Genomic DNA, 56,700 nt, shown 5'->3' with positions numbered 1-56,700 from the left:
TCGGTCGCCGTGCCCGCGGCGACCGAGATGAGCGAGATGCCCGCCGTCACCGAGATCGTTAGGATGAGCGTCAGCAGGTACCACTGCGGGGTGCGCATCGCCTCCTGCTGGGTGAAGTCCTTGCCGGCGGTGCTGGCGGGAGCAGCCCCCTTCGCCGCGGCCGTAGCGCCGCCGACGGTGTAGCCGGCCGGGGGGTTCTTGAAGACCGAGGCGCCGACGAGACCCATGACGAGGTAGGCGATGCCGAGGTAGAGGAAGACCTTGGTCGGGTACTGCTGGAAGTCATCGCTCGAGTCGATGAGCCGCTGCGCGAGCGGCGAGGTGATGACCGCACCGAAGCCGAAACCACCGACGGCGATGCCGGTGATCAGGCCCCGCTTGTCGGGGAACCACTTCTGCAGCATGGCGATCGGCACGATGTAGGCCAGGCCGAGGCCGAAGCCGCCGAGCACGCCGTAGCCGAGGACGAGCAGCCACAGGTCGGAGGCATCGCGCGCGAAGCTCGCGAGGATGATGCCGATCGAGTAGATCGTCACCCCGACGAGGGCGACGAGTCGTGGCCCCTGCTTGTCCTGGATCCGCCCACCGAGGAAGGTCCCGACGAAGATCATGCCGATGGCGACCTCGAAGGGGATGGTCGCCTGCACCTTGGTCAGCTCCAGCGCCGACGGGTCGGCCTGGATCGCCTTGCTGAAGGTGCTCCACGCGTAGACCGCGCCGATCGCGAGCTGGACGAGGACGCCGCCCGCGAGGATGAGCCAGCGGTTGCCGCCGGCGCTCGTCGGGGCCTGCTCGGTTGCCGTGCTCATGGAATCTCCCACTGATCGGGTGCCACCGGAGGGTGACGCCGTGCTACCGGACGGTGACGCTGCTGTCGTGGACGATGCCCTCCCTGCGACGACGCTCGAGGCGGTCGCGCTGCACCCGGACGGTGTAGCGCGGGTCCTTGGCCGACTCGATGCCTGCCTCGACGATGCCCATGCGGGTCAGTGCCGACGCCGTGGCGAGGGCGGCGCCGGAGGCGATGGCGACGAGCCGACTGCGTCCGGCGAGCAGGGTGCCGAGACCGCCACCGATGGCGAGGGCGCGGGCCAGGCGCAGGCGACCGCCTGCAGTGCCGGTGCGCACGGGCTCGTCGATGCCCAGGTCGGTGAGGTGCTCCTCGAGGCGGTGCATGGCGAGCAGCTCGGTGCCGACACCGAGCAGCGCCAGTCGTCGCACCGGTCCGGCGAGGGCCGTGGGCGTGAGCACCATCTGCACGCCGCCGGCGGCCAGCGCGGCCGACCCGACGAAGACGAAGGGGAGCTGCCGCCGGCTCTCGTGCCACACCGGGTGCGCGGTGTCGGCGAGCAGCACCGCCGTGTAGGCCGCGAGCGGGGCGCCGAAGGCGGCCTGGCCGATGGTCGAGGGCGTGCCGAGGGCATCGGTGACCCGGGTGAGCGCGGGTACCGGACCACGGGAGGGCAGCAGGCGCAGCACCTCGGCGCCCGTGGTCACCCCGGCGAAGCCCGCGTAGGCGGACAGGATCCACGTGCCGACGGACATCGGTGAGGTGAGCTTGACCGTGCGCATCATGTTGAGGAAGCGCTCGGGCCGGCCGAGGTCGGCGACGAGAGCGATGCCGCTGAGGCCTACGGCAGCCATCGCCGTCAGGCGCGAGTTGCGTTGCAGCACGGAGTTGCCCGTGGCCGCAGCGCCCGCCTGGACGATGCCGGAGACACCGGCGATGCCGCCGACGAAGAGATAGGCGGAGATCTTGTGGTCCCACGGCACCGGCTTGACGATCGGCTGGCCGTAGTAGCTGCTGAACTCCGCGTCCGGCACCGCCGGCGCCTCGCGTCGGCCCCCGCCCTCGCGGGTGAGCCAGCTGCGGGCGGCGCCGGCCCTCCTCGGTCCCTGAGGTGCGACGGAGGAGCCTCGAAGGGACGCGCGGTCGCGCCGGCGCCGCCGACCACCCTCCTCGGGCGGTCGGTAGCTGTCGAAGGGAGAGGTCGTCACGATCGGCTCCCGAGGAAGGAGACGGCGACGGCGCCGAGCAGGCCGACCCCGGCGAGGCCGGCGGCGCGGAACATCTCGGGCAGGCGCTTGGTCGGGGCCTCGGGGTCCGGCGGCAGCCCGTACACCTCGGGCTCGTCGAGCAGGAGGAAGACCGAGCCGGTGCCGCCGACCCCGTCGTGCTCGTTGGCCCCGTAGAGGCGCGCCTCGGTGAAGCCCTGCTCGTGCAGCTGCGCCACGCGCGCCTTCGCCGTGGCGACCATGTCGTCGTGGGTGCCGAACTTGATCGACGTCGTCGGGCAGGTCTGCGCGCACGCGGGTGTCTGGTCGTGGGAGAGACGGTCGTAGCAGAGCGTGCACTTCTGCGCGACGCCCACGTTGGGCACGTGGTCGTCGGCCCGGACCGAGACACTCGCGTCGTTGCGTCGCTCGATGACGCCGAAGGGGCAGGCGCCGACGCAGTAGCCGCAGCCGTTGCAGATGTCGGCCTGGACGACGACCGTGCCGTGCTCGCTGCGGAAGAGCGCACCCGTCGGGCACACATCGAGGCAGCCGGCGTGGGTGCAGTGCTTGCACACGTCGGAGGACATCAACCAGCGAAACTCCGGCACCGCTCCGACCATCGGCACGCCGTCCGCGGTCAGGCCGAGGTCCTCTCCCGGTCCCTGAGGAGGCGCGCCAGCGCCGTCTCGAAGGGCGGCGAGCATGTCGGTCAGTGCGGGCCCGTGCCCCTCGATCGGCGCAGGCAGGGTGCCGTAGCCGGCCGGCGCCGCACCTCCGGTCCCTGAGGTCCGAGCTTGCTCTGCACGCGAGGAGTCTCGAAGGGACGGCATGCCCAGGTCCACGAGCCGCTGCCCGGACTCGCGGGCGGCCTCGATCCGCTCGCGGGTCTGCTCGACGAAGGCGACGTGTCGCCACGTGCTCGCACCGAGGTCGCCGGTGTTGTCGTAGGAGTTGCCGGTGATGGCCAGCCCGTCGAGCGGGATGCCGTTCCACTCCTTGCACGCGACCTCGCAGGCCTTGCAGCCGATGCAGATCGAGGTGTCGGTGAAGAATCCCTTGCGCTCGGGCGCCTCCTGCCACCCGGCGTCACGGGCCGGGTCGGTGGCCCCGGCGAGCTGGCGGGCGAGGTAGCCCATCACGGTCTCCCTTCGTCGTGGGGCTCGTCGCGGTGGGTGTTGCCCGTCTCGACGGTGGTGCCCGAGCGGGACTGGTACTCGGCGACGAAGCGCAGCAGCTCCTCCCCACGCGGCCGACGGCCGGGGATGATGTCGCACAAACCCACCTTCGACTCCTGGATCTGGACGTTGGGGTCGAGCGCGATGCCGAGCAGGTCGTTGGCCCCGTCGCCCTCGACGACGGCATCGCGGCCGACGCCCCAGTGGTAGGGCAGACCGATCTGGTGGATCGTGCGGCCCTTGATCGTCAGCGGGGTCATCCGCTCGGTGACGAGCACGCGTGCCTCGATGGCGCTGCGGGCCGAGATGAGTGTCGCCCACTCTCCGTTGACGAGGCCCTGCTGCTCGGCGAGCTCGGGCGAGACCTCGCAGAACATCTCGGGCTGCAGCTCCGACAGGTAGGGCAGCCACCGGCTCATGCCGCCGGCCGTGTGGTGCTCGGTCAGGCGATAGGTCGTGAAGACGAAGGGGTAGACGTCCGACCCCGGCTCGTCCCCGGAGGGACTCCACAGGTTGTCCTTGCGCGGGTAGACCAGCCGGGCCGGGTTGCGCTGCTGCCCGTAGAGCGGGTTGGCGACCGGTGACTCCTGCGCCTCGTAGTGCGAAGGGAGCGGACCGTCGACCATGCCCTTGGGCGCGAAGAGCCAGCCCTTGCCGTCCGCCTGCATGATGAAGGGGTCGTCGCCGGCGATGGCCGCCGGCCCGCCGACGTCAGGGTCGGGCCGGAAGGACGGGTCGCGGTCGACGGGGAAGTCGGGGACGTCCTTGCCCGTCCACTTCTGCTCCGTCTCGTCCCACCAGATGTACTTCTTGCGCTCGCTCCACGGCCGCCCCTGGGGGTCGGCGGAGGCGCGGTTGTAGAGGATGCGCCGGTTCATCGGCCAGGCCCAGCCCCACTGCGCGGCGGTTTCGTCCTGCTCCGGCCCGGGCACGCGGTTGGCCGACTTGTTGACCCCGCCGGCGTAGACGCCGGTGTAGATCCAGCAGCCGCCCGAGGTCGAGCCGTCGGCCTTCATGTCGGCGAACTTGTCGAGCAGCTGCCCGGCCCGCTCGCCGGAGACGTGGTAGCCGTTGATCTCGCGCAGGACCGCCTCGGCGTCGGTCTCGCCGTGCTCGTCCTTGGGGTAGTCCCACGTGAGGTCGAGCAGCGGGCGGTCACGCTCGTCGGTCGAGTCGGCGAGGCGCTCGCGGATGCGCACGCCGAGCTCGTGGAAGAACTCGAGCTCGCTCTGCGCGTCGTTCGGCGGCTGCACGGCCTGGTGGTGCCACTGGAGCATCCGCTGGGTCTGGGTGAAGGTGCCCGACTTTTCCACGTGGTTGGCCGCGGGGAAGAAGAAGACCTCGGTGTCGATGTCCTCGGTCTTGAGCTCGCCGCTGGCGATCTCGGGGGAGTCCTTCCAGAAGGTCGCCGACTCGATGAGCTGGAAGTCGCGGACGACGACCCACTTGAGGTGCGTCATCGCCAGCCGCTGCATCTTGCCGTGGGCGGAGCCGACCGCGGGATTTTGCCCGAGCACGAAGTAGCCCTCGACCTCGTCCTCGAGCATCGACATCACCGTCTGGTAGGTGCCGTGGGCGCCGGTCAGGCGCGGCAGGTAGTCGAAGCAGAAGTCGTTGTCGGGGGTCGCCGCGTCACCGAACCACGCCTTGAGCAGGCTCGCGGTGTAGGCCGGCGCCTCGGTCCAGAAGCCCTTCTGCAGCGGCGAGGAGATGCTCGCCAGGTACTGCTCGAGGCTGTCGTGCGTGCCGACCACCGGCATCGGCAGGTAGCCGGGCAGGAGGTTGAAGAGGGTCGGGATGTCAGTCGAGCCCTGGATGCTCGCGTGCCCGCGCAGCGCCATGATGCCGCTGCCCGGTCGGCCGACATTGCCCATGAGCAGCTGGAGGATCGCGGCGGTGCGGATGAACTGCGCGCCGAGGCTGTGCTGGGTCCAGCCGAGGGCATAGGCGAAGCAGGTCGTGCGCTCGCGACCTGAGTTGCTCGTCAGCGCATCGGCGATCTCACGGAACTGCCACTGCGGGATGCCGCACACCTCCTCGACCATCTCGGGCGTGTAGCGCGCGTAGTGCCGCTTGAGCACCTGGAAGACCGAGCGGGGGTGCTGCAGAGTCTCGTCGCGCTCGACCTTCGCGTGCTCGAGCGCGGGCCCGGCCGCGCCGTGCTGGTCGCCCGCGGCGCGGGCGCTCTTGTGCGCTCCGTGCTCGTGACCACCGCTCGGGCCGCCGACCTCGTCGTCACTCGCCCCTTCGCCGTCCTCGCGTTCGGCGTAGGCCCACGAGCTCATGTCGTAGGTGCCGGTCCGCTCGTCGTAGCCGGAGAAGACGCCGTCGAGGTCCTCGGTGTCGACGAAGTCCTCGCCGACGAGCGTCGCGGCATTGGTGTAGGCCACGACGTAGTCACGGAAGAAGAGGTCGTTGTCGACGACGTGCTTGATGAGCGCGCCGAGCAGCACGACGTCGGTGCCCGCCCGGATCGCGACGTGCGTGTCAGCGATCGCGGAGGTGCGGGTGAAGCGCGGGTCGATGTGGATGATCCGCGCACCGCGGGCTTTGGCCTCGGAGACCCACTGGAAGCCCACCGGGTGGCACTCGGCCATGTTGGAGCCCTGGATGATGATGCAGTCCGCGTTGGCCATGTCCTGAAGGGACTGGGTGGCGCCGCCGCGCCCGAAGGAGGCTCCCAGACTGGGAACCGTGGCGGAGTGTCAAATACGCGCCTGGTTCTCGATCTGGATCGCGCCGGCCGCCGTGAAGAGCTTCTTGATGAGGTAGTTCTCCTCGTTGTCGAGGGTGGCTCCCCCGAGCGAGGCGATGCCCATCGTGCGCCGAAGGGGGCGGCCGTGCTCGTCGTGGTCCTGCCACTTCGCGCGGCGCGAGGCGAGGAAGCGGTCGGCGACCATGTCGATGGCCTCGTCGAGCTCGATCCGCTCGAAGTCCGTGGCCCCCGGCGCGCGGTAGAGCACGTGCGTCTGCCGGGTCGGCGAGTTGACCAGCTGCTCGCTCGCAGCGCCCTTGGGGCACAGGCGCCCCCGGCTCACCGGCGAGTCCGGGTCACCCTCGATCTGGACGACCTGCTCGTCCTTGACGAAGACGCGCTGGCCGCAGCCGACGGCGCAGTAGGGGCAGACGCTCTGCACGACGCGGTCTGCCGTCGAGGTGCGCGGCTCGGTCTCGCGCGTGCGGCGCGAGGTGACCGCGTTGCCGCGCCCGAGGAAGTCGCCCGAGGCCAGCTGCCGCAGCACGGGCCAGCCGAGGAAGGTCGAGTCCTTCGGTGCCATCGCTGCTTCTCCCTTCGTGAGACGACGTGCTCTGGATCACCGTAGCCCCTTCCGGTCCCTGAGGAGTGAGGCCGCCTGTGCCTGCCGACCTCCGGTCCCTGAGGAGGTCGCCCCGCGACCGTCTCGAAGGGACGCCAGCCCGCCTACCAGGCGTAGGGCTCGAAGTTCTTGAGGAAGACGCCGTAGAGGTCCTCGCCGCGCTCGCCACGGACGATCGGGTCGTAGACGCGGGCGGCGCCGTCGACGAGGTCGAGGGGCGCGTGCCAGCCCTGGGCGGCGATCTCGAGCTTTTCGTGGTGCGGTCGCTCGTCGGTGATCCAGCCGGTGTCGACCGCCGTCATGAGGATCTTGTCGGTGTCGTACATCTCGCCGGCGGAGGTGCGGGTCAGCATGTTGAGCGCCGCCTTGGCCATGTTGGTGTGTGGGTGGCCGGCGCCCTTGTACCGGCGGGAAAACTGCCCCTCCATCGCCGAGACGTTGACGACGTAGGCCCGGGCGGCGTCGCCGACGACCTGGCGGCGGCGCTCGACTGCCGCCCGCATGGCCGGGCGCAGCCGCGAGACGAGGAGGAAGGGGGCCACCGAGTTGCACATCTGCACCTCGAGCAGCTCGAGGGGGTGGACCTCGTCGACGGTCTGCTTCCACGAGTTGGTCGTGACGACGTCGGGGAGCAGCCCGCCGGCGTCGACGGCAGTGCCCGCGAGGTGGGCCTCGAGGGAGGCGTTGCCGGCGGACAGGGCCAGCCGGGTCAGGTCGGCGGCGCTGCGCCCGGTGAGCTCCTCGTGCGGCACGGGATGCTCGCCGAGCGTCCCGACGAGCGCGGCGGGGTGGGCATCGCTCACCCGGTCGAAGGAGATCGTCGCCGATGTCGGCCCGGCGATCTCGAGGGGCTGCGACTCGCCGTCGACGAGCTGGCTGTAGGCGCCGGGGGAGCGGCGCACCGTCTGGCAGGCGTTGTTGATGAGGATGTCGAGCGGCCCGCGGGCGGCGATCTCGTCGGTGAGCGCGACGACCTGGGTCGGGTCGCGCAGGTCGATGCCGACGATCGTCAGCCGGTCGATCCACTCCGGCGAGTCCGCGAGCTCGGCGAAGCGCCGGGCCGCGTCGCGCGGAAATCGGGTCGTGATCGTCAGGTCGGCCCCGTCACGCAGCAGCCGCAGCGCGATGTACATGCCGATCTTGGCCCGCCCACCGGTGAGCAGCGCACGGCGACCGCGCAGGTCGGTGCCCTGGTCGCGGCGGGTGTGGCTCATCGCGGCGCAGTCCGGGCAGAGCCAGTGGTAGAAGGCGTCGACGAGCGTGTAGTCGGCGTGGCAGATGTAGCAGCCGCGCGGGATCTGCAGCTCCCCGACGAAGCGGCTCTCGCTCGTCGCGGCGAGCGGGATCCCCTTCGTCTCGTCGTCGATGCGCAGCGGTGAGCCGGTCGCGGTCTTGTCGAGCACGGCCTGGTCGTGCGCCATCTTGGGGCCGCGCTCGGCCTGCCGGGCCTCCCGCCGCCGGGCCTTCTTCACCCGGTTGTACATCGTGCCGGCGGCCCGCTTGACCTTGGCGATGTCCTCGTGGCCCGGGGGCAGCTCGTGCAGCATCCCCAGGACACGAAGGGTGGTGGCCAGGTCCTCGGGGTCGACGCCGGCCACGTCGGGCGTGGTCGAGGCGTCGTCAGGGGTGGTGCTCACGGGGTTCGAGGATACGGCCCACACCCACCCCGACCCGCCACCTGCGCATTTCCCTAGGCAAATGCGATCCCCCCGCCGTTTCCCTAGGCAAATGCGCACCCCCTGCGCATTTGCCTAGGGAAATGCGCAGGCCATGTGGCGGGCGCAGCCCCTTGCCCCTCCCCGCCGGGAGCGGAGCGGCTCCCTTCGTCCGGACGGGACACCTAGGGTCGAGCCATGAGCCTCGCCGACCGCACCTTCGCCGCCGTCATCTTCGACAACGACGGCACCCTCGTCGACTCGACCGGCTCGGTCGAGCGCTCGTGGGTACGGTGGGCGGTCGAGCACGGGGTCAACCCCTACACGCTCGTCGGCCACCACGGCATGCCGGCGGCGGCGATCATCGCCTCGGTCGCGCCCCACCTCGACGCGGCCGCGGCACTGCGCCGGATCGAGCAGCTCGAGGTCGACGACGTCGAGGGAGTCATCGCGCTGCCCGGTGTGCACGACGCGCTGGAGGCGCTGGCGCACGCGCCTGTCGCCGTGGCGACCTCGGCGACCCGTGACCTTGCCACGGTCCGGCTCGCGGCCGCCCGCATCGCCATCGACGAGGTCGTCACCTTCGACGACGTCGAGCGGGGCAAGCCGCACCCCGACCCCTTCCTCCTCGCGGCGCAGCGTCTCGGGGTCGACCCGGCCGACTGCCTCGTGTGCGAGGACGCGCCGAGTGGCATCACCGCGGCCCGGGCGGCCGGCTGCGCCGTGCTCGCCGTGACGACGACGAGCGAGGCCGGCGCCCTCTCGGACGCCGACCTCGTGGTGAGCTCGCTCGTCGACGTGACCTTCGCGGTCGTGGACGGTCGGGTGCGGGTCAGCCCGCGCTGACCCCCTTCGCGCTGGCTCCCGTCGATCAGGCGCCGGCCTGCGGCGGGGCGGTGGCGTCCGCGCCGCCGGTCCCCAGGTCCCGCTCGACGTAGGTCTCGATGTCGTTGAGGTCGTCGGCGCTGCGCTGGGCCACGGTCAGCAGGTCCTGCATCGTCGAGACCTCTTCGACCTGCTCCTTGATGAACCACTGCATGAACTGCTCGGCGGCGAAGTCGTTGTCGTCCCGCGCGACCCGGGTCAGCTCGTTGATCTGCTGGGTGACCCTCTTTTCCTGGGCGACGGCGAGCTCGATGGGCGTGACCACGCCGTCGAAGTCGCTGGTCGGGGCCGGGGTTGCGGGGATGCGCACCGGCTGGTCGGTGTCGAGCAGGTACTGGACCATCATCATCGCGTGGCCGCGCTCCTCGGCGGCCTGACGGTAGAAGAAGCCCGCCAGCTGCGGCAGCGTCATGCTCTCGTAGTGGGCGGCGATCGCGAGGTACTGGTGGTGGGCAGCGAACTCCTCGCCGATCTGGGCGGTCAGCTGGGCGGCGAACTTCGACGTGGTCATGGGGCCTCACGCTAGACCCGTGTCTGGAACCGTTCCAGCAAGGACAGGCGACCCTACGCGGCCTTGCGGAGCCGCTCCTTGGCCTTGGCCGTGACGAGCTTGCGCTTGTGGACGGCATAGCCGTCAGGGAGGCGCCCCTCCTTGAGCAGGCGGATCGGGCAGGAGCTGCAGCGCTTCTTGCTGACGCAGCACTTCTCCTTGACCTTGACCTTGCCGATCTTCACCTTCTTGCCCATGGCTGCACGGTAGGCCATGGGGGTAAGGCACGCCTACCCTGCGTTTGCTCCTCGGGAACCGGTGCCGAGGAGGGGTCCTGGTTCCCGCGTGGTCCCCGCGGTCCGGTCAGGCGAAGGGGAGCGCGCTGCCCATCCCTTCGGGTCGCGCCGGCTCGGCGTAGTGCTCGACGCCGAAGGCCGCGGCGAAGATCTCGCGCGGCATCTGCAGCATCTGCTGCACGTCACTCTGCGAGGCATGGCAGGCCAGGGCCGCGCGCTTGACGTCGATGACCTCGGTGACGTCGACGGCGTGGTGGATCTCGCTCTGCGGCAGGCCCATCGGGTTGCCGTCGTCCATCGGATCGTCGGGCGAGAAGCCCGGGTCGATGCCCATCGCCTTGGCCGCCTCGATCTGCTCGCGCATCCGGTCGCGGTTCATCGTGTTTTCGAGCACGCGGGGGCGGCGGGCGGCCAGCTCGGCCGCGCGGTGGGCGACGTGGTGCACCTTGACGTGGTCGGGGTGGCCGTAGCCGCCGTGCCAGTCGTAGCCGACGAGGATGTCGGCGTCCTCCTCGTCGAGGACCGCGGCCAGCCGGGCGGCGGCCTCGTCGAGGTCGGCGCCGTGGAAGGACCCGTCCCAGGCGTTGTGCTCCCAGCCGGTCATGCCGGAGTCGACGTAGCCCAGCCAGACGACGCGGGCGGTGCCCGTGACGGCGGCCGAGGCCTCGGCCTCCTGCCGACGGTGGTCGGCGAGGCTCCTCCCTTCGCCCAGGTCGTCGGGGACGGTGCCGTGCTCGCCACCGGTGGCGTAGACGACGACCACGCGGCCGCCGGCGCGCGCGGTGAGAGCCATGGATCCGGAGGTCCCGCTGGCCTCGTCGTCGGGGTGGGCGTGGAAGAAGACGGTGGTCGTCACGAGGCCATCGTGCACCGCTGCGCCGACACCTCGCTGGCCGCGGCGGACGAAGGGGGACACGCTCACCCTGACCCGGGGCGGGGCGGGAGCGTTCCGCACAGCGGAACCCGCGTGACAGGTTCGGGGTTGCTGAGGCTATCCTTACAAACTCCGCGGCGAGGTGGCCCACCCGACGCGGCCACCCCCCTTCGCAAAGGACCTCATCGTGCTCAGCCGCACTCGTTCGCTGGCCCTCGTCAGCGGTCTCGCCCTCGCCCTGTCCGCCTGCGGATCGTCCGACTCCGACTCCGCATCCGGCCCGACCATCGCGGTCGAGGACAACAACGGCACGCAGCAGGTGCCGCAGGAGCCGACCTCGGTCGTCGCGACCGACAACCGGACCTTCGAGACCCTCGCCGACTGGGACGTCGAGCTCTCCGCCGCCGCGGTGAGCCTCATGCCCGAGACGATCTCCTACACGAAGGACAAGGACCTCGTCGACCTCGGCACCCATCGCGAACCCGACCTCGAGGCCATCGTCGCCGCGAAGCCCGACCTCGTCATCAACGGCCAGCGCTTCACCCAGCACGAGGCCAAGCTCAAGGAGCTCGCGCCGGACGCAGCCTTCCTCAACCTCGACCCGCGCGAGGGCGAGCCGCTCGACACCGAGCTCAAGCGGCAGACCGAGGTGCTCGGCGAGGTCTTCGGCAAGCAGGACGAGGCCAAGACCCTCGGCGAGGACCTCGACGCGCAGGTCGCGCGGGTCAAGGAGGCCTACGAGCCGGGCGACACCGTCATGGCGATCAACACCTCCGGCGGAGAGCTCGGCTACATCGCGCCGACCGTCGGCCAGACCTTCGGCCCGGTCTTCGACCTCTTCGACCTCGAGCCCGCCCTCGAGGTCGAGGGTGCGAGCGACGACCACCAGGGCGACGAGGTGTCCGTCGAGGCGATCGCCAAGGCCGACCCCGACTGGATCCTCGTCCTCGACCGGGACGCCGCCATCGCCGCCGACGAGGAGGGCTACACGCCTGCCAAGCAGCTCATCGAGGACTCCGAGGCGCTCCAGGACGTCACCGCGGTCAAGGAGGGACAGGTCGTCTTCGCCCCGGCCGACACCTACACCAACGAGGGCATCCAGACCTTCACCGAGTTCTTCGAGGACTTCGCCGACGCGCTGGAGGGGAAGAAGAGCTGACGACCACGACGGCGGAGCGCGTCGCCTCCAAGGGGCGCCTCCTCGACGCGAAGCTCGTCCTCGGCATCCTCGCCGTGGGCGGGCTCCTCGTCGTGTCGCTGCTCACCGGGGTGTACGACATCTTCGACGGCGACCGGGGCGGCGAGATGTTCGCCATCACCCGCATCCCGCGGACCGTCGCCCTCGTCCTCGCCGGCGCCGCGATGGCGATGTCGGGCCTGGTCATGCAGCTGCTGACCCAGAACCGCTTCGTCGAGCCGACGACGACCGGCACGACCGAGTGGGCCGGCCTGGGCCTGCTCACCGTGATGATCCTCTTCCCCGGGGCCAGCCTCCTCGAGCGGATGATCGGGGCGATCATCGCAGCCTTCATCGGCACGATGGTCTTCTTCCTCTTCCTGCGAAGGGTGACCCTCCGGTCCTCGCTCATCGTCCCGATCGTGGGGATCATGCTCGGCGCCGTCGTCGGGTCAGTCTCGACCTTCATCGCGCTGCAGACCGACATGCTGCAGAACCTCGGGATCTGGTTCGCCGGCAGCTTCACCTCGGTCCTGCGCGGCCAGTACGAGGTGCTGTGGATCGTCGCCCTCGTCGCGATCGCGATCTTCGTCGTCGCGGACCGCTTCACCGTCGCCGGCCTCGGCGAGGAGATCTCGACGAATGTCGGGCTCAACTACAACCAGGTCGTCCTCATCGGCACGGTCCTCGTCGCCGTCGCGACCGGGGTCGTCACGGTCGTCGTCGGCAACCTGCCCTTCCTCGGGCTCATCGTCCCCAACATCATCTCGATGTGGCGCGGCGACGACCTGCGCAGCAACCTGCCGTGGGTCTGCCTGCTAGGCATCGCCATCGTCACCGTCTGCGACCTCGTCGGGCGCACGATCATCGCCCCCTTCGAGGTGCCCGTATCGCTCATCCTCGGCGTCGTCGGCGCGGTCGTCTTCATCGTCCTCCTCCTGCGGCAGCGTCGTCGTGGCTGAGGCACCCGCGCAGCCGCGCACCACCCCGCCGCTCACCGCACCCGTGGCGACCGGCGGAGCACGCGAGTCCGGCCCCCTTCCCACCGCCCGCTCCCGCCGGCGCTACCGGGTCGTGCTCGTCGGCCTGCTCGTGCTGGCCGTCGGCCTGGGCTTCGCCCACCTCGCGGTGGACAACCCGATGCCGGTCGGCAGCGAGGGGTTCTGGCTCGTTGCGCAGATGCGGGGCAGCTCGCTCGTCGCGATGGCGGTGGTCGCGGTCTGCCAGGCGATGGCGACGGTGAGCTTCCAGACGGTGACCAACAACCGGATCATCACGCCGTCGATCATGGGCTTCGAGTCGCTCTTCGTCGCCGTGCAGACCGCGGCCGTGTACTTCCTCGGCGTGTCCGGGCTCGGCATGCTCACCGGGCTGCCGCAGTTCGTCCTGCAGATCGCGCTCATGGTCGGGCTCTCGCTGGCGCTCTACGGGTGGCTGCTGTCGGGGCGCTATGCCAACGTGCAGATCATGCTGCTCATCGGCATCGTCATCGGCGGTGGGCTCGCGTCGGTCTCCTCCTTCATGCGGCGGATGCTCACGCCGAGCGAGTTCGACGTGCTCACCGCACGGATGTTCGGCTCCATGACCAACGCCGACCCGATGTACTTCCCCATCGCGATCCCGCTGTGCCTGGCCGCGGCGGGACTGCTGTGGTGGCGGGCCCGCCGGCTCGACGTCGTCGCCCTCGGCCGAGACGCGGCGACCAACCTCGGGCTGGACCACCGGCGCGAGCTCATGGTGACGCTCTTCCTCGTCTCGGTGCTGATGGCCGTCTCGACCGCGCTCGTCGGGCCGATGACCTTCCTCGGGTTCCTCGTCGCGACCCTCGCCTACCAGTTCGCCGACACCCACGACCACCGGCGGATCTTCCCGGTCGCGGTGCTCACCGGCTTCGTCGTGCTCTGCGGCGCCTACGTCGTCATGAAGCACGTCTTCTACGCCCAAGGCGTCGTCTCGATCATCATCGAGCTCGTCGGCGGGTCGGTCTTCCTCCTCGTCATCCTCAAGAAGGGGCGCCTGTGATCACCCTGACCGATGTGCGCAAGACCTATGGCAGCGAGGTGACGATCGGTCCGGTCGACCTCGAGATCCCGGCGGGCGGGGTGACCGCGCTCGTCGGGCCCAACGGCGCGGGCAAGTCGACGCTGCTGACGATGGTCGGCCGGCTGCTCGACATCGACGAGGGCGTCATCGAGATCGCCGGCTACGACGTCGCGAGTACGAAGTCCAAGGACCTGGCCAAGATCGTCTCGATCCTGCGCCAGGAAAACCACTTCATCACCCGGCTCACCGTGCGCCAGCTCGTCGGCTTCGGCCGCTTCCCCCACTCGCAGGGGCGGCTGACCGTGCAGGACGAGGAGGTCATCTCCCGCTCGATCGACTTCCTCGACCTCACCGCGCTCGAGGGGCGCTACCTCGACCAGCTCTCCGGAGGGCAGCGGCAGCGGGCGTACGTCGCGATGGTGCTCGCCCAGGACACCGACTACGTGCTGCTCGACGAGCCGCTCAACAACCTCGACATGCAGCACTCGGTGCACATGATGCGGCACCTGCGCCGGGCGGCCACCGAGCTCGGCCGCACGATCATCGTCGTGCTCCACGACATCAACTTCGCCGGCCACTACGCCGACCGGATCTGCGCAGTCAAGGACGGGCGGGTCGTCGAGTTCGGCCCGCCGGAGCAGATCATGACCGACGAGGTGCTCACCCGCGTCTTCGACACCGCGGTCCAGGTGGTCGACGGGCCGCGCGGCCCGCTCGCCGTGTACTACTGAGTTGCGGTTCGGTGGGGCTCCACGAGCGCCCGCCCCGTCGACCGACCTGCCGGCTCAGCCCGCGACGGGCGTGGCGACCGGCTCGTTGGCCGGTGGCGCGAGCTGCTCGCGCCGCTCGTAGGCCCAGCCCGGGCCGCGCAAGAGGAAGCCGAAGCGGTCCGACCAGGTCGGCGCCGTCGAGATGTCCTTGGCCATGTCGCGCCACTCGTGCGTGGCGATCGTCCCGAGGTTGAAGGTGTCGATGTTGCGGGTCAGGCCGTAGCGCACCCGCTCGACCTCCGGCTCGAAGGTGCCGAAGAGCTTGTCCCACAGGATGAGGATCGAACCGTGGTTGATGTCGAGGTACTGGCGCTGGCTGCCGTGGTGGGCGCGGTGGTGGCTCGGGGTGTTGAGCACCTTCTCGAGCCAGCCGATCGAGCGGACGGCCTCGGTGTGGATCCAGAACTGGTAGATGAGGTTGATCGCCCGCGCGTCCTCGATGTAGCGCGGCGGGATCCCCATGAGGGCGAGCAGCCCGTAGGGCACGACCATCGTGAATCCCTCGGCGACCGGCTGCCGCAGCGCGGTCGAGAGGTTGTACCGCTCGCTGCTGTGGTGGACGACGTGCACGGCCCACATCCAGCGTGACTCGTGGGCGAGGCGGTGGTTCCAGTAGTAGACGAAGTCCCAGGCCGCGATCCCGAGCAGGTAGCTGGCGGCGCCGGTCCGCATGCCGAAGGGGGAGAGTCTCGTCAGCCGAGTGGCGGAGGTCTGGGCGGCCCAGATCGTCGCGGCGGCGACGGCCGAGGAGGCGACGGCGGCGACCGCGGATCCGCTGGTCATCAGGCCGAGGGCGTCGACGCGGGAGCGGACGGTGACCGGCTCTGGTGCGTCGGAGGGCAGTGTGCCGGCCTCGGGCAGCTCGCCCCCCTGGCGGCGACGGCTGCGCAGGACGTCACCGATCGTCGTCGTGACCCCGGCGGCCGCGGCGACGGCGAGGAGGGCAGTGCCCCCCTTCGACTGGCCGGGAGTGAGGCGGCGCAGGAGCGGAGCGGTGGCGAGGGGGACGACGAGGCTGCCGATGCCCATGCTCAGGCTGGCGATCGTGTCGTTGAGCTCGTAGTCGCCCGGGCGGTCCTCACCGTCGGCGGCGGGGTGCTGGCGCTGCCACCAGAACTCGAAACCCATGGCCCCGATGTACGCGGGGATGGCGAGGACGGTCAGGTCGGGGCGTGCCATGGGGGCTCCTTTGCCGTGGGCGAACGTAACTGACCATAGGGTCAGTTAGCGCGCCTGACAAGATGTGCCCGATCACAGGAGGAGGCCCCGTGAGCACGATCGGGACGAAGGGCGTCGCCCGCGCCGAGCGCAGGCGGCAGCTCGTGCACGAGGCGGTCGAGGAGCTCGGCAGCCAGGGCTACGCGCGCGCCTCGATGGCCGACGTCGCCGCACGCGCCGGGGTCTCCAAGGCGATGGTGCACAACGTCTTCGGCTCCAAGGCCGACCTCGCGCTGGCCTGCCTCGAGGAGGTCGGGCCGCGCCTCGTCGCCACGATCGCGCAGGCCCAGACGGCGACCGACCCCGGGGAGCGCGCCGTCGACACCTTCACCGCGATCTTCTCGGCGATGGCCGAGCACCGGTACGCCTGGGCCCTCGTCAAGGACGAGACCCTGCCCGCGGGGTCGGGGGCGGCCGAGCTCGCCGAGGGCTACCGCGAGCAGCTGCACCTCATGGGGGCCGCCGGCACCCGCGACGTCCTCGAGGCGGCAGGCCTGACCGACCCGCTCGACCACGACCTGCTCGACCGCATCTGGGAGTCGATCGTCGAGGCCGCGGTCGCGTGGTGGCAGGAGCACGACGACCACACCGCAGAGCAAATGGCGCAGCGGCTCACCCGCCTGCTGGCCGCGGTCACGCTGCGGGGGTGACAGGGCCCGGTCCCTGAGGAGGCGAGGGACGAGCCGTCTCGAAGGGCGTCATCGCCTCGCGGTCGTGGGGCAGCGCCCGGCTGGCCCGCCACGCACCGAGCACGGCGATCGCCAGGCCGATCGGGATCACCGTGAGCAGTGCGCGGTGCAGGCCGACGGCATCGGCGGCCAGGCCGTCGACCGGTGTGGCGAGGCCGTCCGAGAGGGCGCCGACGAGGATCGGCCCGATCGTCGCGCCGACGAGGTTGAAGGAGGCGAAGTAGACCGCGATCGCGGTGGCCCGCAGCTGGGGTGGGGTGACGTCGGCGATCGCGGGTGATGCTGCCGCGGAGAGGAACTGGGTGCCCGTCCACCCGACGGCGAAGAGCGCGACGAAGGCCGCGGCGCTCCCGGGGCCGAGCAGCAGGGCGGCGAGCGTCAGGGGGATTGCGGCGGCGAAGCCGGCTGCGGCGACGACGAGTCGACCCGCGGGGTGTCGGTCGGAGGCCCGGTCGGCCAGGCGCCCGCCGAGCAGCAGCCCGACGATGCCCGCGAGCCCGAGGATCGCGCCGGCGCCGATGGACGCCGACCCGATCGACAGGCCGAAGTAGCGCTGGAGCAGCGGCACGACGAAGGTCGCGACGCCGTACGTCGGGATCTGCAGCCCGATGCCGGCGACCATGAGCCAGGTGATCGTGCGGATACGCAGCACCGCGCGATAGGGGTGCCGCTCCTGCTCCTGCGCGCGCAGCTCGACGGTGTCGGTGGCTCCGCGGGCCGGTTCCTTGACGAAGAGGACGGCGATCGCGAGGAGCAGGCCGGGTACCGCCGCGATGACGAAGGGAGCCCGCCACGTCCCCGTGGCCTCGACGAGCACGCCGACGGTGAGGAAGGCGAGGAGCAGGCCCACGGGGATCCCGAGTGAGACGATGCTGATGGCGCGGCTTCGGCGCTTCGGCGCGTAGACGTCGCAGATCAGCGCATTGGACGCCGGGCCGTAGCTCGCCTCGCCGATGCCGACACCCAGGCGGAAGAGGAAGAGGAAGAGGAAGCCCTGCACGAGCCCGCTCGCCCCGGTGAAGAGGCTCCACACGACGAGTCCGGCCGCCATGACGTAGCGACGCGGGACCCGGTCGGCGAGCCGACCGAGGAGCACGCCGGCGATGGCGTAGACGACGGTGAAGGACCCGCCGAGCACGCCGACCATCGTGTCGGTGAGGCCGAACTCCTCCTTGAGCGGTTCGACGATGACGGCCGGGATCGTCCGGTCGTAGAAGTTGACGACGTTGGCCAGGGTCAGGCTCGCGAGGAGGTACCCGCGCTGCCCGCGCGTCAGTGGCTGCCACATGCCCCCAGTCTGTCGTCTGCCCCGGTCCCTGAGGAGCTTGCTCTGCAAGCGTCTCGAAGGGCTCTATCGTCGACCCGTGATCACGCGCCTCACCGTCTTCTGCGGCTCGACCCCCGGCACCGACCCTCGCTGGGTGGACTTCGCGCACGACGTCGGGGCCGAGCTGGCCCGCCGGGAGATCGGCCTGGTCTACGGCGCGGGCGGCGGTGGCCTCATGGGCGCCGTGGCCCAGGGTGCGCTCGACGCAGGGGGCGAGGTCATCGGCGTGATCCCCTCCTTCATGATCGAGCGGGAGTGGGGCCGCGACGACCTCACCGAGGTGCACGTCGTCGAGACGATGCACGAGCGCAAGGCCCTCATGGCTGACCTGACGAGCGCCTTCCTCGCGCTGCCGGGCGGCATGGGCACGCTCGAGGAGGTCTTCGAGGTGTGGACCTGGCGGCAGATCGGCCTGCTCGACAAGCCGGTCGGCTTCCTCGACGCCGACGGCTTCTGGACCCCGCTGCTCGAGTCCCTCCGCGGCATCTCGCAGGCCGGCTTCATGTCGCAGGCGAGCCTCGACGACGTCGTCGTCGCGCCCGACCTCGATGCCGCGCTCGCCGGCCTCGAGGCCCGCGGCTCTGGCACCCGGCTGCTGCGGGCGGTGACCTGACCCCCTTCGTCAGGCGGCGTCGGGACGGGTGCCGATGAGGCGAAGGGAGGCGCCCGCGCACTCCGGGCACGGGTGGACCAGGGGCGCGTCGACCTCCGGCCACAGGATGCGGAAGGTCTCGTGCACGCCGCACCGGTAGGCGACGATCCGCGGCCCCTCGGCGGGGCGGGCGAGCTCGGGCGCGGTGAGGCGACGGACGGGGCGGGTGTGGCGCTGCATGCGAGTGATGGTGCGCTGCAAGGGTTTCGCCACTGCTGCCCGGATGTTTCCGGGGTATTGCACGGGGCGTCGCTCGCTGCCGAGTAGCGTTGACCTCATGACTCAGATGCGCGCGGAGAAGGACAGCATGGGCACCATCGAGGTGGCCGCGGACAAGTACTGGGGGGCGCAGACGCAGCGCTCGCTCGGCAACTTCGACATCGGTCGTGACACCTTCGTCTGGGGCCGCTCGATGATCCGCGCCCTCGGCATCCTCAAGAAGTCCGCCGCCCTGGCCAACGCCGAGCTCGGCGAGCTGCCGCAGGACGTCGCCGACCTCGTGGCGCAGGCGGCCGACGAGGTCATCTCGGGCGACCTCGACGACCACTTCCCGCTCGTCGTCTTCCAGACCGGCTCGGGCACGCAGTCCAACATGAACTCCAACGAGGTCATCTCCAACCGCGGCATCGAGATCGCCGGCGGCGAGATGGGCTCGAAGACCCCGGTCCACCCCAACGACCACGTCAACCGCGGCCAGTCGAGCAACGACACCTTCCCCACGGCGATGCACATCGCGATCGTCCTCGACCTCAATGAGCGCCTCTACCCCTCCGTCACGCAGCTGCGCGAGACCCTGGCCGCCAAGGCCAAGGAGTTCGCCGACATCGTCATGGTCGGCCGGACCCACCTGCAGGACGCCACCCCGGTGACCCTTGGCCAGGTCATCGACGGCTGGGTCGCCCAGATCGACTTCGCCCTGGACGCGGTCAAGCACGCCGACGAGCGCGCCCGCGAGCTCGCCATCGGTGGCACCGCGGTCGGCACGGGCCTGAACGCCCACCCCGATTTCGGCAAGCTCTGCGCGGCCAAGATCAGCGGCGAGGCCGGCTATGACTTCGTCCAGGCCCCCAACCTCTTCGCCAGCCTGTCGGCCCACGACGCGCTCGTCGAGGTGAGCGGCTCCCTTCGCACCCTCGCCGGCGCCCTGATGAAGATCGCCAACGACGTGCGCTGGTACGCCTCTGGCCCGCGCAACGGCATCGGCGAGCTCGCGATCCCGGAAAACGAGCCGGGCTCCTCGATCATGCCGGGCAAGGTCAACCCCACCCAGGCCGAGGCGATGACGATGGTCGCCACCCGGGTCTTCGGCAACGACGCGACGGTCGGCTTCGCCGGCAGCCAGGGCAACTTCCAGCTCAACGTCTACAAGCCGGTCATGGCGCACGCGGTCATCGAGTCGATCCGCCTGATCTCCGACGCCTGTGTCTCCTTCGACACCAACTGCGCCGTCGGCATCGAGCCGGTCCGGGAGAAGATCGACGAGAACCTCTCGCGCAACCTCATGCTCGTCACCGCACTCAACCGCCACATCGGCTACGACAAGGCCGCGGCGATCGCCAAGAAGGCGCACAAGGAGGGCACGAGCCTGCGCGAGGCCGCCGTCGCCTCCGGTGACATCTCCGGCGAAGACTTCGACGCCTGGGTGGTCCCGGCCGACATGACGCACCCCAGCGCCTGAGCGGCGACGCCCCACCCGCCCGCGGATTCTCGGGTGACCCGAGAAACCCCGCCTTCGCAGGAGTATCAAACTCTTGCGAAGGCGGGGTTTCTCTTGCTCAGCTGCGGGGCGGGCCGGTCAGAGCCCCTCGTCGCTGACCTCGGCGCTCGGGCCGCCGCCGGTGCCGTACCCACCGAGCAGCTCCGCCAGGCGAAGGGGGCCGCGCGCCTCGTCCTTGTGCCCGGCCCGCTCGAGGGACCGGCCGAGGAGCAGGTGGGCGTAGGCGTCGTCGGGGCAGGCCGCGATGACCTCGCGGGCGGCGGCAGCCGCCCGCTCCAGCTGGGCGGAGTGGAAGTAGGCGCGGGCCAGGATCAGGTGCATCTCGGCGGTGCCGTGCCCCACCGGGTCGTCCGCACCTTCGGCTCGGGCCGCTGCGAGGTCGGTGAAGAAGTCCTCGAGGTCGCGGGCGGCATCGGTGTACCGGCCGTCGTCGAAGGCGTGCTTCGCGCGCTCGTAGCGCTCGAAGCCGTACAGCTCGCGCGTCGTCGTGGTCATGTCGTCCTCAACCCCGAGCGGTCGATAACCATTCCCAGTCAGTGCCTGGCGGCGAAGGGGCCCAGCCAGTCCCCGAGCAGGCGGGCGCAGCCGTCGACCGCCGCGGACCAGTCGTGCGCGGTCTCGTCGGCGTTGTCGCTCACGACCTTCACGAGGTGCACGGGCACGCCGAGCTCGGTGCACGCGAGGGCGATGGCGTAGCCCTCCATGTCGACGAGGTGGGCGCGCTGGGCGAGCGCGGACCGCACGACCGGGTCGGTGACGAAGAGATCTCCGCTCGCCAGCACCGTCGCGTGGCCGCCGGGCAGCTCGACGACCTCGCGGGGGTCGAGACCGAGCTGGCGGATCGGCTCGGCCGACAGGTCGTGGTTGATGGCCGTCCCGATCTCGTGCAGGCCGGTGACGTCGTCGCGCAGGGCGCCGGCCGTGCCGATGTTGACGACGACGAGCTCGTCGCGCCGCGGGTGCTCGCAGATCGCCCGCGTCACCTGCACCGCGGCGAGCGACTTGCCGACCCCCGTGACGAGGACCTCCAGCCCGTCGGGGACGTGGGCGGCCTCGGCCTCGATGGCGGCGACGACGAGCAGGTGCATGGCGTCACCGTATCCGTCGTATCGTGCCCAGCATGGCCCCCTTCGCCCCGCACGCGCTGATCCGTGGCGCCCGCCTGCGACCCGGCGCTGCACCGGTGGACCTGCGGCTGCGCGAAGGGGGGATCGCCGAGATCGGCGAGCACCTCACGACCGCGGGGGCAGAGGTCCACGACGCCGGCGGGGCGCTCGCGGTCCCGGGCCTGTGGGACGCGCACGTGCACTTCGGCCAGTGGGCGGCGATGAGCCGGCGGGTCGACGTCGCCGACACCGCGAGCCCCGAGGAGGTCACGGCCAGGGTCGCGCGTCACCTCGACGTGGAGCGGCCGGCGCCCGGGACCGTCGTGCAGGGTTTCGGCTGGCGGGTGGCCGGCTGGGACCGGCTGCCGAGCACCGCCGAGCTCGACGCCGTCGCCGGCGACCGGCCGGTCGTCCTCATCAGCGGCGACTGCCACGCGGGCTGGCTGAGCAGCGCCGCCTTCCGCGCGCTGGGCCTGCCGGTGCACGAGGGCCACCTCGACGAGGACGAGTGGTTCCCCATCTACCAGCGGCTGGCCGACCTGCCGGAGGACCCGGCCGTCGTGCGCGGCAGCCTCGAGTCCGCGATGCGGGCTGCTGCGGCGAAGGGGGTCGTCGGCGTTGCCGACATGGAGTTCGAGGCGGGGCGCCTCGAGTGGCCGCAGCGCACCGCCGCAGGCCTCGACCTGCTGCGCGTCCGGCCAGCGACCTACCCCGAGGGGCTCGACGACACGATCGCCGCCGGGGTGCGCACCGGCGACGTGCTGGACGAGACCGGCCTGGTGACCATGGGCCCGCTCAAGGTCATCACCGACGGCTCGCTCAACACGCGCACAGCCTGGTGCTGCGAGCCCTTCGTCACCGACGACGACCTCGGCGACCCTCACGGCAAGAGCACTGTCGGTCCCGAGGAGCTCACCGGGCTGCTGCGGCGCGCCCACGCGCACGGCCTCGACGGCGCGGTCCACGCGATCGGCGACCAGGCGCTGCTCGACGCCCTCGACGCCTACGCCGCGAGCGGCGCACGCGGCACGATCGAGCACGCACAGCTGGTGCGGATGGAGGCGCTGCAGCGCTTCGCCGACCTGGGGCTGGTCGCGAGCGTCCAACCCGCGCACCTGCTCGACGACCGGGACTCGACCGAAGCCCTGTGGCCCGACCGGCTGGAGCGGTGCTTCGCCCTGCGGTCGATGACGCAGGCGGGGATCCCCCTTCGACTGGGGTCGGATGCGCCGGTCTCCCCGCTCGACCCGTGGCTCGCGATGTCGGCGGCGGTCCACCGCAGTGCCGACGAGCGCGAGCCGTGGGCGCCGGAGCAGGCGATCACGCCCCGCGAGGCGCTGCTCGCCTCGACCGACGGGGTCACCCAGCTCGCCGTCGGGGCCCCGGCCGACGTCGTGCTCCTCGCCGAGGATCCGTGCCCCTCAGGTCTGTCCGGCACCGCCGAGCAGGCCGCGCACCTTCGAGCGACACGGGTGCTCGCGACATTCGTCGGCGGGCGCCTGACCCACTCCGCCTGACGTCGTTGATGTCACCTGGTGGCCCGGAGCAGGGGGACCAGGCGACACCAACGACGCCGGGCTGGTGCTGGCAGATACCTCAGTTGGCCGTGTCGATCCTGACGCCGTAGTAGCTCGCCGCGTCGACGACCGGCTGGTAGAAGCTGTACGACCCGGCGTTGTAGCCCTGGTTGTAGCCGCACTCGACGCCGACCGGGCCGCCGGAGGTCATGCCCTGGGCGAGGTTGCCGACGCCGATGTAGGCGCCGCCGGAATCGCCGCCCTCGGTGCACACGCTCGCCTCGGCGAGGCCGGAGACGACGGTGCCGCCGTAGTTGACGGTGCGGTTGTAGGCCTTGATGGTCCCGCAGGTCCAGCCGGTCGTGTTGCCGGCCTTGCAGATCTCGGAGCCGACTGCGTTCTTGCTCGCGCCCGCGACGGAGTAGTAACCCGAATGACCGCGGCTGTCGACATAGGGCCGACCAGTGTCCTCGGAATCGATGTCCATGAGGCCCATGTCGACGCTGCTGTACCCGGTGCGGAAGCGCGTGTGCGTCCCCTTGCCGATGTGGGTGCCGTTGGCGTCGAGGATGTCGGGGAGCCCCTCGACGCAGTGACCGGCAGTGAGCAGCACGTTGTTGCCCGACGAGGTGCGGCCGGGGTAGCCGAGGCTGCAGTTGGTCCCGGGGGACAGGTCCATGATCCGGCCCGGGTAGACGTCGGCCTGGGTGGTGAGCTCGTCGGCGGTGGTGACGCTCACCCGGTCCATGGCAGCCAGACGCTGGCGGAGGGAGGCGGGCGCGTCCTCGGCGATCCGCACCTCCACGGTGCCCTTCTGCAGGTTCGGTCCGACCGTGACGACGTGCTGGGCGGCGCCGGCGCGACGCATGACGGCCTGGGCCACCTTGTCGAGCGAGCTCTGGGTCACCGAGGTGCTCGGCCGGAGGCCGGCCGCGCGGACGGCGTCCGCGTCGGCGGTGGAGTCGACGCCGACGACGAGCTGGGTCCCGTCGAACCACGCCCCGTCGACGTCGACCCCCTTCGCCTCGAGACCACGAAGGGAGGTCTGCTTGCGGTCCTTGGCGGCGAGGTAGCTCGTGGCCTGGGCGTGGGTGCGGCCGTCCCGCTCCATGACGTACGAGGTCATCGGGTCGGCGCGGTTGATGCCGTCGTCGGGGACGGGCGCCGCGCTACCGGCCGGGGCCAGGACGATGCCGGCGCCGAGGACGGCCCCGGTGAGGGTGAGGGTGGTGCGCAGGGTCATTGCCTTCTCCTTCGTCAGGCCGGGGTGTCCGGCTCGTGAGTCGAAGGTGGCGGCAGCATGTGACCCGCGCCACGCGATCTGACCAAGTCCGGACGCGACTGACCGTCCCCGGTGACAAGCACGCGCAAGCGCTGACTCCCGCCGGACCTTTTCGCGAGGGGTGCGCGCAACGTTCACGTCGACTTCACGTCCCCCGTTTTGCACCCCGGGGAAGTCTTCGCTAATCTGGAATCGTTCCAATCCACGGAGCACTCAAGTGCACCGTGAGGCGGGACCACTGACCCCAATGAGATGCACAGGAGCTCAACGCATGTCCCTCATCAACACCCAGATCAAGCCCTTCCAGGCCACCGGCTACATCAACGGTGAGTTCAAGGACTTCTCCGAGGCGGACATCGCCGGCAAGTGGGCGATCTTCTTCTTCTACCCGGCCGACTTCACCTTCGTCTGCCCGACGGAGCTCGAGGACCTCGCGGCCGAGTACGACGCGGAGCTCAAGGGCCTGGGCGTCGAGGTCTTCTCCGTCTCGACCGACACCCACTTCACCCACAAGGCGTGGCACGAGACCTCCGACGCGGTCGGTAAGGTCACCTACCCGATGCTCGGCGACCCGACCGCCACCATCTCGCGCAACTTCGAGATCCTCCGCGAGGACGAGGGCCTGGCCAACCGCGGCACCTTCCTCGTCGACCCGGACGGCGTCATCCAGTTCCTCGAGATCACTGCCGAGGGCATCGGCCGCAACGCCAAGGAGCTCGTCCGCAAGGTCAAGGCCGCCCAGTACGTCCGCAACAACCCCGGTGAGGTCTGCCCGGCCAAGTGGGAAGAGGGCGCTGACACCCTCGCCCCGAGCCTGGACCTCGTCGGCAAGATCTGATCGAGCCCTGACGGGTCTGTCGGGTCGTTGACCCGGCACAGCATCTCGGTGAGGGGCGACGCAGCCCCGTCGCCCCTCACCCGTGCCCCCACCGGCACCCACTGACCACCCCCCTTCGTCCTGCAGGAGTCGCTCGCACCATGGCCCTCGATCCCAACCTCGCCGCCCAGCTCAAGGCCTACCTCGACAACCTCCGCGAGCCGATCGAGCTCGTCGCCTCCCTCGACGAGGGCCCCAAGTCGCGTGAGCTCGACGAGCTGCTCGTCGAGATCGCGGACATGAGCCCGCAGATCACCCGTCGCGTCGTCGAGGGCGCCGAGCTGGACGCCCGCGTCCCCTCCTTCGCGATCACCCGCGCGTCCGATCCGCAGGTCTCCGTCCGCTTCGCCGGCATCCCGATGGGCCACGAGTTCACCTCGCTGGTCCTCGCCCTCCTCCAGGTCGGCGGGCACCCGAGCAAGGCGTCGCAGGACCTCATCGAGCAGGTCAAGGGCCTGACCGGTGAGCACCACTTCGAGACCTTCTTCTCGCTGAGCTGCCAGAACTGCCCCGACGTCGTGCAGGCGCTCAACCTCATGAGCGTGCTCAACCCCGGCATCACGCACACGGCCATCGACGGCGCGGTCTTCCCTACCGAGGCCGAGCAGCGCGGTGTGCTCGCCGTGCCCACCGTCTTCCGCAACGGCGAGTCCTTTGGCTCCGGCCGCATGGAGCTGGCCGAGATCGTCGGCAAGGTCGACGAGCTCTCCGGCGGTGACTCCGCGGCCAAGGCCGCCGAGGAGCTCTCCGCGCGCGAGCCCTACGACGTCCTCGTCGTCGGCGGCGGCCCCGCCGGTGCCTCCGCCGCCATCTACGCGGCGCGCAAGGGCATCCGCACCGGTCTCGTCGCCGAGCGTTTCGGTGGCCAGGTGCTCGACACCATGTCGATCGAAAACCTCGTCTCCGTCCCGCACACCGAGGGCCCGAAGCTCGCGGCCGACCTCGAGCGCCACGTCGGCGAGTACGAGGTCGACATGATCCGCAGCCAGGCTGCTGCGGGCCTGTCCGCCGGCGACGACGGCCTCACGGTCGTCGACCTCGTGGGCGGCGCCGCGCTCAAGGGCAAGACCGTCGTCCTCGCGACCGGCGCCCGCTGGCGCACCATGGGTGTCCCCGGCGAGGAGGAGTACCGCAACAAGGGCGTCACCTTCTGCCCGCACTGCGACGGTCCGCTCTTCAAGGGCAAGCGCATCGCTGTCATCGGCGGCGGCAATTCCGGCGTCGAGGCCGCGATCGACCTCGCCGGCATCGTCGGTCACGTGACCCTCGTCGAGTTCATGGACGAGATGCGCGCCGACGAGGTGCTCCAGCGCAAGCTGCGCTCGCTGCCCAATGTCGACATCCGGCTCGGCACGAAGACGACCGAGGTCGTCGGTGACGGCGGCAAGGTCACCGGCATCGTCGTCGAGCCGCGTGATGGCGGCGAGGGCGAGACCCTGGCCCTCGAGGGCGTCTTCGTCCAGATCGGTCTGCTGCCCAACACCGAGTGGCTCGGTGACGCGGTCGAGCTCTCCGAGCGTGGCGAGATCGTCATCGACGGCGTCGGCCGGACCAACTTGCCGGGCGTCTTCGCCGCGGGCGACTGCACGGTCGAGCCCTACAAGCAGATCGTCACCGCGCTCGGTGCAGGCTCGACCGCCTCGCTGAGCGCCTTCGACCACCTCATCCGCACGAGCGCCCCGAGCGAGGAGGCCGCGATCGCTGGGACCAAGGCTGCCGACGGCCCGCTCGAGGCCGGCGACCAGATCGACGTCCCGGACTCGGTGGGCGCGCGGGCCTGAGGCCTCGGTAGCGTCAGCGTCGTCCCCCCTTCGACCTGATCAGGAGACTCCATGAGCGAGCAGACCGACCTCACCGACCACGGCCCCGCGCCCTACGTCGTCGACATCGAGTCGGCAACCCTGCAGAACTCCAACTACCGCTCCACCCTGTGGACCGGCACCAACCTGCAGCTGACCGTCATGGCCATCGCGCCCGGTGACGACATCGGCCTGGAGGTCCACGAGGACCACGACCAGTTCATCCGGGTCGAGGAGGGACGCGGCCGGGCCCAGATGGGGCCGGCCGAGGACGACCTGAGCTTCGACCGCGAGGTCGGGGACGACGACATCATCATGGTGCCGGCCGGTCAGTGGCACAACGTCACCAACATCGGCGACGTGCCGCTCAAGGTCTACTCCCTCTACGGCCCGCCGGAGCACGTCCACGGCACGGTCCACGCGACCAAGGCCGACCAGGACGCCGACCCCAACGAGCACTGATCACGACGAAGGGTGGGACCCGCCAGCTGGTGGGTCCCACCCTTCCTGACGCTCGCGAGGCGACCTCCGGGTCCTGAGGAGGAGGCCGTCCGCGGCCGACGTCTCGAAGGGCAGGGACCACCCTTCGTCATGTGGTGGCGCGTCAGGTGACCCGCCGGTAACGTCCAGCGCCATGCGGAGCACCATCGAGTACACCCACGTCCCCGGGGACGGCGCGCCCGTCGTCCTCGTCCACGGCATCGGCCACCGGCGGCAGGCGTGGGGCGAGGTGCCGGAGCTGCTCGCGGCGAGCGGTCACGACGTCTACGTCGTCGACCTGCCCGGCCACGGGGAGTCGCCGCGGCCCTCCCGCCCCGACGGCTGGTCGATGCGCAGTCATGCCGAGCAGTTCGAGCGGCTCTTCCGCGAGCTGGGCATCGAGCAGCCGCACATCGTCGGTAACTCCCTCGGTGGCGCGATGGCCCTCGAGATGGCCGTCCGCGAGGGCGTCGTCAGCAGCGTGACCGCCCTGTCGCCGGCCGGGTTCTTCCCGCCCTGGCACCTGCCCAATGTCGCGGCCAACCTGCTCTGCATGAAGGCCGGCAGCCACCTCCCCGAGGCGCTGCACCGCCGCCTCACCGCCCACGTCTGGTTTCGCAAGCTGGCCTTCCGCGCCCTCTACACGCACCCGGAGCAGGTCACCGTCGAGGCGGCGGTGGGGGACACCCTCAACCTGCGCCGGGCACCCGGCTTCTGGCCGCACTTCGTCCGGGCGACCTTCCTGCGCGTCACCGCGCCGCTCGCCGTCCCGACGACCATCGCCTGGGGCGACACCGACCGCCTGCTGCTGCCCTCCGAGGCCGGCACCGCACGGGCCCGCTTCCCCGAGGCGACCCACGTCTCGCTCGAGGACTGCGGGCACTGCCCCCAGATCGACCACCCCGAGCTCGTCGTCGACACCGTCCTCGCGACGATCGAGCGGGCGAGCTCTCGGCAGCCCGCCGTCTAGCAGATCCGGGACGGGGACGGCTACTCATCAGCCGACCTGTGGATGAGTACTTCTCCCGTGCTGCCTCCTGTGGACGCACGGGCACTCTCGGTCCAGCGGCGCAGCCGCAGGGACCCGGGGAGAGGCCCCCGGTCCGGGAGGAGGAGCAGAGATGAACATGTCACAGGGATCGCGACGGGTGCGACGAGCGGGTGCGGTGGTGGCCGCCATGTCGATGATGGCGGCCGGGGCCGCGATCGCGGCGGCACCGGCGACGGCTGCCGGTGGGGGCGGGGACTGCCCCGCCGCCGACCAGCGTCCCCCGTCGCCCAACACCTACTACGCCCGGGACGGGGTGAGCATCCGGGGCGTGCAGGTCCGGTCCACCACGACCGTGGGCTACGGCTACAACACGCGGCGGCTCGTCCGCTACAGGACGACGCAGGACACCTACGTCCAGGACGAGGTCTGGGACGTGACCGACCGCCTCATGCCCCGGCGGGTCGAGTGCGACCGCGACGACACGGACGGCACGCCGGATGTCGAGATCGGGCCGCGCACGTCGGGCGGCGGCGGTGGCCGGACCGGGAGCCTCGGCGGCGGGAGCGTGGGCTGGAGGGTGCTGCCCGGGGCCGAAGAGGTCCGCTACGGCAAGGTCGGTGAGATCCAGCCGATGTGACTGCCTGCCGACGCCCGGGGGTCACGCGGCCCCCGGGCGCCGGCGTGCCCGCCGATGAGTAGCGTCCGAGCATGACCCAGAGCGCAGACCAGGCGACGACCGTGCAGACCGACGTCCTCGTCATCGGCTGGGGCGCAGCGGGCAAGACCCTCGCCGGCTGAGCGGGGGTGCGAGGTTTCTCGGCGAGGCGTAGGTTACTGGCGAGAAACAAACCATTGGATGGAAGGTCACCGATGACTGCCGCGCCCGAGCGCCACCCGCAGGGCACCACCCGCCGCGAGCTGCCGGACCGTGTCGACGTCCTCGTCGTGGGCGCCGGCATCTCCGGCATCGGTGCTGCCCACCGCATCCTCGAGGCCACGCCCGACGTCGATCTGGCGATCGTCGAGGCCCGCGAGGCGACCGGTGGCACCTGGGACCTCTTCCGCTACCCGGGCGTGCGCTCGGACTCGGACATGTTCACCCTCTCCTTCCCCTTCCGGCCGTGGCAGGGGCGCAAGGCGATCGCCGACGGTGGTGACATCCGGGAGTACATCCGCGAGACGGCGCGCGACGGAGGGCTCGACGAGCGGACCTTCACCGGCTGCCGGGTCGCCGCGATCGACTGGTCGAGCGGCGCCCAGGAGTGGACCGTGCAGGTCGACACGGCCGGGGGCCGGCGCGAGGTGCGCGCCGGGTGGGTCCACTTCGGCAGCGGCTACTACGACTACGAGCAGGCCCACGACCCGGGCTTCGCGGGGGTCGAGGACTTCTCCGGGACCGTGGTGCACCCGCAGTTCTGGCCGCAGGACCTCGACCACGCCGGCAAGCGCGTGGTCGTCATCGGCTCGGGTGCGACGGCCGTGACCGTCGTCCCGGCGATGGCGCAGACGGCGGCCCACGTGACGATGCTGCAGCGCACACCGAGCTATGTCTTCTCGCAGCCGGGGGTCGACCCCTTCGTCCAGCTGCTGCGCAAGCGGCTGAGCCCGCAGCGGGTGCAGTCGCTCACCCGGATCAAGAACCTCGGCATGCAGTCCTTCCTCTACGAGCTCTCGCGCAAGCGCCCGCGGGCGGCCAACGCGATCGTCCTCGGACAGGTGCGCGCCTTCTTGCCCAAGGACGTCGTCGCCGAGCACTTCACCCCGCCCTACGACGTGTGGGACCAGCGCCTGTGCGCGGTGCCGGACGGCGACCTCTACGCGGCGATCCGGCGCGGCGCCGCCGACGTCGTCACCGGGCACATCGACCGATTCGTCCCCGAGGGCGTGCGCCTCACCGACGGCCGGGTCGTCGAGGCCGACATCGTCGTCACCGCCACGGGTCTGCGGCTGCAGCTCTTCGGTGGCGCGAGCGTGGCCGTCGACGGCGAGCCGGTCGACATGGCCCGCCGATTTGCCTACCGGGGCCTCATGCTCGCGGGCGTCCCCAACGTCACGATGACCGTCGGCTACGTCAACGCGTCGTGGACCCTGCGCGCCGACCTCGTGAGCCGCTACGTTGCTCGCCTGCTCGGGCACCTGCGTGACCGGGGCCTGGGCACCGCCGTCCCGGTTGCGCCCGACGGCATGACCGCCGGCCCGATCTTGGACCTGACGGCGGGCTACGTGCAGCGGGTCATCGCGACCTTCCCCAAGGTCGGCGACCGGGCGCCGTGGACGATGCCGCAGAGCTACGTCAAGGACAAGATCGCCTTCCGCCGCGCCGACGTCACCCAGGACATGTTCTTCGCTCCGCTCGGGGCGAAGGCAGTGGCCTTGCCCCAGAGCGCACCCGCGCCTGCCGAGCTGCCGCTGCCGGGCTCGTCGAGCAATGCGGACGGCACCGCCGGAGACCTGGTCGACGCCACCGCAGCGGTCGTGCCGTGAAGCGGCCCGACCTCGTCGTCGCCGGCGGCACAGCGGTCGTCACCGGCGCGGCCGGAGGCATGGGCGAGCACATCGCCACGGGACTGGCCCGACGTGGTGCCGACCTCGTCGTCCTCGACCGCGATGCCGACGGTCTGGACCGGGTCGTCGCCGAGATCGGCCGGGAGACGCCGGGGGCGAGAGTGACCCCCTTCGTCGTCGACCTGGCCGACCGGGCCGCCGCCGACGAGACCATCGAGCGCATCCGTGACGAGCACCCCGGCGTGACGATGCTCTTCAACAATGCGGGCGTCGCCGTCGGTGGTCGCTTCACCGAGGTGGGTGCGGCGGACTTCGACTGGCTGCTCGAGATCAACCTGCTCGTCCCCATCCGGCTCACCCGGGCGCTGCTGCCGCTCATGCTCGGCAACGGCGAGGGGCAGGTGGTCAACACCTCGAGCCTCTTCGGGCTCATCGGCCCGCCCGGGCAGAGCGCCTACTCGACGAGCAAGTTCGGGTTGCGCGGCTTCAGCGAGTCACTGCGCAGCGAGCTCGAGGCGGAGGGGCGGCCCGTGGGGGTCACCTCGGTGCACCCCGGCGGCATCCGCACGGGCATCGCCCGCAATGCCCGCAACCCCGAAGGGGTCGACCGCCAGGAGGCCGAGGAGGGCGTCCGCGACTTCGACAAGGTGCTGCGGTACCCAGCCGACCGGGCCGCGGAGGAGATCATCGAGGCCGCGATCGCCCGTCGCCCGCGCCTGCTCATCGGCAACGACGCCCGGGCCCTCGACGCGGTCGCCCGGGTCCTGCCGGGTCGCTACTGGTCGCTCATGGGGCGCGCGATGTCCCTCGCGGCGAAGCGCTCGTAGGGCCGGCGCCACGGTGTGGACCCGGGGTGTCCGCCGGCACCGACCGGGTGGGACGATGCGGCCATGACTATGCCCCAGCAGCTCCAGGGCCGACTGCGCCTGCCGATCATCTCTGCGCCGATGTTCCTGGGCTCGGGCGTCGACCTCGTCGTCGGTGCGTGCCGCGCCGGCGTCGTCGGTACCTTCCCCGCGCTCAACCTGCGCACCACAGAGGACTTCGACGCCTGGCTGACGCAGATCGAGACGGCGCTCGCCGAGCCCGACCCGAGCGGTCGCCCGCCCGCCCCCTTCGGCGTCAACTTCATCGTCCACCACACCAACAAGCGCATCGAGGCCGACCTCGGGCAGATCGTCGCGCACGAGGTCCCGATCGTCATCACGAGCCTCGGTGCGGCCCGCGAGGTCGTCGAGGCCGTCCACTCCTACGGCGGCCTCGTCTTCCACGACGTCACCAACGCCAAGCACGCGGCCAAGGCGGCCGAGGCCGGGGTCGACGGACTCATCCTCGTCTCGGCCGGTGCAGGTGGTCACGCCGGCGGGCTCAACCCCTTCGCCCTCATCACCGAGGTGCGGGCCGTGTGGGACGGTCCGCTCGTCCTCGGTGGCGCCCTGTCGACCGGCCGTGACGTGCTCGCCGCGCAGGCGGCCGGAGCCGACCTCGCCTACATGGGTACGCGCTTCCTCGCGACGACTGAGTCGCTCGTCGCCCAGGAGTACCGCGACATGATCGTGGACCACACGGCCGAGCAGATCGTCTACACCCCGTCGATCAGCTCGATCCCCGCGAGCTTCCTGCGCGGCAGCATCGTCGCCGCCGGCCTCGACCCTGACGCGCTGCCCGTGCCCGAGCGGGTCGACCTCGCGCACGTCACCAACCCGCACACCGAGGAGTCGCAGGCCACGACGACCGCGCCCAAGGCGTGGAAGGACGTCTGGAGTGCCGGCCAGTCCGTCGCCGGCATCGACTCCGTCGTCCCCGTGGCCGAGCTCGTCGACCAGCTCGAGGCCGAGTACACCCAGGCGAAGGGGGAGCTGCTCGCGGTCCTCGGGGAGTAGGCGCGAGACACCCTTCGACGTGCCGGGTCCCGGGGCCTAGCGTGGGGGGCATGGCTGAGATCCCCACTCGCGTCCTCGGGGACGGCACGTCGGTGCCGGTCCTCGGATTCGGCACCTACCCCCTGCGGGGCGACGACGGCGTGCGCGCCATCGCGTCGGCGCTCGAGGTCGGCTACCGGCTCATCGACACGGCGGTCAACTACCGCAACGAGCGTGAGGTGAGCGAGGCGATCCGGGCGAGCGGGGTCGACCGTGGCGACGTCTTCGTCCAGACCAAGGTGCCCGGCCGCGACCACCGCGGTGCACGCGACTGCATCGAGACCTCGCTGCAGGTCATGGGCCTGGAGTACCTCGACAGCGTCCTCATCCACTGGCCCAATCCCTCGCAGGGGGCCTACGTGCAGGCCTGGCAGGGGCTCGTCGAGGCGCAGGAGGCCGGGCTCGTCCGCTCCATCGGCGTGAGCAACTTCCACCCCCACCACCTCGACGCGATCATCCAGGCCACCGGGGTCACCCCGGCGAGCAACCAGATCGAGATGCACCCGAGCTTCCCCCAGGCGGAGCAGCGCGCCGACGACGAAGCCCGTGGCGTCGTCACCCAGGCGTGGAGTCCGATCGGGCGCGGGGAGATCTTCGAGGCCGCCCCGGTCGCCGCCGCCGCCCGCGCACACGACGTGACGCCCGCCCAGGTCGTCCTGCGCTGGCACCTGCACCTCGGGTCGCTCCCGCTGCCGAAGTCGGCTGACCCGCGGCGTCAGCAGGCCAACCTCCAGGTCCTCGGCTTCGACCTGTCGGAGGCCGAGGTGAAGGCGATCACCGCACTCGGGCGCCCCGACGGGCGCCTCTTCGACGCCGACCCGGACACGCACGAGGAGATGTGACCGACCGCCGCTGGCCGGTGCGCCCCGTGCCCGCCGAGGCGGTGCCGACCCCCTTTGGCATGTCTGCCTACTGCGTCGGCGACCCGGCAGCGCATGCCCCCGACCGCGACGCCCTTGTCGTCGTCCACGGGACCGGTGACGACTCCCGATGGACCTTCGCCGAGGTCGACGACGTCGTGCGGGCCGTCGCCGCCGGCCTGCTCGGGCGGGGGCTGCACCCGGGTGACAGGGTGCTGCTGCGCATGGGCAACCGGGCGGAGTTCCCCTTTGTCTTCTTCGGGGCTATCGCGGCCGGGCTCGTCGCGGTGCCCACGAGCGCACAGCTGACTGCTGACGAGGCCGCTGGGTTGCTCGCCGACTCTGGGGCGCGGGCCGTCGCCTTGGACCCGGACCTCGATCTCGCTGTGCCGCAGGGGGTCTCGGTCGTCACCGCCGAGGACGTCGACGGCTGGGTGGCCAGCAGCGACCGAGCCGAGCACGACCTCGGCGACCCGGATCGGCCGGCCTTCGTCACCTACACCTCGGGCACCACCGGACGGCCGAAGGGCGTCGTCCACGCCCACCGCAGCGCCTGGGGCAGGCGCCCGATGTACCGCGGCTGGTACGGCCTCGACGAGGGCGACGTCATGGTCCACGCCGGTGCCCTCAACTGGACCTACACGCTCGGCGTCGGCCTCACCGACCCGTGGGCCAACGCGGCCACGGCCATCGTCTACGACGGGCCGCGCGACGGTCTGGTCTGGCCGCGGATCGTCGAGGAGCACCGGGCGACGCACGTCGCGGCCGTGCCCGGGGTCTACCGACACCTGCTGCGTCACGGCGACCCGGGGGAGTGGGACCTGTCGTCGCTGCGCGCCGCGCTCGTCGCCGGCGAGGCATTGCCCGCCGCGCTGCTGGAGGAGTGGGGCGAGGTGACCGGCGTGCCCCTCCATGAGTCGCTCGGCATGAGCGAGATCTCGACCTTCGTCTCGACGGGGCCGGATGTGCCGGTGCGACCCGGCAGCCCCGGGCGGGCGCAGCCGGGTCGCCGCATCGGCGTCCTCGACCCCGATGCGCTCGAGGACCCGGTGGCCTCGCCCGTGGAGCTCGGCGTCGGCGAGGTCGGGCGCCTGGCCGTCCACCGCAGCGACCCGGGCCTGATGCTCGGCTACTGGCAGCGACCCGAGGAGACGGCCGAGGTCGTGCGGGGGGAGTGGTTCGTCAGCGGTGACCTCGCCGAGGTCGACGCTGACGGCTACCTGACGTACCACGGTCGCTCGGACGACGTCGTCAACGCCATGGGCTACCGCGTCTCGCCGGTCGAGGTCGAGGACGCGCTCGCCGGGGTGACCGGTGTCGCCGAGGCGGCCGTGACGGCCCTCGACGTCGGCGACGGGGTGAGCATCGTGTGCGCCTGGATCGTCCCGACGGATCCAGATGACGACCCGGATGCCCTGCGGCAGAGGGTGATCGAGCGGGCCAGCGAGCGGCTGGCCACCTACAAGCGACCCCGCGAGGTGCGCTTCGTCGACGCGCTGCCGCGCACGGCCAACGGCAAGGTGGTCCGGCGCGACCTGCGGTGAGCCTCAGCCCCGCTCGCTGTCCCACATGAAGGCGAAGGTGTGCGGTGGGTCCCACTCGAGGATCTCGCCCTGGAGGGTGGGCGTGTCCTGCGGCTGCTGGTCCGCCTCCGGCCAGGAGGGCAGGGTGACGCGGGCTCCCTTCGCCCGCTCGCCGACGACGTGGGCCGGGAACCAGTCGTGGAGGTGCTCGGACTCGGTGAGGCCACGCCTGGCAGTGCCCGTGAAGGCATGTCGTGACTTGACGATTTCATCAAAAACGATAATCGTTCTCAATTATGCGCACCACGCGACGCCACACCCAGGTCCTCTCTGCCGCCGCCGTGCTCACGCTCGGCCTGACCGCATGCGGGTCCGGCACGACCGCCGACCCGTCGGCGAGCTCGACGCCGACGCCGATCACCCGCGCCGATGACGTCTCGACCTCGGTGGGAGCGCCCTCGGGCGCGACCGTCGAGGAGGGCGCCCGCACCCCGCGCGTGGCCCTCACCCACGACGAGGGGGTGATCGTCCTCGACGCCGTCACGATGGAGCTGCTCGGCGAGTTCCCGCTCGAGGGCTTCACCCGGCTCAACCCCGTGGGGGACGAGCGCCACCTCATGGTCACCGAGGGCGAGGGCTTCCGCGTCCTCGACCTCGGCGGCTACTCCCTCCCTCACGGCGACCACGACCACCACCACTCGACCGAGCCCACGCTCACGGAGATGACCTTCGCGGCAAAGTGCCCCGGCCACGTCGTCGTCCACGCCGGGCGCACCGTGCTCTACGGCGACGGAGACGGCTCGATCCGCTCCTTCGACTCCGACGCGCTGCGGGAGGGCGCGACGAGCAAGCCCGAGGTGACGACCCGGACCGAGCGCACGCCGCACCACGGGGTGGCCGTCGAGCGGGAGGACGGCTCGGTCGTCACGACGGTGGGGACGGAGGACGAGCGCACCGGCATCGTCATCCGCGATGCGAAGGGGAAGAGGGTCGCCTCCTCCGACGAGTGCCCCGGAGTCCACGGTGAGGCCGCGGCACAGGGCGGCGCCCTCGTCTTCGGGTGCGAGGACGGGCTCCTGCTCGTCCAGGGTGACGAGATCACCAAGGTCGACGCCCCGGACGACTACGGGCGCATCGGCAACCAGGCGGGCAGCGAGGAGTCGCCTTTCGTCCTGAGTGACTACAAGACCGACCCCGACGCCGAGCTCGAGCGCCCGACGCGGGTGAGCATCACCGACACCCGTGATGGGTCGCTGCGGCTCGTGGACCTGCCCGCGAGCTACTCCTTCCGCTCGCTCGAGCGCGGCCCCGACGGCGAGGGCGTCGTCCTCGGCACCGACGGCCGGCTGCACGTCATCGACATGGCGAAGGGAGAGGTGAGTCGCTCCATCGACGTGGTCGAGGAGTGGACCGAGCCGACCGAGTGGCAGCAGCCCCGGCCCACCGTGCACGTCCAGGACGGCACGGCCTATGTCACCGAGCCGAGCAGCAAGGCCCTGCACATGGTCGACCTCGAGTCCGGCAAGGTCGTGAGCAGCGGCGAGCTGCCCGTCGTGCCCAACGAGATCGACGGCACTCTGGGGTGAGCACCCGGGTGGGCCGGCCGGCGTCAGCGCCGGGTCAGGCCCACCCGGAAGCCCACCGGCATGAGGGTCAGCCGCTCGGTGATCGTCAGCTCGTAGCCCGGCTCGGGCGTGAGGTCGAATCGGTGGAGGAGCTTGGCCAGGACGATGACCGACTCGTGCAGCGCAAACTGCCGCCCGATGCACGCCCGCTCACCCGTGCCGAAGGGCTTGTAGGCGTGGGCCGGGCGTGCCCGGATGTGCTCCGGCAGGAAGCGGTCGGGATCGAAGCGCTCCGGGTCGGGCCATACCTGCGGGTCGCGGTGGAGCAGCGGGATGAAGACGAGGACTCTGTCCTCCGGCGTCATCCGCAGGCCGCCCGGCACCCCCGCCGAGCCGTCGGCGCCGATCGTCGTCGTCTCCCGCGGCGAGCGGGCGAAGCCCGGCGCCGTCGGCCACAGCCGCAGGGTCTCGTCGACGACGCGGCGCAGGTAGCGCAGCTTGGGCACCTGCTCGAAGGTCGGGGTCGCGGACGGGTCGGTGCCGAGCACCTCGTCGAGCTCGGCCCGCACCCTCGCGAGCACCTCGGGCTCACGGGTCAGGTGGTACAGGGCGAAGGAGAGCGCGCCCGACGTCGTCTCGTGTCCGGCGACGAGGAGGGTGAGGATCTGGTGGCGCACGTTGGCGGCCTCGAGGAGCGCGCCGGAGTCGTCCACGGGCTCGTGCATCATCCGGCCGAGCAGGTCGTCGTGGCGCTCCGCCGATGCCTCGCGCTCCGCGACGATCTGCTGGAGCAGGTCGTCGATGTAGCGGTGCCGCTCCAGGGCCCGTCGGTCCCTGCGCCGCACCATGCGCCGACCGGCGAGCGGCAGGGCGGCGAGGTTGGAGCGGCTGGCAGCGTGCGACATGTCGCCGACGAAGGTCGTGACGAAGGGGTCGACCTCCGCGGTCGCGAAGCTGCCGAAGGTGTGGCTGAAGGCGGCCCGCCCGATCGTCTCGAGGGTGAGCTTGGTGAGCCACGGGGAGACGTCGACGGTCCTCCCTTCGCCGGCGGCCTCGTCCCACACCGAGATCAGCTCGTCGGTCGCCGCGACCATGACCTCGTGGTACCCGCGCATCGCCGACTTGCTGAAGGCCGGCATGAGCAGGTCGTGGGCCAGCCGCCAGTTGGGCTCGTCGGTCTGGGCGGTGAAGAGCCCGTCGGCGACGAACATCCGCAGGTCCTCCACGCCGGGGGCCAGTGCCTTGGTGAAACGCCTGTCGTCGCACAGCTCGCCGACGAGGTCGACGCCGCGGGCGAAGACGAACTTGCGGCCCATCGCGAGCATCTCGAAGATCGGCCCCAGGTCGGCGCCGAGGCGCAGCATGTTTTGCACCGGCGTGGTCGGGTCCATGCCCTTGCGGAAGGCGTCGCCGAGGAGACGACGTCGGCCCGCGGGGTGGGGGAAGTCGTGCTCGCGCCAGCCCATCCCGGCATTGGGTGGGTAGTCCACGAGGGTGTCGATGGCGGCCACGCTGCCGCTCCCTTCGTCAGATGTAGTGACTCGGCTCACGGTAGCCGCCCGGTGGCGACGACGACACCGCCCGGCCCTTGCCGATCGCCGCGGGGGTCATGGGATGATGTGCGCCATGAGCAAGCACCCCCCTCGTCTGTCCCACCCGCCGACCGGGCCGCACGCCGTCGAGGACCTCGGGCACGCGCAGAACCCCGCGTGGTGGACCGTCATGACCCTCGGCATCATCGCCGGTGCCGTCGGCACCTGGGCGGTCGTCGTCCTGAGCCCCATGCTCGGCATCGTCGCCGCCGTGCTGGCGGTGCTGACCATCGTCGTCGGCGTCGTCATGTCGAAGATGGGCCTGGGCTCCTACACCTACGGCAAGGGCGACACCGCCACCGACAGCGCGTCGGTCGGCATCAAGTAGCCCTCACCCGCTGGCCTTCACCCCGCCGGCTGAGGTGGGGCCCCTCATCCCCGCCGGCTGAGGTGCGAGCGCCAGCGAGCCTCGAAGCCTCACCCCGGGACGTTGTCCTCGATGTCGGCGAGCCAGCGGGTGGCGACGGCGTCGCTGGGCATGCGCCAGTCACCACGCGGTGACACCGCGCCGCCCGGCAGCACCTTGGGCCCGTTGGGCAGCGCCGACCTCTTGAACTGGTTGTCGAAGAAACGCTGGACGAAGACGAGCAGCCACGTCCGGATCTCGGCAAGGTCGTAGGCGCCGCGGTCCTCCTCGGCGACGGAGCTGGGCCACGCTCCCTTCGTCGCGTCCGACCACGTCTGCTCCGCGAGGAAGGCGATCTTGCTCGGCCGGTCGCCGCGACGCAGCACGTGGAAGAGCGTGAAGTCCTGCAGCGCGTAGGGCCCGATCTTGTCCTGCGTCGACTGCGGCCGGTCGGCGTCCTTGCTCGGGACGAGCTCGGGGGAGATCTCGGTCGCGAGCACCGAGCGCAGCGTCTCGGAGACCTCGGGCAGCTGGCCGGTGTCGGCGACCCAGTGGACGAGGTGCTGCATGAGCGTCTTGGGCACGCCGGCGTTGACCCCGTAGTGGCTCATCTGGTCGCCGACGCCGTAGGTGCACCAGCCGAGGGCCAGCTCGGAGAGGTCGCCGGTGCCCAGGACGATCCCGCCGCGCTGGTTGGCGATGCGGAAGAGGTAGTCGGTGCGCAGCCCGGCCTGCACGTTTTCGAAGGTCACGTCGTAGACCTCGTCGGGGTGGTCGGCGTCGGGGTCGAGCCCGTAGGGGTGGCCCATGTCGCGCAGCATCTGCGTCGCGGTGGGCCGGATGTCGAGCTCCTCCCACGTGATGCCGAGCGACTCCATGAGGGCGACGGCATTGGTCTTGGTGTGGTCGCTCGTGGCGAAGCCGGGCATCGTGATGCCGATGATGTCGGTGCGCGCCCGCTCCAGCCGGTCCATCGCCTTGGCCGCGACGAGCAGCGCGTGGGTCGAGTCGAGCCCGCCGCTCACGCCGATGACGATCTTGGGCTGCCAGTCGGCGCCACCGATGGCGCGCAGCCGCTGCTCCACCGCGGAGACCTGGATGTTGTAGGCCTCGTAGCAGTTCTGGGCGAGGCGGGCCTCGTCGTCGGGGACGAAGGGGAAGCGGTCGAGCGGGCGCAGCAGCCCGAGGTCGCCGGTGGGCGCCTCGAGCTCGAGGTGGAGGTCGCGGTAGGGCGCCGACTCCGAGCCGATGCCCAAGGCGACGCCGTTGTCGTCGAAGCTGCCCTGCCGCATCCGCTCCTGCCGCAGCCGGTCGACGTCGACGTCGACGAGGGTCTCGCGGGGACCGGAGGGGAAGCGCTCGGACTCGCCGAGGAGGTCGCCCCCTTCGTAGACCATGGTCTGGCCGTCCCACGACAGGTCGGTGGTGGACTCCCCTTCGCTTGCGGCGGCGTAGACGTAGGCCGCGCTGCACCGGGCCGAGGCGGAGCGGGCGAGCAGGTGCCGGTCCTCCGCGCGGGCGACGGTGATGGGGGAGGCGGAGAGGTTGAGCAGGACCGTCGCGCCGGCCAGGGCGGCCTCGGCGCTCGGCGGCACCGGCACCCACATGTCCTCGCAGACCTCGGCATGGATGACCAGGCCCGGCACATCGTCGACGTGGACGAGCAGGTCGGTGCCGAAGGGGACACCGTCGAGGACCGCGGCGTCCTCGCCCTGGGCGAAGGTCGGCCGGAACCACTCGTCGTCGATGCCGGCGCCGGCGGCGAAGTGCCGCTTTTCGTAGAACTCGCGGTAGTTGGGCAGGTAGGACTTCGGGGCGATGCCGATGATCTCGCCGCGGTGGATGAGGACCGCGCAGTTGTAGAGGCGGTTGCGGTGGCGAAGGGGGGCGCCCACGACGACGAGCGGCAGCAGGTCGGCGGTGGCCCGGGTCAGGTCGACGAGGGCGGCCTCGACGTCACGGAGCAGCACGTCCTGCAGGAGCAGGTCGTCGATGGCGTAGCCGGTGAGGCTCAGCTCGGGGAAGAGTGCGACCGCCGCACCCTGCACGCCCACGTGCCGGGCCCGGTCGAGGATCGCCGCGGCATTGGCGTGCGGGTCGGCCATCGTCACCGGCAGCGTGCACGCGGCGATGCGCGCGAAGCCGTGGCGGTAGAGGTTGTGGAAGTCGCGGTCCATGCCCCGAGCCTATGACCCCCGCCCTCCACCGGTGGTCGAGGTGCGAGGAGCTCTGCGACGAGCCTCGAGACCCCGCTCCCGGCGAGGAGGCCCGGCGCGCCGCCAGTCCGGCAGTCAGGTCGTGCGTCGCCGGGGCAGGACCTACGTCATCAACAAGCAGAACCCGCGGCTGAAGGCCCGCCAAGGCTGCGCCGGCGATATCCACTGGTCTGGGCGGCTCCCTTCGTCTTGGATGGAGCGATGCAGACGCACTCACTCGCCGAGCGACCTGACCTCGTGGAGGCCTTCTGGTCGATCGCGGGGGACTGGCCGACCTTCATGCTCCAGGACCCGACCTCCGACCGGGCCTACGAGGCGGCGGTCGAGGCCTTCCCGCAGCTGCACCTCGTCGTCATGGAGGGCGAGACGGCGGTGGCGCGGCTGCACGCGGTGCCCTTTGGCCATGGCCTGTCGGACCTGCCGGCCCGGGGCTGGGACGCCGCGATGCAGGAGGCCGAGTGGCTGGCGGCGAAGGGGGCGGCCCCGGACTGGTCGACGGTCAGCCTCATCGAGGCGCGGGTCGCGGTGGACCGGCGGGACGAGGGCCTGAGCGGTGCACTCCTCGCCGAGGCGCGTCGGCGCTACGCGGCGCTCGGGTGCCGCGATCTCTTCGGCCCGGTGCGCCCGACGCGCAAGTGGCTTGAACCCCGCACCGCCGCCGACGAGTACGCGCGTCGGGTCCGCGAGGACGGGCTGCCGGTCGACCCGTGGTTGCGGGCCCACGTGCGGCTCGGTGGCCGGATCGTTCAGGTGGCGCCGCTGTCGATGACGATCCCCGGGACGCTGGCCCAGTGGCGGGAGTGGACCGGTCTGCCCTTCGACGTGGACGGGTCCGTCGAGGTCGAAGGGGGCCTGGCCCCGGTCCACGTCGACCTGGCCAACGACCACGCGGTGTATGTCGAGCCGAATGTCTGGGTCCACCACGACCTGCGCTCCCACGCTGGTTGAGGTGCGTGGCCCCCGTGTCCTTCCCGGCTGGCGGAGGGAGCCGGACAGCTCCTGGTGGCAGCGGGGCCCTTTAGATTCCGTATAGCTTGAGGCCGACGTGGTCGACTACGAAGCGAGCGTTCTCCTTGTCGGTTGCGAAGTAGATTCGGCCAACCTCGTTGGGCTTCACGTGATCGTCGAGTTTGAGGTGCGGCTCGCGCTCGTAGGTTCGCCCGTCGTGTGTGAACTCGTGCAGCTTTTGGCGAACTAGTGGCACGTCCTCAGGTGAGAAGTTAAGCCCATACGCGGTCTTGAGCCACGACTTCATCGCCATCCCGAGATCACATTCCTTGTTCCGCCACTCAGCTGCGGCGCGGGCGAGCTTTATTAGGGCTTCTTGCATGGCGGTCACGTGCGGATAACCACTCTTGCGCCAACTGCGCTTTGCCGCCGCAGTAAAAACTATCGCCCCAGCGCTCACCTGCTGCAGATGTTCGGCCAGCTCGGACATGTCATCCGGATCCAGTTCTGGACACGGGTCCCACCCTTCAACTGCGCGTTCCCCGGTATCTGCGTAGGCTCTCTCGGCTTGTTCTTTCCAGTAGCTGGCTTGGTATTTCAAGTCCGAGAGCGCCTCAATTTCAGTCGTGAGGCGCTCAACCTCTTGAAGCCACTGGGCCAACTCTCGATCCAGTTCGGCAACACGAGTGCGCAGGGTCTCAAGCTCGGCGTCTTGGCCCCCGTGGGCGACCGCCTCCGCAAGTGCGGCTTGGAAGGTTGCCTCGCGCGCCCGTCGGTTCTCGTCCGCGGCGCGTAGCCTCCACGGGTTAGTACCGCGAGCCGCGACGGATACAGGAGCGACAGTCTCCATTAGGGTCGAAATGAAGTCAGTCCGCGGCTCGAGACTCGTGAGTTCCTTATGTTGGGCGTCGAGCACCGGCCAAATCAGACGCGCCCCGTGTTCGGGAATTTCGGCGCCAATCGACGCGAGGTAGGCGCCCATCTTGGCACGCGAGGCCCGATCCACGAGCAGCACGCGGGCAAGGCCAGCGAACTCCTGTGCTGCGCGAGACCCAATCTCCTTGGCTTCCTCTGCCCCCCCGTCGATAAGTAGCATCGGCAATCGTCGCTCGTGAGCCAGTGTTTCTTGGAGGAGTGGAACATGTGCCGGATTGATCCACTCGAAGCGCCCATCGACTACCTGATTTTGATACGTAAGCCGCAGGTCCCGGTCCTTGACGCTCAAAGCGAGTAGTCCGGGGCGACGTATGAAGTCAACGGTGACAGGGGATACCAAGCCGCTCACGGATTCACGCCCAAGTTCAATGCGGAAAGCGGTGTCGGTTTCCTCTTGGAAGAGCGTGAAATCGCAGATGAACTGGGCGCCATGGCCATGCTCTAGGGGCTGACTCATCTTGCAGTGCACTGCCCGGACACGAGGGGTTCGCGTGACGGTCCAACGAAGGGTCTTGATGAACTCGAACCCCCCGCGGCGTGCAGGCAACTCTGCAGTGCCAGACTGCGACAGGTCGAGTTGGCCGTCGCCCTCGATGTCGCGGGACAACCATGTCACCGCGTGGGCTACCAACCTGTCGTACACGCCTTCCGGGTCTACGGCGGAGTCATCAGTTGCTTCGACCTTCAACTCGACGATGTACATCGAATCCATTCGTCACTCCCCTGTGGATCGAGGTTGGCCAGACTGCCCCTGCTCACAGGGTACGTCCAGCTGAGTGGGCAAGGGGCGTCGGTCATGGTGCCCATCTATGGACCAAGCGGCCACGGACTAGAGACCATCGGTAGGGAGTTGCGTCGATATCGCCGTCCGTCGTCCCGGGCCGGATAGCCTGACGCCCGTGATCACGGGTGAGATGAAGAGCAAGGTCGATGCCGTCTGGAACGCCTTCTGGAGTGGCGGCATCTCCAACCCGCTGGAGGTCATCGAGCAGATCACCTACCTGCTCTTCATCCGTCGCCTGGACGAGCTGCAGACGACGAAGGCGCGGCGGGCCCGCGTCGAGGGCGGGGGAGTCAAGGACCCGATCTTCGGGCCGGGCCAGTCCAACCTGCGGTGGCAGAACCTCAAGAACGCCGGCGCGGCGGAGGCGCACCACACCATGGCCCAGGAGGTCTTCCCCTTCCTGCAAAAGCTCGGTGGCGAGGGATCGACCTACTCCGACCACATGAAGGACGCGCGATACACGATCCCGACGCCGGCGCTGCTGTCCAAGGTCGTCGACCTCATCGCCGAGATCCCGATGGACAAGCGCGACACCAACGGCGACCTCTACGAGTACCTGCTCTCTAAGATCGCGTCGGCAGGGACCAACGGCCAGTTCCGCACGCCGCGGCACATCATCGAGCTGATGGTCGACATGATGGCGCCGACCCCGACCGACGAGATCTGCGACCCGGCGTGTGGCACAGCGGGATTCCTCGTGGCGGCATCCGAGTACATCCGCGAGCACCACCCGGCTGCGCTGACCAACGCCCAGCAGCGGACCCACTTCCACAACAGCATGTTCCACGGCTACGACTTCGACTCCACGATGCTGCGCATCGGCAGCATGAACATGCTCATGCACGGTGTCGAGGCGCCGGACATCAGCTACCGCGACTCCCTCTCCGAGGGTGCGAGTGGCGACGCCGAGAAGTACTCGCTCATCCTCGCCAACCCGCCCTTCGCCGGGTCGCTGGACTACGAGGCGACGGCCAAGGACCTGCAAAAGGTCGTCAAGACGAAGAAGACCGAGCTGCTCTTCCTCGCGCTCTTCCTCAAGCTGCTCAAGCCGGGTGGCCGGGCGGCGGTCATCGTCCCGGACGGCGTGCTCTTCGGCTCGTCGAAGGCGCACAAGACCCTGCGCAAGATGCTCGTCGAGGAGCAGAAGCTCGACGCCGTCGTGAAGCTCCCCTCGGGTGTCTTCAAGCCCTACGCCGGTGTCTCGACCGCGATCCTCTTCTTCACGAAGACCGACTCCGGCGGCACGGACGACGTGTGGTTCTACGACGTGCAGGCCGATGGCTTCTCCCTCGACGACAAGCGCAACGCCGTTGAGGCCAATGACCTCCCCGATGTGCGTGAACGCTGGCTGAGGAGGTCGCCCAGCGACCGACTCGAAGCCAGGTGGGCCGAGCTCGACCGCGCGCGGACCGAGCAGTCCTTCACCGTGCCGAAGGAGGAGATCGTCGCCCAGGACTACGACCTCTCGCTCAACCGGTACAAGGAGGTCGTCCACGAGGAGGTCGAGCACCGTGCCCCCCTCGAGATCATCGCGGACATCAAGGCGCTCGAGGCGGAGATCGCTCAGGGGTTCGACGAGTTGAAGGCGATGCTGTCGTGAAGCGCGTTCCTCTGCTCGAGGCGGTGTCGGATGTGTCTGGCGGCAACCGCAAGATCTTGCAGTCAGACTTTTTGCCGGAGGGGCCCCTCGCGGTGGTTGACCAGGGCAGGTCGCAGATCGCCGGGTACACGTACGACACGTCGGCTTCCGTGAAGGCGGATGGACCCGTGATCGTTTTCGGAGACCACACGAGGGCCATCAAGTTTGTGGACTTCCCGTTCGCGATGGGTGCAGACGGGGTGAAGGTTCTGCAGGTCCGCGAGGGCTTCGACCCGAAGTTCGTGTATCACTATCTGATTTCGCGAGAACTCCCCAGCGCTGGGTACTCCCGTCATTTCAAGTTCCTCAAGCAAGTCGAGGTTCCTAGGCCTCGCATTGAGGAACAGCGGCGGATCGCGGCCATCCTCGATCACGCCAACGCTCTACGCGCCAAGCGCCGCCGGGTCCTCGCCCACCTCGACGACCTCACCCAGTCGATCTTCCACGACATGTTTGGAGACCCTGACGACTTCACGGACCAAGTCCCGTTCTCGGAGATCGCAACACTGGCGGGTGGTCGGAACCTCGTTGCGGACGACGACGCTGCTGCGTCGGAGTATCGCGTGTTGAAGATCAGTTCAGTGACTACGGGGCGCTTTAAGCCAAGCGAAGCAAAGGCGCTGCCGCCGGAGTATGTACCGCCGGCAGAGCACATGGTGCGTGTCGGCGATCTCCTCATGAGCCGGGCCAACACGACGGAGTTAGTCGGAGCTGTGGCACTGGTCGACAGCGATCCGACGGGGTTGGTCCTACCCGACAAGATATGGCGATTCGTCTGGGGGGATCCGGAGAGCGAACCGGCCTTCTTCCACGCACTGTTGAGCACGCCGTCCATGCGAAGGCGAATCAGTCGGTTGTCTAGCGGAACGGGTGGCTCGATGAAGAACATTTCGAAGTCCAAGTTGGGTCTTATGTCGGTGCCACGGATCACTCCTACGTCTCAGCGTGAGTTCGTCGCTGCGTCGCAAACCTTGTCCGCTGTCCGCCGACGGCAGTCACGAACCGCGGGTGTTGGTGACGAGCTCTTCGCCTCTCTGCAGGCCCGCGCCTTCACGGGTGACCTCTGATGACGGCCCTCCCCTCCTGGGACCAGTTCATGATCCCGGTCCTCCGGCTCCAGGCAGACGGTGAGGTCCGCTCCCTTCGCTCCATCCGGACGGGCGTCGCGGATGCGACGCTCACCGAAGACCAACGCGCGGAGGTCCTCCCTTCGGGCTCGGCGAAGTCGGACAACCGCATCGGGTGGGCCGTCTCCTACCTCTACCGCGTCGGGGCCTTGGAGCGGCCGTCGCGCGGGGAGTACCGCATCACCGACATCGGTCGCCGCATCTTGGCCGGCCACCCGCAGGGCATCACCGAGGTGCAGCTGCGCCAGCACGCCCGCCCCGGTGACACGTGGTGGGTGGCCAAGGCCCACGAGCCGTCGGCCCCGACGCCGGTGACCGCCACCCCCGAGATCGACCCGACCGAGCAGGTGGAGGAGGGCATCGCCCGCATCCACGCCGATGTCGCGGCCGAGCTGCTCACCCGGCTGCACGCCAACGACCCCGCGTTCTTCGAGCAGGCCGTCCTCGACCTGCTCGTCGCCATGGGCTACGGGGGAGCGGACGGTCGCGCCACCCGCACGCAGCTGTCCAACGACGGCGGCATCGACGGGATCATCGATCAGGACGCGCTTGGCCTGAGCCGGGTCTACGTGCAGGCCAAGCGCTACGCCCTCGACACGAGCGTGGGGCGCCCCGAGATCCAGGGCTTCGTCGGCGCGCTGCACGGGCAGTCCGCCAACCAAGGTGTCTTCATCACCACCGGGCGCTACAGCGCGGGCGCTCGCGACTACGCCGACGGCGTGGCCACGCGGGTCGTGCTCATCGACGGGCAGCGGCTGGCGGCGCTGATAATCCGGTACGGCGTCGGGGTGCAGGTGCGGCGGTCGGTGCAGATCGTCGAGGTGGACGAGGACTTCTTCGAGTAGGGGGGCCGGGACTGCTCCAGGGGATCCCGGTCGGGCAACTCTCTTGCCGACGACGTGGACTGTTTCGGCTCCTCAGGTCTACCGTGCACTGATGGAGGTTGTTGGGGCTGGGCGCGTTCGGGTCACCTTCGGCGAGCATCACCGGGGGTGCGCTGTCGGCGACATCCGGGTGGGCTCTGTCGAGGATGCGCCTCTCATCCACCAGTTGGCCAAGGACTTCAAGGCGGAAGTCGGTGAGGGCGCCGACGTCCACCTCCAGATCTGGGCCGGACCATTCGAGTTGATGGTGGCTGTTCGTGATCTGCTGGCGGCTTCGGGGGCCGCTGCGGGGGGCATCGCCGCCCTACTGACGGCCCTCAAGCGCAGGCACCCGCACTACGACATCGAAGTCCACCCCGATGAGCAGACCACGGTGAAGATCACGGGACACGAGTTGCCACCCGAGTTGGCCGAGCAGGTGAACCGGTACTTCGCGGCCAGGTCAGACGCTTCGGACCTGGTGGGGTCTCGGATCGAGGCAGATCCTGACGACACAACTGATCTCGAGTCGGACGCGCCTCACGGAGATTGAGGAGTTGAGGCGCGAGCCTTTTCCTTGGGCGTGAGGAAGGTCGGGGTCCACACGATCTGGGAACATGTAAAAGATTCCGCGAAACCTTTACATGTTCCACGTGACATGTCAGGTTATGTGACATGACGAGATGGCGGGCGGAACGGCCCTTCAACGAGTTGCCGCCACCACCGACTGCCGATGTCCTGGAGACCAAGGCGGTGCTCAAGGCGGCGATCGGTGCACGCGCCGCGATCGCTCAGCTGGACCAGGCGAGCCGCGCCATGCCCAACCCTGGGGTGCTGATCAACACGATCCCGCTGCTCGAGGCGCAGGCCAGCTCCGAGATCGAAAATGTCGTGACGACGTCGGACGACCTCTTCCGGCACATGGACGATGACGACTCCTCGACCGACCCCGCGGTCCGCGAGACCCTGCGGTATCGGACTGCGCTGCACGCAGGATTTCAGATGGTGCAGGAGCGAGGGCTCACCGTGCGCACGGCGGAGCGCGTCTGCAGCACCATCCACGCACGGGAGATGAGCATCAGAGCCCTGCCGGGGACCCGCATCGCCAACCCCGCGACCGGTGCCATCGTCTACAGCCCTCCCGAGGGGGCGGACGTCATCCGGGACAAGCTCAGCGAGTGGGAGCGTTTCGTCCACGCGGACGACGGCGTGGACCCGCTGGTGCGCATGGCCGCTGCCCATTACCAGTTCGAGGCGATCCACCCCTTCTCAGATGGCAATGGACGCACCGGGCGGATCCTCAACGTCCTCATGCTCGTCGAGGCTGGTCTCCTGTACCTCCCGGTCCTCTACCTCTCCCGGTACATCATCCAGACCAAGGACGACTACTACCGCCTCCTACGTGAGGTCACGAGCGACGGCAATTGGGAGGAATGGATCCTCTACCTCCTGACTGGAGTGGAGCGGACGTCCGCGGCAACCGTCGCCAAGATCGGTGCCACCCGAGAGCTTCAGGCCGACTTCGCTCGCCGGGCGCGCGCGGCCTCCAAGGGTGGGGCCGACGCCGAGTTCCTCGCGGTGCTCTTCGAGCAGCCTTACTGTCGCATCGCCACCGTGATCGACCGGTGTGGCGTGTCCCGACCGACAGCCACCCGTTGGTTGTCCGAGCTGGCTGTCGCCGGGCTGCTGGATGATCACAAGGTGGGCCGTGACCGGCTCTTCATCAACCGTGAGTTCCTCACGCTGTTGCTCAGCGACCAGGGGGAAGGGGACCAGTGACCAACTTCGCCTTCATCAAGGCCACGTGGCCGGCCATCCACGCCAACTGCCACCACGCCGAGTCGTACCTGACGACCGACCCGCGCACCGCGTGCTTCTACGCGCGGCGGGCAGTCGAAGAGCTGGTCGGGCACCTCTACGACCTGATGTCCCTGCCCATGCCCTACAAGGACGACCTCGCGGCCCGCGCCAACGACCCGGCCTTCAAGGCGAAGACCGGCCCGGCCATCACCCAGAAGCTCAACCTCATCCGCAAGCTCGGCAACACCGCCGTCCACGACGCCGGCGACGTCCCGGCAAGTGACGCGATGACCTCCCTTCGCGAGCTGCACCACGTCGTCATCTGGGCCGCCTTCCGCTACTCGACCACCCCCGACGACGTCCCGACCGATAGCCACTTCGACCCCGCCCTCGCGCAGAAATCGGCGCCGCTCTCCCGCGACGAGCTCGTCAAGCTCGCGGCGAAGATCAAGGCGTCCGACGAGGCGCATGCCGCCGAGCTCGCCGCCAAGGACGAGCTCGCCGCAGCCCAAGCGGCTGAGATCGAGGAGCTCAAGGCGCAGGTGGCCGCGGCCCAGGCCGCCAAGACCCAGACGGTCGACGACCACGACTACGACGAGGCGCGCACCCGCCGCGACATCATCGACCAGATGCTCCACGAGGCCGGCTGGCCGCTGGCTGACCCGCAGGACCGCGAGTACGAGGTCAGCGGCATGCCCAACTCGAGCGGCGTCGGGTACGTCGACTACGTCCTCTGGGGCGCCGATGGTCTGCCGCTCGCCGTCGTCGAGGCCAAGCGCACGACCAAGGACGCCGCCATCGGGCAGCAGCAGGCCAAGCTCTACGCCGACTGCCTCGAGGCGACCTGCGGCCGCCGCCCGGTGATCCTCTACACCAACGGCCACGAGCAGTGGCTCTGGGACGACGCCGCCGGCTACCCGGCTCGCAAGATCAGCGGCTACCTGACCCGCGACGAGCTGGAGCTCATGATCGCGCGGCGCAGCACGCGCCGGCCGCTCGCCACCGAGCCGATCAACACCGAGATCGCAGGCCGCCCCTATCAGGCGCGAGCGATCAAGGCCGTGGGCGCGGCCTTCGACGGCAAGCAGCGCGAAGCCCTGCTCGTCATGGCCACCGGCTCCGGCAAGACCCGCACGACGATTGCCCTCGTGCAGCAGCTCATGGCGGCCGGCTGGGTCAAGCGCGTGCTCTTCCTCGCCGACCGCACCGCCCTCGTCAACCAGGCCGCGCGCGCCTTCACCGAGCACCTCCCGGAGGTCGCGACGGTCAACCTCGTGACCGAGCGAAGGGGGGAGGGCCGGGTCTACGTCTCCACCTACCCGACGATGATGAACCTCATCAACGAGCTGAGCGACGACCCCGACCCGAGCACGGTCAAGCGGACCTTCGGCCCCGGTTACTTCGACCTGGTCGTCATCGACGAGGCGCACCGGTCGGTCTACGCCAAGTACGGCGCGATCTTCGACTGGTTCGACGGCCTGCTCGTCGGGTTGACCGCCACGCCCAAGGACGAGGTCGACCACAACACCTACCGGCTCTTCCAGCTCGAGGACGGAGTCCCGACCGACGCCTACAGCCTCGACGAGGCCGTGGCCGACGGCTATCTCGTCCCGCCCAAGGGTGTCTCCGTCGGTACGAAGTTCCTTCGTCAGGGCATCCGCTACGTCGACCTGACCGAGGAAGAGCGTGACCGGTGGGACGAGCTCGACTGGGGCGAGGACGGCGCGCCCACCGAGGTCGGCGCCGAGGAGATCAACCGCTTCCTCTTCAATGAGGACACCGTCGACAAAGTGCTCGCCACGCTGATGTCGGACGGGTACAAGGTCGCCGGCGGCGACCGACTGGGCAAGACGATCATCTTCGCCAAGAGTCAGCAGCACGCCGACTTCATCCAGCAGCGCTTCGACATCGCGTGGCCGGAGTACGGCGGGCACTTCGCCCGCACCATCACCCACGGCAGTCCATACGCGCAGAGCCTCATCGATGATTTCGCGACGCCGGGCAAGGCGCCGCACATCGCGATCTCCGTCGACATGCTCGACACCGGCATCGACGTGCCCGAGATCGTCAACCTCGTCTTCTTCAAGGTCGTTCGGTCCAAGAGCAAGTTCTGGCAGATGATCGGGCGCGGCACCCGGCTGTGCCCCGACCTCTACGGTCCCGGGCAGGACAAGCAGGACTTCCTCGTCTTCGACTTCTGCGGCAACCTCGAGTTCTTCCAACAGGACCTGCCGGGCAGCGAGGGCTCGATCCAGAAGTCGCTCGCCCAGCGACTCTTCGAGGGTCGCGTCGGCCTGATCACCGCCCTCGACCAGGCGAAGGGGGATTCCTCCCTTCGCGCATCGGCAGCGGATCTCCTGCACCAGGTCGTCGCCGGGATGAACCTCGACAACTTCATCGTCCGCCCGCACCGCGAGTGGGTGGAGCGGTACGCCGAGCGCGGCGCCTGGGACGGTCTGACCGCCGAGGAGGCGGGGCGCGTCGTCGAGGAGCTGGCAGGCCTGCCGTCTGCGAAGCGTGACGACGACGAGGACGCCAAGAGATTCGACCTCGTCGTGCTGCGGCGGCAGCTGGCGGATCTCGAGGGGGACACCGTCCTCGCCGAACGCCTGCGCGAGGTCGTACAGCAGGTCGCTGTGGCCCTGCTCGGCAAGACGGCGATCCCGTCCGTCGCGGCCCGCGCCGAGCTCCTCGAAGACGTCGCGGGCGACGACTGGTGGGTCGACGTGACGCTCCAGATGCTCGAGCAGATGCGCCTGAAGCTGCGGGCCCTCGTGCGGCTGGTGGAGAAGACGAAGCGCAACCCGGTCTACACGGACTTCGCCGACGAGCTCGGGGAGGCGACCGAGGTGCCGTTGCCCGGGACGACGCCGGGGACTGACATGGAGCGCTTCCGCGCGAAGGCGAGTGCCTACCTGCGCGCCCACGAGAGCAACATCGCCCTGCAGCGACTGCGGCGCAACCGGCAGCTGACCGAGGGTGACCTCAGCGCGCTCGAGGAGATGCTCTTGGAGAGCGGCGCCGGGGCTGCCGCGGACGTCGAGCGGGCGGCTGAGGAGGCGCACGGTCTCGGGCTCTTCGTGAGGTCGCTCGTCGGGCTGGACCGCGAGGCGGCCAAGGAAGCCTTCGGTGGCTACCTCGACGGGGCAAGGTTCGACGTCCATCAGGTGCGCTTCGTCGAGCTGATCGTCGACGAGCTGACGCTCAACGGCGTCATGCAGCCTGGCCGGCTTTACGAGTCGCCGTACACCGACCATGCGCCGACCGGTCCTGACGACCTCTTCGACGAGAACGCAGTTGATGACATCGTCGAGATCCTGCGTGACGTTGAGTCGCGGGCTCAGCCGATGGGGGCGTAGCCCTCAGGCGGCCAGATCCAGGTGCTGGCATCAGCCCCGTCGACTGCTGGAACGTGACACCTGAGGCAGCCGCACCCGCTTGGGCTTGGGCATGGTCACAGGCGGCCCCTGCTCAAGAACTTCGCCGAGGCGATCCACCATCGAGGCGTTCGGCCAGTCCGGGTGCGCTTCGAGCACGTGGCGGATGCCGCTAGCGAGTTGTTCTCGTGTCAGGGCGTCGATGGGCACGGCAAGGTGGGCGCTCGGAGCGCCATCTTCGATGCGTGCCGACCTGAGGGTGCGCAACTGCTCGTCGGCGTAGGCCTGCGCCACCAGCGCCGAGATAAACCGCTCGCGCGCCTCTTCCGAGGCCATCCCGGATCTGTAGACCTCCACCGCATTCGAAGCCTGGGCGGAATCCACGATGGGCACGCCGATGACGATGTCTGAGGCAGTGCTGGTCATCTCTGTAGGGGCGCCACTATCCGCACCGCCCTCGGTCCGCTTCTTGGGCATCAACCGACGCGCTACACGCCGCAGCGCTTCACGGCCGCGTGTCTCCCACCAGCGGACGATGTGCGGCGAAGCTTGTCGCGCTGCGTACACGGCGCCGAGCATGAGGAGCGCGGCGGCGAGCTCCGCGCGCAGGTTTCCTGCAGGGTCCTCGGCTGGAGAGTCATCGAAGAAGACGGGCTCTGACGTGTCGAGATCTTCCTTGTCAGCCGGCCTCATCGTCGCTTGGCCCTGAAGGTCGTTGGTGTCGTCCGACCGGGCGAGTGGGCTGTAGCTGCCCGGATCGGTGTGTGACTGTGACAGATGGGTGTTCTGCGGCCGGCGAACCCACATGAGTTCCTCGATCATGTCAGGCCATTCGTCGCTGGTCATGCTGGGCACAGTAGCGGGCGCGGCAGACATCGAGCGGGCCCGGATCGTTGGTCCAACGCCCTACGCTCGCCCCATGTCCAGCGACCGCAAGACCAAGCCCACCGACACCTCCCCCGACGAGGTGCTCAGGGCCGTGGCCGACGAGCGCCGCCGCGTGGACGCGCAGGCCGCGCTCGACCTCATGCGCGAGGTCTCCGGGGCCGAGCCGGTCGTGTGGGGCCCGTCGATGATTGGCTTCGGGGACCAGCCGTACACGACGGCGGACGGCAGGGAGCACCAGTGGTTCCGCATCGGGCTCGCGCCGCGCAAGGCAGCGCTGACGCTCTACGGACTGACCTTCTACGGGTCCAACGAGGACCTGCTCGACCGGCTCGGGAAGCACACCACCGGCAAGGGCTGCGTCTACATCAAGCGATTGGAGGACGTCGACGCCGACGTCCTGCGCGAGCTCGTCGAGCGCTCCTGGGCGGGGTCCGGCGAGTGAAGGTAGCCGACCTCGCCTGGCCACGACAGGCCGGGCCACTCTCCCTTCGCCCGCCGACACCGGACGACATCGCGCAGGCACTCACCTGGCGCAACCGCCCCGAGGTCACGCGATGGCTGCTGCTGACGACCGTCGACCCGCAGGCGTACACGCGCAGCTGGCTCGAGGACGACCCCGACAGCCTCGGCGTGGCCGCGCACGTCGACGGTCAGCTCGTGGGGACCGGCTCGCTGTCCATCGGGGACGCCATGGGCCAGGTCCACGACGGCGACGGCACCTGGAGCCGGGCGCAGGGCAGCCTCGGCTATACCATCGATCCCGCGCACGCCGGTCGCGGCCACGGCACGCACCTGGCGTGCGGCCTGCTGTCGATCGCCTTCGACGATCTCGGGCTGCACCGGGTGACCGCCGGCTGCTTCGCCGACAACACCCCGTCGTGGCGGGTCATGGAGCGCATCGGCATGCGCAGGGAGCAGCACGGCGTCAAGGACTCGTGGCACGCCGAGCTCGGGTGGGTCGACGGCTACACCTACGGGATCCTGCGCGAGGAGTGGACCTGAGGCGAAGGGGGCGTCACCGCCGCCGGGCAGAGGCGGCGGCGATCTGCTCGAGCAGGTCGACCGCGAGCTTCGCCGCCTCGTTGGACCGGGCCACGGGCGCGGTGAGGGCGACGATGTCGCGCACCGGGTTGGGGTTGGTCAGGCGCAGCCGCCGCACCGTCTTGGGGATCGTGCGGCTCGCCAGGTCGGGCAGCACGGTGATGCCCACACCCGCCGCGACGAAGGCCGTGGCCGTGTAGTGGTCCTGCGCCTCGACGGTGTATCGGGGTCGGAACCCCGCTGCGCGGCAGGCCCGGTCGACCATCTCCTGGGTGATACCGGCGGAGATGTCGTTGCTGATCCACGAGTCCTCGGCGAGCTCGGCCATCTCGACCCGGCGGCGACCGGCGAGCCGGTGGTCGGCGGGGACCAGCGCGACGAAGTGGTCGGTCATGAGCGGCGTGACGATGTAGCCGGGTCGGATCGAGGTCGTCGGGTCGTCCGGTACGACGTCGATGTCGACGGGCGGCGCCTCGCCCGGCGGGTAGCCCTCGGTGAGGACCATCTGCAGGGTGAGCTCGGGCATCGTGGCCTGCAGCCGCTTGGCCAGCTGCGGCATCCACCGGTACCCGGCCGAGGCGAAGTACCCGATGGACAGCGCGCCGGTGCTCCCTTCGCGCAGGTCGTCGACGACGGCGTCGACCCGCTTGAGCTCGGTCATGAGGCGCTCGGACTCTGCGGCGAGCGTGTGGGCGGCGGGTGTGGGCTCGATCCCCCGCCCGTGGCGGGTGAAGAGTGTGAGCCCCGTCTCCTTTTGCAGTGCGGCGATCTGCTGACTCACCGCAGACGGCGAGTAGCCGAGGTGGCCCGCGGCCGCGTTGACGGAGCCGGACGCCATGACGGACAGGAAGATCCGCAGGCGGTGGGCGTCGACCATAACCCCGAGCGTATTCGATGATGAAGCAAAACTGCACAAACATCCGAAAAACTGAATTGGATAAGAATAGTTGAAGCGACCAACATCGTGGTCATGGAGAAGCTCTGGATGACCTACATCAACGCCCTGCGTCCCGCCGCCAACCGCCACTGGGGTGCCGGCCCGGACTCCGACCACACCCGCATGGCCGCGGAGCTCGCCGCCATGTCCCAGGACGAAAACATCACCAAGCGCGACCAGATCTCCTCGGCGACCTCCGGTCCCGAGTACCACGCGCCCTACGACCACCGGATGAGCGACCGCTTCCAGCCGATCCTCTCCACCCGTTGACCGTCCGCGACGTGCCCGTCCGGGGGTGATTCCAGCCCGGACGTGACGAAGGCCCCGCGCCGTGTGGTGCGGGGCCTTCGTCGTGCCCGGACGAGGTCCGGTCAGCGCGTACCGACGTCGTCGGTGAGCACGACCGCCCGGCCCGCCTCGAGCCGCGCCACGGGGACGCGGAAGGGGGAGCAGCTCACGTAGTCGAGACCGGCCTCGTGGAAGAAGTGGATCGACTCCGGGTCGCCGCCGTGCTCGCCGCAGACGCCGGTCTTGAGCCCCGGCTGGGTGGCGCGGCCCTTGTCGACGCCCGTGCGCACGAGCTCGCCGACGCCGAGGGCGTCGAGGGTCTCGAAGGGGGAGATCGTCAGGACCCCGTTTTCGAGGTACTTCGGGAAGAAGGCCGTCTCCACGTCGTCGCGGGAGAAGCCCCACGTCGTCTGGGTCAGGTCGTTGGTGCCGAAGGAAAAGAAGTCGGCGGTCTGCGCGATGCGGTTGGCTGTGAGGGCCGCACGCGGCAGCTCGATCATGCAACCGATCGGGATCTCGATCGACTGGTTGTGGGCCTCGGCGACCTCGGTGATGATCTCCTCCGCCTGGCGGCGCACGATGACCAGCTCACGGTTGGACCCGATGAGCGGGACCATGATCTCCGGCTGCGGGTCCTGACCCGCCTCGCGCAGGCGCACGACGGCCTCGGCGATGGCCCGGATCTGCAGGCCGAAGAGGCCGGGGATCTTCAGCCCGAGGCGCACCCCGCGCAGGCCGAGCATCGGGTTGGACTCGTGGATCGAGCGGACGGCGTCGCGCAGCGCACGGGCCCGGTCGACCTCGGGGCCGCTCTCGCCGCGCTCCTCGGCCAGCGCCACCTCGACGGTCAGGTCGGTGAGGTCGGGGAGGAACTCGTGCAGCGGCGGGTCGATGAGCCGGATCGTCGTCGGCAGCCCGTCCATCGCGGTGAGCAGGTCGGAGAAGTCCTCGACCTGGGCCGGCAGCAGCTCGGCGAGCGCCGCATCACGCTCCTCATCGGTCTCGGCGAGCACGACCCGCTCGATCTGCTGACGTCGCTCGCCGAGGAACTGGTGCTCCGTGCGGCACAGGCCGATGCCCTCGGCGCCGCGGTCGCGGGCGCGCTGGGCGTCCTCGCCGGTGTCGGCATTGGCCCGCACCCGCAGCCGGCGGCGGGCGTCGGCGTGGGTGAGCACGCGGTCGACCGCCTCGAGCAGCTCGGTGGTCTC

Annotated in this window: 52 protein-coding genes and 1 pseudogene (2 of these 53 running past the window's edge); 32 read left to right on the top strand and 21 right to left on the bottom strand. The window is 70.0% G+C overall.

Annotated features, from left to right (window positions below; translation table 11 throughout):
• The 5 genes from CWN80_RS05720 to CWN80_RS05695 form a co-directional block, all read right to left on the bottom strand.
• Window positions 1-809, bottom strand: the 5' portion of a protein-coding gene (locus CWN80_RS05720; RefSeq protein WP_007926448.1) for an L-lactate MFS transporter. The gene continues 463 nt to the left of window position 1, outside the view; 809 of the gene's 1,272 nt are visible here — the first part of the coding sequence; its start codon is at window positions 807-809; the stop codon falls past the left edge of the window.
• A 43-nt stretch (window positions 810-852) separates the two neighbouring features.
• Window positions 853-1,998, bottom strand: a complete 1,146-nt coding sequence (nrfD, locus tag CWN80_RS05715) for an NrfD/PsrC family molybdoenzyme membrane anchor subunit (RefSeq protein WP_007926447.1) — start codon at window positions 1,996-1,998, stop codon at window positions 853-855.
• Entirely contained in the window at window positions 1,995-3,134 is a 1,140-nt protein-coding gene (locus tag CWN80_RS05710; protein ID WP_007926445.1) for a 4Fe-4S dicluster domain-containing protein, read from the bottom strand. The genes nrfD and CWN80_RS05710 overlap by 4 nt, the downstream gene beginning before the upstream one ends.
• Window positions 3,134-6,451: a formate dehydrogenase gene (fdh, locus tag CWN80_RS05705; RefSeq protein WP_238148094.1), complete on the bottom strand. Its 3,318-nt coding sequence runs from the start codon at window positions 6,449-6,451 to the stop codon at window positions 3,134-3,136. Before fdh ends, CWN80_RS05710 begins: the two co-directional genes overlap by 1 nt.
• A gap of 143 nt (window positions 6,452-6,594) precedes the next feature.
• Window positions 6,595-8,127, bottom strand: coding sequence for an SDR family NAD(P)-dependent oxidoreductase (locus tag CWN80_RS05695; protein WP_007926441.1), 1,533 nt, complete (start codon window positions 8,125-8,127; stop codon window positions 6,595-6,597).
• A 216-nt stretch (window positions 8,128-8,343) separates the two neighbouring features.
• Between CWN80_RS05695 and CWN80_RS05690 the strand changes: the two genes are divergently transcribed.
• Window positions 8,344-8,991, top strand: a complete 648-nt coding sequence (locus tag CWN80_RS05690) for an HAD-IA family hydrolase (RefSeq protein ID WP_007926439.1) — start codon at window positions 8,344-8,346, stop codon at window positions 8,989-8,991.
• A 25-nt stretch (window positions 8,992-9,016) separates the two neighbouring features.
• Here CWN80_RS05690 and CWN80_RS05685 read toward each other — a convergent pair whose 3' ends face one another.
• The 3 genes from CWN80_RS05685 to CWN80_RS05675 all read right to left on the bottom strand — a co-directional run bounded on the left by CWN80_RS05685 (window position 9,017) and on the right by CWN80_RS05675 (window position 10,672).
• A complete protein-coding gene (locus CWN80_RS05685) occupies window positions 9,017-9,541 on the bottom strand; it encodes a ferritin (RefSeq protein ID WP_007926436.1) in 525 nt (174 codons plus the stop codon).
• 53 nt (window positions 9,542-9,594) lie between these two features.
• Window positions 9,595-9,777, bottom strand: a complete 183-nt coding sequence (locus CWN80_RS05680; RefSeq protein WP_040881024.1) for a hypothetical protein — start codon at window positions 9,775-9,777, stop codon at window positions 9,595-9,597.
• Between the two features lie 106 nt (window positions 9,778-9,883).
• Complete coding sequence (locus CWN80_RS05675; protein WP_040881023.1) at window positions 9,884-10,672, bottom strand: PIG-L deacetylase family protein; 789 nt, start codon at window positions 10,670-10,672, stop codon at window positions 9,884-9,886.
• A gap of 205 nt (window positions 10,673-10,877) precedes the next feature.
• Between CWN80_RS05675 and CWN80_RS05670 the strand changes: the two genes are divergently transcribed.
• The 4 genes from CWN80_RS05670 to CWN80_RS05655 are packed head-to-tail and all read left to right on the top strand — an operon-like array spanning window position 10,878 to window position 14,641.
• Window positions 10,878-11,849, top strand: a complete 972-nt coding sequence (locus CWN80_RS05670; RefSeq protein ID WP_007926429.1) for a siderophore ABC transporter substrate-binding protein — start codon at window positions 10,878-10,880, stop codon at window positions 11,847-11,849.
• On the top strand, window positions 11,846-12,829 hold the full coding sequence (locus tag CWN80_RS05665; RefSeq protein WP_040881021.1) for an ABC transporter permease: 984 nt from the start codon (window positions 11,846-11,848) through the stop codon (window positions 12,827-12,829). The genes CWN80_RS05670 and CWN80_RS05665 overlap by 4 nt, the downstream gene beginning before the upstream one ends.
• The gene (locus CWN80_RS05660) at window positions 12,822-13,889 is read left to right on the top strand and encodes an iron chelate uptake ABC transporter family permease subunit (protein WP_007926425.1); all 1,068 of its coding nucleotides are present in this window, start codon (window positions 12,822-12,824) and stop codon (window positions 13,887-13,889) included. Before CWN80_RS05665 ends, CWN80_RS05660 begins: the two co-directional genes overlap by 8 nt.
• Window positions 13,886-14,641, top strand: coding sequence for an iron ABC transporter ATP-binding protein (locus tag CWN80_RS05655; protein ID WP_007926423.1), 756 nt, complete (start codon window positions 13,886-13,888; stop codon window positions 14,639-14,641). Before CWN80_RS05660 ends, CWN80_RS05655 begins: the two co-directional genes overlap by 4 nt.
• A 54-nt stretch (window positions 14,642-14,695) precedes the next feature.
• On the opposite strand, the gene CWN80_RS15945 is transcribed toward CWN80_RS05655, so the two are convergent.
• Entirely contained in the window at window positions 14,696-15,859 is a 1,164-nt protein-coding gene (locus CWN80_RS15945; RefSeq protein ID WP_007926421.1) for a sterol desaturase family protein, read from the bottom strand.
• 89 nt (window positions 15,860-15,948) lie between these two features.
• Here CWN80_RS15945 and CWN80_RS05645 point away from each other — a divergent pair, with 89 nt between their 5' ends.
• Window positions 15,949-16,548 carry a TetR/AcrR family transcriptional regulator gene (locus CWN80_RS05645; RefSeq protein ID WP_007926419.1) on the top strand — a complete coding sequence of 200 codons (600 nt, stop codon included), beginning with the start codon at window positions 15,949-15,951 and terminating at the stop codon, window positions 16,546-16,548.
• Here the strand turns inward: CWN80_RS05645 and CWN80_RS05640 are convergent.
• Window positions 16,532-17,875, bottom strand: a complete 1,344-nt coding sequence (locus CWN80_RS05640) for a spinster family MFS transporter (protein WP_128277002.1) — start codon at window positions 17,873-17,875, stop codon at window positions 16,532-16,534. The genes CWN80_RS05645 and CWN80_RS05640 overlap by 17 nt on opposite strands.
• A 76-nt stretch (window positions 17,876-17,951) precedes the next feature.
• Between CWN80_RS05640 and CWN80_RS05635 the strand changes: the two genes are divergently transcribed.
• Complete coding sequence (locus tag CWN80_RS05635; protein WP_202948417.1) at window positions 17,952-18,527, top strand: LOG family protein; 576 nt, start codon at window positions 17,952-17,954, stop codon at window positions 18,525-18,527.
• Between the two features lie 9 nt (window positions 18,528-18,536).
• Here CWN80_RS05635 and CWN80_RS05630 read toward each other — a convergent pair whose 3' ends face one another.
• Complete coding sequence (locus CWN80_RS05630) at window positions 18,537-18,746, bottom strand: hypothetical protein (protein WP_040881005.1); 210 nt, start codon at window positions 18,744-18,746, stop codon at window positions 18,537-18,539.
• A 97-nt stretch (window positions 18,747-18,843) separates the two neighbouring features.
• Here CWN80_RS05630 and fumC point away from each other — a divergent pair, with 97 nt between their 5' ends.
• Window positions 18,844-20,244, top strand: a complete 1,401-nt coding sequence (gene fumC, locus CWN80_RS05625; protein WP_007926414.1) for a class II fumarate hydratase — start codon at window positions 18,844-18,846, stop codon at window positions 20,242-20,244.
• Window positions 20,245-20,361: 117 nt separating this feature from the next.
• On the opposite strand, the gene CWN80_RS05620 is transcribed toward fumC, so the two are convergent.
• Both CWN80_RS05620 and CWN80_RS05615 read right to left on the bottom strand, forming a co-directional pair.
• A complete protein-coding gene (locus CWN80_RS05620) occupies window positions 20,362-20,778 on the bottom strand; it encodes a tetratricopeptide repeat protein (RefSeq protein ID WP_007926413.1) in 417 nt (138 codons plus the stop codon).
• Window positions 20,779-20,816: 38 nt separating this feature from the next.
• Window positions 20,817-21,371, bottom strand: a complete 555-nt coding sequence (locus tag CWN80_RS05615; protein ID WP_007926411.1) for a nucleosidase — start codon at window positions 21,369-21,371, stop codon at window positions 20,817-20,819.
• 32 nt (window positions 21,372-21,403) lie between these two features.
• On the opposite strand from CWN80_RS05615, the gene CWN80_RS05610 reads away from it, so the two are divergent.
• A complete protein-coding gene (locus CWN80_RS05610; RefSeq protein WP_007926410.1) occupies window positions 21,404-22,906 on the top strand; it encodes an amidohydrolase in 1,503 nt (500 codons plus the stop codon).
• A 79-nt stretch (window positions 22,907-22,985) separates the two neighbouring features.
• Here the strand turns inward: CWN80_RS05610 and CWN80_RS05605 are convergent, their stop codons facing one another.
• A complete protein-coding gene (locus CWN80_RS05605; protein WP_007926409.1) occupies window positions 22,986-24,149 on the bottom strand; it encodes a S1 family peptidase in 1,164 nt (387 codons plus the stop codon).
• A gap of 310 nt (window positions 24,150-24,459) precedes the next feature.
• Here CWN80_RS05605 and ahpC point away from each other — a divergent pair, with 310 nt between their 5' ends.
• The 10 genes from ahpC to CWN80_RS05555 all read left to right on the top strand — a co-directional run bounded on the left by ahpC (window position 24,460) and on the right by CWN80_RS05555 (window position 35,166).
• Window positions 24,460-25,026, top strand: coding sequence for an alkyl hydroperoxide reductase subunit C (ahpC, locus tag CWN80_RS05600; protein WP_007926408.1), 567 nt, complete (start codon window positions 24,460-24,462; stop codon window positions 25,024-25,026).
• Window positions 25,027-25,166: 140 nt separating this feature from the next.
• Entirely contained in the window at window positions 25,167-26,846 is a 1,680-nt protein-coding gene (ahpF, locus tag CWN80_RS05595; RefSeq protein WP_007926407.1) for an alkyl hydroperoxide reductase subunit F, read from the top strand.
• A gap of 51 nt (window positions 26,847-26,897) precedes the next feature.
• A complete protein-coding gene (locus tag CWN80_RS05590; RefSeq protein WP_007926406.1) occupies window positions 26,898-27,326 on the top strand; it encodes a cupin domain-containing protein in 429 nt (142 codons plus the stop codon).
• 172 nt (window positions 27,327-27,498) lie between these two features.
• Window positions 27,499-28,314 (top strand): alpha/beta fold hydrolase, encoded by an 816-nt coding sequence (locus CWN80_RS05585; protein WP_007926405.1) that lies wholly within the window; start codon window positions 27,499-27,501, stop codon window positions 28,312-28,314.
• Between the two features lie 208 nt (window positions 28,315-28,522).
• On the top strand, window positions 28,523-28,972 hold the full coding sequence (locus CWN80_RS05580) for a hypothetical protein (RefSeq protein ID WP_128277000.1): 450 nt from the start codon (window positions 28,523-28,525) through the stop codon (window positions 28,970-28,972).
• A 233-nt stretch (window positions 28,973-29,205) separates the two neighbouring features.
• A complete protein-coding gene (locus tag CWN80_RS05575) occupies window positions 29,206-30,819 on the top strand; it encodes a flavin-containing monooxygenase (RefSeq protein ID WP_007926397.1) in 1,614 nt (537 codons plus the stop codon).
• Window positions 30,816-31,667 (top strand): SDR family NAD(P)-dependent oxidoreductase, encoded by an 852-nt coding sequence (locus CWN80_RS05570; protein ID WP_007926395.1) that lies wholly within the window; start codon window positions 30,816-30,818, stop codon window positions 31,665-31,667. The genes CWN80_RS05575 and CWN80_RS05570 overlap by 4 nt, the downstream gene beginning before the upstream one ends.
• 63 nt (window positions 31,668-31,730) lie before the next feature.
• Complete coding sequence (locus tag CWN80_RS05565) at window positions 31,731-32,723, top strand: NAD(P)H-dependent flavin oxidoreductase (RefSeq protein WP_040881003.1); 993 nt, start codon at window positions 31,731-31,733, stop codon at window positions 32,721-32,723.
• A 50-nt stretch (window positions 32,724-32,773) separates the two neighbouring features.
• Window positions 32,774-33,604: an aldo/keto reductase gene (locus CWN80_RS05560; protein WP_007926387.1), complete on the top strand. Its 831-nt coding sequence runs from the start codon at window positions 32,774-32,776 to the stop codon at window positions 33,602-33,604.
• Entirely contained in the window at window positions 33,601-35,166 is a 1,566-nt protein-coding gene (locus CWN80_RS05555) for an acetate--CoA ligase (protein WP_007926385.1), read from the top strand. Before CWN80_RS05560 ends, CWN80_RS05555 begins: the two co-directional genes overlap by 4 nt.
• A gap of 3 nt (window positions 35,167-35,169) precedes the next feature.
• Here CWN80_RS05555 and CWN80_RS05550 read toward each other — a convergent pair whose 3' ends face one another.
• Entirely contained in the window at window positions 35,170-35,439 is a 270-nt protein-coding gene (locus tag CWN80_RS05550; RefSeq protein WP_007926383.1) for an SRPBCC family protein, read from the bottom strand.
• Window positions 35,440-35,441: 2 nt separating this feature from the next.
• Between CWN80_RS05550 and aztD the strand changes: the two genes are divergently transcribed.
• Window positions 35,442-36,731, top strand: a complete 1,290-nt coding sequence (aztD, locus tag CWN80_RS05545; RefSeq protein WP_007926381.1) for a zinc metallochaperone AztD — start codon at window positions 35,442-35,444, stop codon at window positions 36,729-36,731.
• Between the two features lie 23 nt (window positions 36,732-36,754).
• Here aztD and CWN80_RS05540 read toward each other — a convergent pair whose 3' ends face one another.
• On the bottom strand, window positions 36,755-38,221 hold the full coding sequence (locus tag CWN80_RS05540) for a cytochrome P450 (protein ID WP_007926379.1): 1,467 nt from the start codon (window positions 38,219-38,221) through the stop codon (window positions 36,755-36,757).
• Window positions 38,222-38,336: 115 nt separating this feature from the next.
• Here CWN80_RS05540 and CWN80_RS05535 point away from each other — a divergent pair, with 115 nt between their 5' ends.
• A complete protein-coding gene (locus tag CWN80_RS05535) occupies window positions 38,337-38,630 on the top strand; it encodes a hypothetical protein (protein ID WP_007926377.1) in 294 nt (97 codons plus the stop codon).
• Between the two features lie 89 nt (window positions 38,631-38,719).
• Here CWN80_RS05535 and CWN80_RS05530 read toward each other — a convergent pair whose 3' ends face one another.
• Window positions 38,720-40,825 carry an NAD(+) synthase gene (locus tag CWN80_RS05530; protein WP_007926376.1) on the bottom strand — a complete coding sequence of 702 codons (2,106 nt, stop codon included), beginning with the start codon at window positions 40,823-40,825 and terminating at the stop codon, window positions 38,720-38,722.
• Here CWN80_RS05530 and CWN80_RS05525 point away from each other — a divergent pair.
• Window positions 40,824-41,012, top strand: a pseudogene (locus CWN80_RS05525) (ribosomal protein bL36); the annotation flags it as partial. The gene CWN80_RS05530 and the pseudogene CWN80_RS05525 sit on opposite strands and share 2 nt — an antisense overlap.
• Window positions 41,013-41,065: 53 nt before the next feature.
• Window positions 41,066-41,812 (top strand): hypothetical protein, encoded by a 747-nt coding sequence (locus CWN80_RS05520; protein WP_007926374.1) that lies wholly within the window; start codon window positions 41,066-41,068, stop codon window positions 41,810-41,812.
• Window positions 41,813-41,882: 70 nt separating this feature from the next.
• On the opposite strand, the gene CWN80_RS05515 is transcribed toward CWN80_RS05520, so the two are convergent.
• Window positions 41,883-43,460, bottom strand: a complete 1,578-nt coding sequence (locus CWN80_RS05515) for a hypothetical protein (protein ID WP_007926367.1) — start codon at window positions 43,458-43,460, stop codon at window positions 41,883-41,885.
• 187 nt (window positions 43,461-43,647) lie between these two features.
• Here CWN80_RS05515 and CWN80_RS05510 point away from each other — a divergent pair, with 187 nt between their 5' ends.
• From CWN80_RS05510 to CWN80_RS05485, 6 genes are all read left to right on the top strand, one after another.
• Window positions 43,648-45,132: a type I restriction-modification system subunit M gene (locus CWN80_RS05510; RefSeq protein ID WP_040881001.1), complete on the top strand. Its 1,485-nt coding sequence runs from the start codon at window positions 43,648-43,650 to the stop codon at window positions 45,130-45,132.
• Window positions 45,129-46,238, top strand: coding sequence for a restriction endonuclease subunit S domain-containing protein (locus CWN80_RS05505; protein ID WP_007926360.1), 1,110 nt, complete (start codon window positions 45,129-45,131; stop codon window positions 46,236-46,238). The genes CWN80_RS05510 and CWN80_RS05505 overlap by 4 nt, the downstream gene beginning before the upstream one ends.
• Window positions 46,238-47,143 carry a restriction endonuclease gene (locus tag CWN80_RS05500; RefSeq protein WP_007926359.1) on the top strand — a complete coding sequence of 302 codons (906 nt, stop codon included), beginning with the start codon at window positions 46,238-46,240 and terminating at the stop codon, window positions 47,141-47,143. The genes CWN80_RS05505 and CWN80_RS05500 overlap by 1 nt, the downstream gene beginning before the upstream one ends.
• Before the next feature lie 91 nt (window positions 47,144-47,234).
• The gene (locus CWN80_RS05495) at window positions 47,235-47,714 is read left to right on the top strand and encodes a hypothetical protein (RefSeq protein ID WP_007926358.1); all 480 of its coding nucleotides are present in this window, start codon (window positions 47,235-47,237) and stop codon (window positions 47,712-47,714) included.
• Window positions 47,715-47,836: 122 nt separating this feature from the next.
• Window positions 47,837-48,940 (top strand): Fic family protein, encoded by a 1,104-nt coding sequence (locus CWN80_RS05490; protein ID WP_040880999.1) that lies wholly within the window; start codon window positions 47,837-47,839, stop codon window positions 48,938-48,940.
• Window positions 48,937-52,320, top strand: a complete 3,384-nt coding sequence (locus tag CWN80_RS05485; protein WP_007926353.1) for a DEAD/DEAH box helicase family protein — start codon at window positions 48,937-48,939, stop codon at window positions 52,318-52,320. The genes CWN80_RS05490 and CWN80_RS05485 overlap by 4 nt, the downstream gene beginning before the upstream one ends.
• A gap of 30 nt (window positions 52,321-52,350) precedes the next feature.
• Here the strand turns inward: CWN80_RS05485 and CWN80_RS05480 are convergent, their stop codons facing one another.
• Entirely contained in the window at window positions 52,351-53,184 is an 834-nt protein-coding gene (locus tag CWN80_RS05480) for a hypothetical protein (RefSeq protein WP_128276999.1), read from the bottom strand.
• 73 nt (window positions 53,185-53,257) lie between these two features.
• On the opposite strand from CWN80_RS05480, the gene CWN80_RS05475 reads away from it, so the two are divergent.
• Both CWN80_RS05475 and CWN80_RS05470 read left to right on the top strand, forming a co-directional pair.
• Window positions 53,258-53,668: a DUF1801 domain-containing protein gene (locus CWN80_RS05475; protein WP_007928533.1), complete on the top strand. Its 411-nt coding sequence runs from the start codon at window positions 53,258-53,260 to the stop codon at window positions 53,666-53,668.
• Window positions 53,665-54,228: a GNAT family N-acetyltransferase gene (locus CWN80_RS05470; RefSeq protein ID WP_007928531.1), complete on the top strand. Its 564-nt coding sequence runs from the start codon at window positions 53,665-53,667 to the stop codon at window positions 54,226-54,228. Before CWN80_RS05475 ends, CWN80_RS05470 begins: the two co-directional genes overlap by 4 nt.
• A 13-nt stretch (window positions 54,229-54,241) precedes the next feature.
• On the opposite strand, the gene CWN80_RS05465 is transcribed toward CWN80_RS05470, so the two are convergent.
• A complete protein-coding gene (locus tag CWN80_RS05465) occupies window positions 54,242-55,144 on the bottom strand; it encodes a LysR family transcriptional regulator (RefSeq protein WP_007928529.1) in 903 nt (300 codons plus the stop codon).
• 93 nt (window positions 55,145-55,237) lie between these two features.
• Between CWN80_RS05465 and CWN80_RS05460 the strand changes: the two genes are divergently transcribed.
• Window positions 55,238-55,474 (top strand): hypothetical protein, encoded by a 237-nt coding sequence (locus tag CWN80_RS05460; RefSeq protein WP_040881435.1) that lies wholly within the window; start codon window positions 55,238-55,240, stop codon window positions 55,472-55,474.
• Window positions 55,475-55,575: 101 nt separating this feature from the next.
• Here the strand turns inward: CWN80_RS05460 and ppdK are convergent, their stop codons facing one another.
• Window positions 55,576-56,700 carry the final stretch of a pyruvate, phosphate dikinase gene (gene ppdK, locus CWN80_RS05455; protein ID WP_040881433.1) on the bottom strand. 1,593 nt of this gene lie beyond the right edge of the window, so the window shows 1,125 of its 2,718 coding nt (coding positions 1,594-2,718); its start codon lies beyond the right edge, outside the window; it ends in the stop codon at window positions 55,576-55,578.

Origin of the sequence: Janibacter hoylei PVAS-1 (assembly GCF_004025845.1) — a bacterium.
In the GTDB taxonomy this organism is placed as follows: domain Bacteria; phylum Actinomycetota; class Actinomycetes; order Actinomycetales; family Dermatophilaceae; genus Janibacter; species Janibacter hoylei.
Note: the sequence above shows the minus strand (reverse complement) of the source record. Positions and strands in the feature narration are given on the sequence as shown.

What these genes read in the sequence shown, in the direction of transcription:
- CWN80_RS05710 (WP_007926445.1), bottom strand. Translation starts at nt 3,134, where the DNA reads ATGGGCTACCTCGCCCGCCAGCTCGCCGGGGCCACCGACCCGGCCCGT.
- CWN80_RS05690 (WP_007926439.1), top strand. Translation starts at nt 8,344, where the DNA reads ATGAGCCTCGCCGACCGCACCTTCGCCGCCGTCATCTTCGACAACGAC.
- CWN80_RS05685 (WP_007926436.1), bottom strand. Translation starts at nt 9,541, where the DNA reads ATGACCACGTCGAAGTTCGCCGCCCAGCTGACCGCCCAGATCGGCGAG.
- CWN80_RS05680 (WP_040881024.1), bottom strand. Translation starts at nt 9,777, where the DNA reads ATGGGCAAGAAGGTGAAGATCGGCAAGGTCAAGGTCAAGGAGAAGTGC.
- CWN80_RS15945 (WP_007926421.1), bottom strand. Translation starts at nt 15,859, where the DNA reads ATGGCACGCCCCGACCTGACCGTCCTCGCCATCCCCGCGTACATCGGG.
- CWN80_RS05640 (WP_128277002.1), bottom strand. Translation starts at nt 17,875, where the DNA reads ATGTGGCAGCCACTGACGCGCGGGCAGCGCGGGTACCTCCTCGCGAGC.
- CWN80_RS05630 (WP_040881005.1), bottom strand. Translation starts at nt 18,746, where the DNA reads ATGCAGCGCCACACCCGCCCCGTCCGTCGCCTCACCGCGCCCGAGCTC.
- fumC (WP_007926414.1), top strand. Translation starts at nt 18,844, where the DNA reads ATGACTCAGATGCGCGCGGAGAAGGACAGCATGGGCACCATCGAGGTG.
- CWN80_RS05620 (WP_007926413.1), bottom strand. Translation starts at nt 20,778, where the DNA reads ATGACCACGACGACGCGCGAGCTGTACGGCTTCGAGCGCTACGAGCGC.
- CWN80_RS05615 (WP_007926411.1), bottom strand. Translation starts at nt 21,371, where the DNA reads ATGCACCTGCTCGTCGTCGCCGCCATCGAGGCCGAGGCCGCCCACGTC.
- CWN80_RS05610 (WP_007926410.1), top strand. Translation starts at nt 21,404, where the DNA reads ATGGCCCCCTTCGCCCCGCACGCGCTGATCCGTGGCGCCCGCCTGCGA.
- CWN80_RS05605 (WP_007926409.1), bottom strand. Translation starts at nt 24,149, where the DNA reads ATGACCCTGCGCACCACCCTCACCCTCACCGGGGCCGTCCTCGGCGCC.
- ahpC (WP_007926408.1), top strand. Translation starts at nt 24,460, where the DNA reads ATGTCCCTCATCAACACCCAGATCAAGCCCTTCCAGGCCACCGGCTAC.
- ahpF (WP_007926407.1), top strand. Translation starts at nt 25,167, where the DNA reads ATGGCCCTCGATCCCAACCTCGCCGCCCAGCTCAAGGCCTACCTCGAC.
- CWN80_RS05590 (WP_007926406.1), top strand. Translation starts at nt 26,898, where the DNA reads ATGAGCGAGCAGACCGACCTCACCGACCACGGCCCCGCGCCCTACGTC.
- CWN80_RS05585 (WP_007926405.1), top strand. Translation starts at nt 27,499, where the DNA reads ATGCGGAGCACCATCGAGTACACCCACGTCCCCGGGGACGGCGCGCCC.
- CWN80_RS05580 (WP_128277000.1), top strand. Translation starts at nt 28,523, where the DNA reads ATGTCGATGATGGCGGCCGGGGCCGCGATCGCGGCGGCACCGGCGACG.
- CWN80_RS05575 (WP_007926397.1), top strand. Translation starts at nt 29,206, where the DNA reads ATGACTGCCGCGCCCGAGCGCCACCCGCAGGGCACCACCCGCCGCGAG.
- CWN80_RS05565 (WP_040881003.1), top strand. Translation starts at nt 31,731, where the DNA reads ATGACTATGCCCCAGCAGCTCCAGGGCCGACTGCGCCTGCCGATCATC.
- CWN80_RS05560 (WP_007926387.1), top strand. Translation starts at nt 32,774, where the DNA reads ATGGCTGAGATCCCCACTCGCGTCCTCGGGGACGGCACGTCGGTGCCG.
- aztD (WP_007926381.1), top strand. Translation starts at nt 35,442, where the DNA reads ATGCGCACCACGCGACGCCACACCCAGGTCCTCTCTGCCGCCGCCGTG.
- CWN80_RS05535 (WP_007926377.1), top strand. Translation starts at nt 38,337, where the DNA reads ATGAGCAAGCACCCCCCTCGTCTGTCCCACCCGCCGACCGGGCCGCAC.
- CWN80_RS05530 (WP_007926376.1), bottom strand. Translation starts at nt 40,825, where the DNA reads ATGGACCGCGACTTCCACAACCTCTACCGCCACGGCTTCGCGCGCATC.
- CWN80_RS05520 (WP_007926374.1), top strand. Translation starts at nt 41,066, where the DNA reads ATGCAGACGCACTCACTCGCCGAGCGACCTGACCTCGTGGAGGCCTTC.
- CWN80_RS05515 (WP_007926367.1), bottom strand. Translation starts at nt 43,460, where the DNA reads ATGGATTCGATGTACATCGTCGAGTTGAAGGTCGAAGCAACTGATGAC.
- CWN80_RS05500 (WP_007926359.1), top strand. Translation starts at nt 46,238, where the DNA reads ATGACGGCCCTCCCCTCCTGGGACCAGTTCATGATCCCGGTCCTCCGG.
- CWN80_RS05495 (WP_007926358.1), top strand. Translation starts at nt 47,235, where the DNA reads ATGGAGGTTGTTGGGGCTGGGCGCGTTCGGGTCACCTTCGGCGAGCAT.
- CWN80_RS05490 (WP_040880999.1), top strand. Translation starts at nt 47,837, where the DNA reads ATGACGAGATGGCGGGCGGAACGGCCCTTCAACGAGTTGCCGCCACCA.
- CWN80_RS05480 (WP_128276999.1), bottom strand. Translation starts at nt 53,184, where the DNA reads ATGACCAGCGACGAATGGCCTGACATGATCGAGGAACTCATGTGGGTT.
- CWN80_RS05475 (WP_007928533.1), top strand. Translation starts at nt 53,258, where the DNA reads ATGTCCAGCGACCGCAAGACCAAGCCCACCGACACCTCCCCCGACGAG.
- CWN80_RS05465 (WP_007928529.1), bottom strand. Translation starts at nt 55,144, where the DNA reads ATGGTCGACGCCCACCGCCTGCGGATCTTCCTGTCCGTCATGGCGTCC.
- CWN80_RS05460 (WP_040881435.1), top strand. Translation starts at nt 55,238, where the DNA reads ATGGAGAAGCTCTGGATGACCTACATCAACGCCCTGCGTCCCGCCGCC.